At 38.6% G+C, this 52,038-nt stretch carries 40 protein-coding genes (1 of these 40 running past the window's edge); 12 read left to right on the plus strand and 28 right to left on the minus strand.

Annotated elements, in window-relative coordinates; translation table 11 throughout:
• Together E6H07_16680 and E6H07_16685 are read left to right on the plus strand one after the other, a co-directional pair.
• On the plus strand, positions 1-805 hold the end of the coding sequence (locus E6H07_16680; protein ID TMI63033.1) for an amidohydrolase. The gene continues 830 nt to the left of window position 1, outside the view; the window shows 805 of its 1,635 coding nt (coding positions 831-1,635); its start codon lies beyond the left edge, outside the window; its stop codon occupies positions 803-805.
• An 11-nt stretch (positions 806-816) separates the two neighbouring features.
• Entirely contained in the window at positions 817-1,974 is a 1,158-nt protein-coding gene (locus E6H07_16685) for a hypothetical protein (protein ID TMI63034.1), read from the plus strand.
• Positions 1,975-2,215: 241 nt separating this feature from the next.
• On the opposite strand, the gene E6H07_16690 is transcribed toward E6H07_16685, so the two are convergent.
• The 26 genes from E6H07_16690 to E6H07_16815 all read right to left on the minus strand — a co-directional run bounded on the left by E6H07_16690 (position 2,216) and on the right by E6H07_16815 (position 35,373).
• Positions 2,216-3,577 carry a hypothetical protein gene (locus tag E6H07_16690; protein TMI63035.1) on the minus strand — a complete coding sequence of 454 codons (1,362 nt, stop codon included), beginning with the start codon at positions 3,575-3,577 and terminating at the stop codon, positions 2,216-2,218.
• Complete coding sequence (locus tag E6H07_16695; GenBank protein ID TMI63036.1) at positions 3,574-6,585, minus strand: hypothetical protein; 3,012 nt, start codon at positions 6,583-6,585, stop codon at positions 3,574-3,576. Before E6H07_16695 ends, E6H07_16690 begins: the two co-directional genes overlap by 4 nt.
• Before the next feature lie 349 nt (positions 6,586-6,934).
• Positions 6,935-9,808: a T9SS type B sorting domain-containing protein gene (locus E6H07_16700; GenBank protein ID TMI63037.1), complete on the minus strand. Its 2,874-nt coding sequence runs from the start codon at positions 9,806-9,808 to the stop codon at positions 6,935-6,937.
• Positions 9,809-9,900: 92 nt separating this feature from the next.
• Positions 9,901-10,149: a hypothetical protein gene (locus E6H07_16705; protein TMI63038.1), complete on the minus strand. Its 249-nt coding sequence runs from the start codon at positions 10,147-10,149 to the stop codon at positions 9,901-9,903.
• 63 nt (positions 10,150-10,212) lie between these two features.
• The gene (locus E6H07_16710; GenBank protein ID TMI63039.1) at positions 10,213-10,497 is read right to left on the minus strand and encodes a hypothetical protein; all 285 of its coding nucleotides are present in this window, start codon (positions 10,495-10,497) and stop codon (positions 10,213-10,215) included.
• The gene (locus E6H07_16715; protein ID TMI63040.1) at positions 10,498-11,307 is read right to left on the minus strand and encodes a hypothetical protein; all 810 of its coding nucleotides are present in this window, start codon (positions 11,305-11,307) and stop codon (positions 10,498-10,500) included. It abuts the gene before it with no gap.
• A 185-nt stretch (positions 11,308-11,492) separates the two neighbouring features.
• Positions 11,493-12,248 carry a DUF4138 domain-containing protein gene (locus E6H07_16720; GenBank protein ID TMI63041.1) on the minus strand — a complete coding sequence of 252 codons (756 nt, stop codon included), beginning with the start codon at positions 12,246-12,248 and terminating at the stop codon, positions 11,493-11,495.
• A gap of 3 nt (positions 12,249-12,251) precedes the next feature.
• Positions 12,252-13,469 carry a conjugative transposon protein TraM gene (gene traM / locus E6H07_16725; protein ID TMI63042.1) on the minus strand — a complete coding sequence of 406 codons (1,218 nt, stop codon included), beginning with the start codon at positions 13,467-13,469 and terminating at the stop codon, positions 12,252-12,254.
• Positions 13,450-13,884 carry a hypothetical protein gene (locus tag E6H07_16730; GenBank protein TMI63043.1) on the minus strand — a complete coding sequence of 145 codons (435 nt, stop codon included), beginning with the start codon at positions 13,882-13,884 and terminating at the stop codon, positions 13,450-13,452. The genes traM and E6H07_16730 overlap by 20 nt, the downstream gene beginning before the upstream one ends.
• Before the next feature lie 18 nt (positions 13,885-13,902).
• Positions 13,903-14,523 (minus strand): conjugative transposon protein TraK, encoded by a 621-nt coding sequence (traK, locus tag E6H07_16735; protein TMI63044.1) that lies wholly within the window; start codon positions 14,521-14,523, stop codon positions 13,903-13,905.
• Between the two features lie 5 nt (positions 14,524-14,528).
• The gene (traJ, locus tag E6H07_16740) at positions 14,529-15,686 is read right to left on the minus strand and encodes a conjugative transposon protein TraJ (GenBank protein TMI63045.1); all 1,158 of its coding nucleotides are present in this window, start codon (positions 15,684-15,686) and stop codon (positions 14,529-14,531) included.
• A 30-nt stretch (positions 15,687-15,716) separates the two neighbouring features.
• The gene (locus E6H07_16745; protein TMI63046.1) at positions 15,717-16,334 is read right to left on the minus strand and encodes a TerB family tellurite resistance protein; all 618 of its coding nucleotides are present in this window, start codon (positions 16,332-16,334) and stop codon (positions 15,717-15,719) included.
• Positions 16,331-16,969, minus strand: coding sequence for a hypothetical protein (locus E6H07_16750; protein ID TMI63047.1), 639 nt, complete (start codon positions 16,967-16,969; stop codon positions 16,331-16,333). Before E6H07_16750 ends, E6H07_16745 begins: the two co-directional genes overlap by 4 nt.
• Entirely contained in the window at positions 16,966-17,622 is a 657-nt protein-coding gene (locus tag E6H07_16755; GenBank protein TMI63048.1) for a conjugal transfer protein TraI, read from the minus strand. Before E6H07_16755 ends, E6H07_16750 begins: the two co-directional genes overlap by 4 nt.
• A gap of 18 nt (positions 17,623-17,640) precedes the next feature.
• Entirely contained in the window at positions 17,641-20,103 is a 2,463-nt protein-coding gene (traG, locus tag E6H07_16760; GenBank protein TMI63049.1) for a TraG family conjugative transposon ATPase, read from the minus strand.
• On the minus strand, positions 20,088-20,414 hold the full coding sequence (locus E6H07_16765; protein ID TMI63050.1) for a DUF4133 domain-containing protein: 327 nt from the start codon (positions 20,412-20,414) through the stop codon (positions 20,088-20,090). Before E6H07_16765 ends, traG begins: the two co-directional genes overlap by 16 nt.
• Complete coding sequence (locus tag E6H07_16770; GenBank protein ID TMI63051.1) at positions 20,404-21,630, minus strand: T9SS type A sorting domain-containing protein; 1,227 nt, start codon at positions 21,628-21,630, stop codon at positions 20,404-20,406. The genes E6H07_16765 and E6H07_16770 overlap by 11 nt, the downstream gene beginning before the upstream one ends.
• 25 nt (positions 21,631-21,655) lie before the next feature.
• A complete protein-coding gene (locus E6H07_16775) occupies positions 21,656-21,949 on the minus strand; it encodes a DUF4134 domain-containing protein (protein ID TMI63052.1) in 294 nt (97 codons plus the stop codon).
• Positions 21,950-22,009: 60 nt separating this feature from the next.
• Entirely contained in the window at positions 22,010-22,402 is a 393-nt protein-coding gene (locus tag E6H07_16780; GenBank protein TMI63053.1) for a hypothetical protein, read from the minus strand.
• A 994-nt stretch (positions 22,403-23,396) separates the two neighbouring features.
• Positions 23,397-24,011, minus strand: coding sequence for a hypothetical protein (locus E6H07_16785; GenBank protein ID TMI63054.1), 615 nt, complete (start codon positions 24,009-24,011; stop codon positions 23,397-23,399).
• Positions 24,012-24,192: 181 nt separating this feature from the next.
• A complete protein-coding gene (locus E6H07_16790; protein ID TMI63055.1) occupies positions 24,193-24,663 on the minus strand; it encodes a hypothetical protein in 471 nt (156 codons plus the stop codon).
• 9 nt (positions 24,664-24,672) lie between these two features.
• Positions 24,673-29,109, minus strand: coding sequence for a hypothetical protein (locus E6H07_16795; GenBank protein TMI63056.1), 4,437 nt, complete (start codon positions 29,107-29,109; stop codon positions 24,673-24,675).
• A 34-nt stretch (positions 29,110-29,143) separates the two neighbouring features.
• Complete coding sequence (locus E6H07_16800; GenBank protein TMI63057.1) at positions 29,144-29,485, minus strand: hypothetical protein; 342 nt, start codon at positions 29,483-29,485, stop codon at positions 29,144-29,146.
• A gap of 17 nt (positions 29,486-29,502) precedes the next feature.
• On the minus strand, positions 29,503-32,778 hold the full coding sequence (locus tag E6H07_16805) for a hypothetical protein (protein TMI63058.1): 3,276 nt from the start codon (positions 32,776-32,778) through the stop codon (positions 29,503-29,505).
• Positions 32,779-32,793: 15 nt separating this feature from the next.
• A complete protein-coding gene (locus E6H07_16810) occupies positions 32,794-34,227 on the minus strand; it encodes a hypothetical protein (protein ID TMI63097.1) in 1,434 nt (477 codons plus the stop codon).
• 396 nt (positions 34,228-34,623) lie between these two features.
• A complete protein-coding gene (locus E6H07_16815) occupies positions 34,624-35,373 on the minus strand; it encodes a response regulator transcription factor (GenBank protein TMI63059.1) in 750 nt (249 codons plus the stop codon).
• A 326-nt stretch (positions 35,374-35,699) separates the two neighbouring features.
• On the opposite strand from E6H07_16815, the gene E6H07_16820 reads away from it, so the two are divergent.
• The 10 genes from E6H07_16820 (at position 35,700) to E6H07_16865 (ending at position 49,974) form a co-directional block, all read left to right on the plus strand.
• Entirely contained in the window at positions 35,700-35,915 is a 216-nt protein-coding gene (locus E6H07_16820; protein ID TMI63060.1) for a hypothetical protein, read from the plus strand.
• 353 nt (positions 35,916-36,268) lie between these two features.
• A complete protein-coding gene (locus tag E6H07_16825; protein ID TMI63061.1) occupies positions 36,269-39,169 on the plus strand; it encodes a hypothetical protein in 2,901 nt (966 codons plus the stop codon).
• A 4-nt stretch (positions 39,170-39,173) separates the two neighbouring features.
• A complete protein-coding gene (locus E6H07_16830) occupies positions 39,174-39,920 on the plus strand; it encodes a response regulator transcription factor (GenBank protein ID TMI63062.1) in 747 nt (248 codons plus the stop codon).
• A 422-nt stretch (positions 39,921-40,342) separates the two neighbouring features.
• On the plus strand, positions 40,343-40,768 hold the full coding sequence (locus tag E6H07_16835) for a prepilin-type N-terminal cleavage/methylation domain-containing protein (protein ID TMI63063.1): 426 nt from the start codon (positions 40,343-40,345) through the stop codon (positions 40,766-40,768).
• A 535-nt stretch (positions 40,769-41,303) separates the two neighbouring features.
• Positions 41,304-42,728 carry a type II/IV secretion system protein gene (locus E6H07_16840; protein TMI63064.1) on the plus strand — a complete coding sequence of 475 codons (1,425 nt, stop codon included), beginning with the start codon at positions 41,304-41,306 and terminating at the stop codon, positions 42,726-42,728.
• A gap of 100 nt (positions 42,729-42,828) precedes the next feature.
• Positions 42,829-44,679 carry a general secretion pathway protein GspD gene (locus E6H07_16845; protein TMI63098.1) on the plus strand — a complete coding sequence of 617 codons (1,851 nt, stop codon included), beginning with the start codon at positions 42,829-42,831 and terminating at the stop codon, positions 44,677-44,679.
• Positions 44,680-44,682: 3 nt separating this feature from the next.
• Positions 44,683-45,915: a hypothetical protein gene (locus E6H07_16850; protein ID TMI63065.1), complete on the plus strand. Its 1,233-nt coding sequence runs from the start codon at positions 44,683-44,685 to the stop codon at positions 45,913-45,915.
• A 528-nt stretch (positions 45,916-46,443) separates the two neighbouring features.
• On the plus strand, positions 46,444-46,800 hold the full coding sequence (locus E6H07_16855; GenBank protein ID TMI63066.1) for a hypothetical protein: 357 nt from the start codon (positions 46,444-46,446) through the stop codon (positions 46,798-46,800).
• 7 nt (positions 46,801-46,807) lie between these two features.
• On the plus strand, positions 46,808-47,305 hold the full coding sequence (locus E6H07_16860) for a hypothetical protein (GenBank protein TMI63067.1): 498 nt from the start codon (positions 46,808-46,810) through the stop codon (positions 47,303-47,305).
• 38 nt (positions 47,306-47,343) lie between these two features.
• Positions 47,344-49,974, plus strand: a complete 2,631-nt coding sequence (locus E6H07_16865) for a PKD domain-containing protein (protein TMI63068.1) — start codon at positions 47,344-47,346, stop codon at positions 49,972-49,974.
• A 75-nt stretch (positions 49,975-50,049) separates the two neighbouring features.
• Here E6H07_16865 and E6H07_16870 read toward each other — a convergent pair whose 3' ends face one another.
• A complete protein-coding gene (locus E6H07_16870) occupies positions 50,050-50,643 on the minus strand; it encodes a hypothetical protein (GenBank protein TMI63069.1) in 594 nt (197 codons plus the stop codon).
• Between the two features lie 22 nt (positions 50,644-50,665).
• Positions 50,666-52,038, minus strand: a 1,373-nt coding sequence (locus tag E6H07_16875) for a hypothetical protein (GenBank protein TMI63070.1), incomplete at its 5' end; no start/stop codon positions are given.

Consider the following 52,038-nt stretch of genomic DNA (forward strand, 5'->3'; position numbering starts at 1 on the left):
TTACCTGGAAAAAAGCGGCGCTATAAAAACTGACCGGCTAAATGTAAGAAGCTTTAAAGTGTATGGCGATGGTGCACTCGGTTCAAGAGGTGCATGTTTATTGGAACCATACAGCGATAAACCTAAGCATTATGGATTTTTATTAAGTAATCCAGAACATTTTGATTCGGTGGCAAACCGCATTTACAATAAAGGTTTTCAAATGTGTACACATGCTATTGGCGATAGTGGCAACCGTACTATTTTAAATATTTATGCTAAATATCTGAAAGGAAAAAATGATCTGCGCTGGCGGATTGAACATTCACAGGTAGTAAATAAAAATGATTTTAATTTGTTTGGAGCTAACTCTATCATTCCTTCTGTACAACCAACACATGCTACCAGCGATATGTACTGGGCCGGTGACAGGTTGGGTAGTGAAAGAGTAAAAGGAGCTTATGCATTTAAAGACCTGATGAAACAAAATGGATGGATACCACTCGGAACAGATTTTCCTGTTGAAGATATTTCCACTTTTAAAACTTTTTATGCAGCTGTGATACGCAAGGATGCAAAGGGCTGGCCGGAGAATGGTTACCAAATTGAAAATGCACTGAGCCGTGAAGAAACACTGCGTGGCATGACCATCTGGGCAGCCAAATCAAATTTTGAAGAGCATGAAAAAGGTTCTCTTGAAAAAGGAAAGTTTGCAGACTTTATAATATTGGATAAAGACCTGATGAAGGCCAATGAAAAAGAATTATTGGAAATAAAAGTGGTGAAGACTTTTTTAGGTGGCGAGAAGGTCTATGAAAAAAATTAAACCTATTCAGCATGATCGTTGGCATAAAAAATAGCTTGCTATTTTTTATTACGTTATTTGGATGCTCATTCACATTTGCCCAAAAGAAGCATGTCTCGCTAAAAGATTCTTTGGACAAGAAATTTGATATGAGTGATTATCTTATCGATGCAAATGGTTTTATCCCAATTCCTTTGATCATTACAGAGCCGGCTGTCGGCGGATTCGGCGGGGCAATGATCCCGGTGTTTATAAACAAAAATCATCCTTACCAGGATTCAATAAAAGGACAACTGGTAACAACTCATGTAGCTCCGGATATAACTGGCGGCCTTGCATTATATACTGTTAACAACACATGGGCCCTCGCTGCTTTTCGTTCTGGTATTCTTATCAAGAGCAGGATCAAATATGTGATTGGCGGTGCCTATGCTAATATAAATGTGTCATTTTATAAAACTCTTTCTCAATTGGGTGAAAAAGAGTTGAAGTTTAATTTAAAAACTATGCCTCTTTTGCTGCAGGCAACTAAAAGAATTGGTTTTTCTCATTGGTATGCAGGGCTAAAATATCTTTTTGTTAAGGTTGATGCCAGTTATAAAGGAGATACGATTCTTAACTCAGTAGCAAAGTCATTGGAACTTGATCGGGTCGTAAGTCAATTGGGAGGGATCGTAGAATTGGATAGCAGGGATAATATTTTTACTCCTGACAAAGGAATAAAACTTCATACTGATGCTGTCATTTCCGACAATTTTCTTGGAAGTGATTATGATTTTTGGAAACTGAACATGTACATGTATGCGTATACACCCGTTTCAAAAAAAATAGTAGCAGGGCTCCGGATTGACGGACAACAGGTTCTTAATGACGCTCCGTTTTATATGCTTCCCTATATTACTATGCGTGGAATACCCGCATTACGTTACCAGGGCAATACAGCTCTTCTTTCAGAGATCGAAATGCGTTGGGATATTAAACCCCGCTGGAGTCTTATGGGGTTTTCCGGGGCAGGAAAAGCATTTAATGATTGGAATAAATTTGATGCTGCTGATTGGGTATGGAGTTATGGAACCGGTTTTCGTTATTTGATAGCAAGAAAATTCAAATTGAGAGCAGGGATCGATGTAGCTCATGGTCCGGGTACATGGGCTTACTATATTGTATTTGGAAGTAATTGGGTCAAATAAATACAGACACCAAGAATAAAAAAAGCAATCTTTAAAAGATTGCTTTTTTTTGTGTGCCCGAGACTGGAATCTTAAGCCCTTGATTTTGTGGATAAAATTATATCTGAGTGCCATTTTTTCGCCTGAAATAATTTCATGACCTGACAGTTTGAGGGTCGCTTACAATGAAAGCAATGCAATTGACATTTGTCCCACATTAATTGGTCGCCTAGCCACCCGTTGATAGAAGGCGCAAAGTTCATTATTGGTCTTTCTCATCTTTTCCGTCAATATCCATTTCGTCGTAAAAATCATCATCTGAACGCTCATCATTATTCCAGGCACCTTCAGAGCTTTTGTACGTTGTTTCAAATAGCAACCTGACAATCGGAATCAATAGCTTCTTGTCACTTGCCGTGCTAACAAGTTGAAGCAATGATTGCGTCCATGCCCTGCCTTGTTCAGGAGTAAAGTTTAATTCGCAGACATGATCGGAGTGATCATCTTTTTTTTGTTTTTCGGAAAAATATTGCAGGGTACCCTTGCAACCAGAGCAAGGACGGCGTGTGCCTATAATGTCTATCGTACAATCATCAAGTACGCGAGGGTTTTCCTCCTGCATAAACTCCAGCATTTTTATAAACTTCATCTCAGCGTGAAGGTTATTTTGGCCATGTACAATAAAAAAGGAGTTGCTTTTATTCTCGATAATATTCTTCAACGGATCACTCAAAAGTTCTTTTGTAGGTTTTCTGACCAGATCAAGTATCATTTTATTGTCATCCTGCATTGCATTCAAAATGTCATGAAGAAAATCACGTCCCTCGGTAAATTCGTCGTCGTCTTCAGGATAAAAATAAATCTCGGCCAATCGCTGCTGGAATCTTTTTATTCGGTCTTCCACAACACTGTTAGGGGCCAAACTTGAAAAGTCCTGTGTGAGTTCCTGAAGGATCTCATCCGGGGAGAGATCAAAAGTCGATTCAATATTATTAAGTGAGCGTCTGCTATTGCTAGCAATGAAAAATTTTTCTTCCCCATTCTTATTTCGGAGACGCATTAGCTGAAACTCTACAGGCAGTTTATTTTTCTGATCATTTGTTCCGGACAAATAATAAAAGTTAGTAATGAGATGACGCATTGATTGTATATCCCTTCGTCCTGAGAAATCTGTTGGTTCGGTTGTCTTAACAGTTGCTGCATATCCTCCTCGTTCATCTCCGGTTATTTTTCCGGCTTTTTTAAGATCTCTCAGGATTTTATCCATCGCAAGCATATTCTTCGCTTCGGTTATGCGTAGGATATCTGCATCATCCAATCTTTCAAGTCCGGGCTCTTTTATTTTCAGCTGATCATTGGCCTGGGTATCATCGATCCGGGGTCTTTTAGTCGAGGTACTTTTATCGTCTGCATCTTCCTGATCTCGTTTTCTTTTCTCTCCCTGCTTTTCTTTTCCTTTTTCGTCTTTTTTCTTTTTGGCCTCATAGGATGTTTTAATGTCGTCATCTTTCGCAGTTTTTGGCGCAGTAGTGTTCTTGGTTTTAGCGTCAATGATCGTCTGTCCCTGGGCATGGAAACAGAGCATAACGATCACACACAAAAATGCTATTATCGTAAATTTCATTTTCTAAGAGTTTTATAAGTACGGTTATTGTAACCTTCAAAGTAAATTATCACTTTCATTTGCGGGTCCCAACAGGCGGGATTATATGGATAATTTGGGGTACGAACTCCATACTTGTAAGCATAGGTGTATATGTTCTTTGATCCGAAAGGAAGGATTAACAATGTATCAGCCTTATCCATTTCGAATTCCACCGTATCATTTTTGTTAGTTAGATAGCCAATATGGTATCCTGAGCCCATTTCCAAGGGGTGGGATAATTCAACTGTTAATATTGTGCTGTCAATCACAGGACATGGAATTAAACTGTCCTTAAAAATGCCTTTGTTAAGGATTGTTTGTTCTAATGCGCCTCGCATGGAGGACCAAATGGCGGGGTCATCAAAAAATGTTGGACTAAACAGATCCCAAATTGGACGAAGGTCCATGAGAATCGGAACCTCTTCTCCCTGTTGCAATGACCAGGATTGACCGGTAGACATGCTTCCGCCAAAGGTGCCAAATCTCACATGTTGTGCATCAGTTGTTTTGCTGCCTGATGTAGAAAACTGTTGAGAATAACCAATGGAACCGCCTAACGAGAGACCTTCGATTATGCCTTCTGCTTTCGCTTCTATAGCCAGGGACCTGGACTGGGCGCTGTCACGATCGGTAAATTTTGAAGTTACTTCCAGGAATGCCATGCCACCATAAGTGATAGCATACGCATAATGCGTACCGAACTCTTTAACGAATCCCCAATAGTCGGGGATCAGTCCATTGACAAAATCATTGCGAAGCCTGCTGACAGCATTCCTGAATCCGTTCGATAGTAGCATTGTGCCCTTATCAAGTACAAGGGCATATTTCCCCACTACAGTTCTTGCAACAGATTTTGAATAACCTCCGCTAAATGCCTGGCTTTGTTCCTGCTGATACCGCACATTTTCTGAAAAAGAAAATACCTCAGGTACCCCCACATTGGCGCCGACATTAATTCCCCAGCCATTAGAATATTCCATTGTAGAATCTGCCGTAAAAGATTTCATTTTCTCAATACCTACATTATCGTTGCGATATAATAATCCACTGGGAACGATAATACGGTTATCGGTGGTATAATAATCGTAGCTGCCTTCTTTCGGGTAGGCAAAGATCTCTTTAAAACTATAAATATCTTTTTGAAAGTTGGTGGGATCCATTGTCAGGATATTATAGCCAACAAAATTGGCTTTGCTCAGTGCGGGTCGTTGATCCTGACTGAATGTGCCTCCCCATGCGATCTTATCTCCAAATGAAGATTCCTTCACCTGAGGTCTTACCAGTTGCAAGGGCAAACTTGCAATGTTGATATCCTGCGGATAAATGGTGACTCCCGTTTGGTTGGCCGTCACAGTTGCATTACCATCGATATATGCCCAGTCTTCATTAGTAAATCGTTTTATTAATGAAGAATCGGATGCACTGAGCTCGGTTTTCTTTTTGAAAGTGGAAAACTTGCTTTTGGTCATTGTGAAAAAACTGTTCGCACTGTCAGCGCTATTGTCCACATACAAAATATACACTGAATCCTGGATCATATCCATAATGGTATACACGGGAGCTGCTGAATAGTTGCCATGGACATTTGCGAAGTGGGAAGTATCACTTATTTCTATTCGTTTAGGTGGTGTTTGTCCTTCTGCCAGCCAATGACCAGATGCACTGATTCGATTGAGCATTGTAAAGTCATCGACGGCATAGATATCATTTGAGTATAGAAAGGCAATTGAATTCAACATACTGTCCTGCCTGAGGATAAAACCGCGGAAATCTGAGTAACGTGGTATGTCGATACAAAAAGTCTGTTGAAGCCCTCCCGGTTTACCACTACAAATAACTATCGTATCATTTGAACTTGTTACAAAATTGAGTGCAATGATATGGCTACCATTATAGGTGCCAAACATCCGCCTGATCGAGCGATCTTTTATCGGCAACGAATCGATCGTGGTTGCTGGCGGCAGTGAAGGATTTTTCATAAAATCACGAAAACGGCCTGAGACGATCGGGAAATTTGTTGTATCAAAACCACTTGTGATAAAAATATTTTTTGATATTGCTTGCGTATATGCAAAGGAGGTATCGCTTAAAGACCCATTTTTTGTTTTTGCGAGTATAGGTATAAGAGGCCCTGCCCCCATCGGATTTTTGTTGATCAGCAATGAAACAATCTCAGTGGATAAATGTGACTTAGTGTCGTCATTCATATAAACGTAATAGTTGCCGTGTGCCACACCGGCATAAGGAGTAACAGAGATATCCGGGCTTGTGTAAAAAAAAGATTCCGTTTCAGAAGTAAAAAAGGAATAACCATTCAAGCCGGTGAATAATGAATCGTCGGCAACAATGCCTTTACGTGGCGCTCCATAATTCAATGACGTTTTTTGCATTTCCGGCACTGTTAGTTTTTTATGCCATAACCGCAATGTTGCTATGCTGAACTGCAAATCTTCATTCTCTTCATCACCAATACGAAGTTCGTTCTTGAAATCATAGCGTGGACCATACCTTACTTTTGCCAACGATGACTTAGGTGTTATTTTTTTCTGGTCACAATAAAAATCTGTACGATCCTTTTGTGTTACAAATACTAACTGGTGAAAATTTGCATCCTTGTATGGTAAAAACCAGGCTGCAGTGGTGATTCCATTTGAAAAATGAATAGTACTCAGATCAGATTTTATTGAAACACTGTATTGTTGTTGTACGTCATTACCATTTAGAAGAATTGTATAAACTGATTTTTTAACGCTTGAGAGGTTTTTGAATGATGCTATAATTTCAATAGTTCCTTCGAGTCCCGTCTTTAATCTTAGGTCCGGCGAAAAAACGATCACAGCACCACTGTCCAACACAACAGGTTTGTATTTTTGGTTTTGTGCCTTCGCATGCATGCAAGCCAGACAAAGGAAGAAAAATAAAAATAATTTTGTAAAGAAGGTGGAAGCGTAAACTACTGCAGCTGCTTTTCTTAGATTCTTTTTCATGAAAATAGTTTTGGTTATCCTGTATGATACAGCCACTAATTAACTAGTGCGCATAACACAACTTTGATAATTCTATCACAAACGATCAATAATCTTTAGATATGCTACCTAACCAGAAGAATATGCTAAAACAACGGGTGAGTAATGACGCGACAGTTCTAAGATAAAGATTTTAGAATAAAAAACAAATGGACATGCCAGTAGTATGATTTTAAACGGGTGCGATCATTTTTTAAATACGAATACGGCATATCCGTCCCCTCGTCGTCAATAAGGGTCACCAATTAAAAGAATGGTTCCTCTCGAAGGATCAATAACCATAAGCAAACAGTAACTCATTTCTCCCCGCTTATCGTATTAAAACAAAACTACCATTTACGAGTTTGGGTTGTTCACCCGAAAACTGATAACTGCAGGTCCAGATGAAAGTGTCGCTGGGCTGCGGAATCCCTTTGAAAATTCCGTTCCATCCCTGGCCTGCATCGGACGTTTGAAATACCAATTGGCCCCAGCGATTAAAGATGCTGAATTTGTATGAAACCAAATTTCCATAGGCGATGGGTTTGATCAGATCATTCTTTCCATCGTTGTTTGGAGTGAATGCCGAAGGAACAAAGATCCCTTTCATGCATTGCTTCGGTACCACTGTTATAAATTCTTTACCAACACAATCATTATTATCGCGAACTTCTAACCAATACTGCCCCGCTTGTGTAATGGTAATTGATTTGGTCACGGAACCCGTGCTCCAGTTATAGCTGGAAAAATTCTGAAGTGATTGCAACACGAGCGAACTGTATTCGCAAATGCTTGTATCGGCCTGCATGAAACCGGATGGTGATGGTAATAATGTCGTGATGGTTGTACTACCGGTTCCCACACAACCTTTATCATCGGTTACTGTTACAGAATAAGTGCCGGGAGCATTCACCGTGATTGACTGTGTCGTAACACCTGTGCTCCAGCTATAGGATGAGAAGTTTCCGGCATTCAAAATCCTGCTATCACCTGCACATAATGAATTAGACTGATCTAAATTTACAACAACATCAGGATGTACTGTTATCATCACTGCATTACTTGTAGCTTCCGTAGTAGTCAGACAGGATCCGGTGGTACTCAGCTTACAAGTGACAACATCTCCATTGACAAAACTGTTATCGGCGTAATTAACTAACCCGTTTCCGACTGGTACACCATTTTTATACCACTGATAACTTGGCGTCGTTCCGACATTCATCGCTGATGCAATGAAATTGACCTGGCCTCCACGACAAATATCGACTACATTAGAGCTGATGGTTATGGAAGGAGTTACCGAAGCTATGATATGCATTTGAATAGGAATGCTCGGCACAACGGGTGAGACTAAGCATGGTAAACTTGATCCGACAACACCAAACACGTGATCTCCGTCTGTCAATGTATTATCGGTATAGGTTGGTGAGTTCAGGAAAAGATTTGTACCATTCCTGAACCATGTATAGGCTGGTGAAGTACCCCCATTAGTCACAGTTGCTGTAAAAGTAACGGGGGTTCCAAAGCAAACATTATTTGCTGAAGCAACAACGGTGATGCCAACTATGACGGGAACATTAACACTTAATGTAATGGAGTTACTGACTGCAGTTGAAGTTGTGAGACAAGTGCCGTTTGAAACCATTGTAACGTTAACAACATCACCATTCTGAAAAGTATTATCTGAATACGTACTACTGTTTGAACCGACAGGTATCCCGTTCTTCATCCATTGATATACCGGTGCTGATCCTCCATTAAGTGGTGTCGCATTGAAAACGACCTGCTGGCCCGTACAGATAGTTGAAGTGTTTGCTACGATGGAAACGGAAGGAGTGAGCGTAGCAGGGATGTGTAATAAACCCTCTCGGGAAAAAATTGCACCGCAACTATTGCTTGCAACACAACGATACCCGTAATTGCTCATGTTTGCGGTCGCGGCCGTTATTGAAAGAATGTTTGTATTCACACCCGAATACATAGCATCGTTATTTAAGTTCACCCAACTGCCTTGAACTGTTTGCACCTGCCACTGATAAGTTGTGATATTAGTTGCACTGATACTAAAAGAAGCATTCCACCCACTGCATATTATGGCTGTAGAGGGTTGCTGATCGATTGTGGCCATTATGCAATTAGATATCTTCCTTATTACATTCCCTACGTGTTGATTGGCGAAATAAATATTATCATTATGATCGATGCTGATCCTGCCTTCAGTGAATTGCATATTGGCAGCTATTGCCGGGCCTCCATCACCTTCATAACCCCATGTGCCACTGCCCGCATAAGTGGTGATGATACCGGCTGCATTGATTTTCCTGATAACAGCATTGTCATCGCCCATGAAGAGGTTGCCTGCATTGTCAATAATTACCGATCCGGGAAATTTAATTTGCGCCGATGTTGCAGGGCCATTATCTCCAGAGTAACCCTGCACCCCGGTGCCTGCAATGGTTGTGATGATCCCCGAATTAGTCACTTTTCTAATGCGATGATTTTGTCCATCTGGAATATAAACATTACCGAGATTATCAATAGCTACTTTTCCTGGAAATGCTAGTTGTGCGGCTATTGCAGGACCACCATCACCGGAATATCCAATCGTACCATTACCAGCAATTGTTGTGACAATACCCGCACTTACTCTTCTTAACGTATGACATCCGTTGTCCGATATATACAAATTATTTGATGCATCGAAGCTTAATGCGGCTATTGCACGAAACCTTGCAAGTAACAAAGGTCCACCATCACCAACAGCACAGTTGCTTGTAACCTGACCCGACACGGTAGTGATTATACCGGCAGGATCGATCCTTCTGATTACAGTCCCCAACTGGTCAGCAAAATAAATATTATTGTTATTGTCAATGGCAATCGCAGAAGGATGGCGAATGAGCGCATTCACTGCAGGTCCTCCATCGCCGGTATAACCTGTGATCGCATCTGATCCTGCAATGGTAGTAATGATGCCCGCTGCATCGATCTTTCGAATCGTATTATTAAAATTCTGGGCGATGTACATATTTCCCAGGTAGTCGAAGGCCGGATAACAAGAACCCATATCACTTAAAGCTGCATAAATAGCGGGTCCACCATCGCCTGAGTTATTGATGGTACCATTACCCGCAACGGTGTAGATAGTTTGTGCAGGCAAAGACGTGAAAGCAATGAAAGAAATCATTATAGCAGCCAGTTTCATGAGAGCTAAAATAATTTTTTTTGGGCGAAAATACTAGTGGAAAACTCCGTTGTAAAAGTCTCTCAAATCTAGGTCTTGACTTCTTCCGATTCTCACCTGAATCTCATCCTCACCTGCTTTGCTTTTATCTCAATTTCTGAAGGCTGCCCGGACAGCATCTTATCCAGCTCTTCTTTTTTGTAGTAACCGCTTTCATTCTTATAGATCCCGTAGTCTTCGCATTTCTTATTCAACTGTGTTCGGCCGAGATTGCAATAGATCATCGCTTCCTCTGGTTTTAGATATGGTTTAAAACATAATGCAACGGCTTTCATCACGGTTCTTTCATACTTCTTCACCATACCTTCATTTTTTACAAACTGCGCGTCACAAAAATGGTGCGCGCTGCACCCAATGCAACAGCTTTACCTGGTAACGATCGCGATCTTTGAATTCTCAAACCTGTTAAACGTAGGTTGATAATTAATATGACCAGCCGAATGCAATTCTCTTAAACATCGTTGGTACGTTCCTCTTCCAACGATCCTTGCCATCTTCATTAATTCATCCCGGCGCATATCGATCATACCTTTATACTGCTGTTGCTTCCATAAGCAAAACAGTGTAACATATAAACTGATATGCGCCGGGTGAATCCTGTGATCCTCCGCCACTGCTAACATAAAACCTTCCAGTACTTTCAAATACATCTAGGAGATCTTTTGTCGTTTACCCCTTTTTATTTTTTTTTTACTTTGATCCGGAGCATCATCATCACTCTTATCCACCTTCGTACTTTGTTTTGAAGATTGCATTTCCTTTACATTACCATTCAAAGTTTGTCCATACTTCTCAGCGAGTTCCTGTTTGTCCACCCGCTGCATCTTCATATCATAGACATTCACTGCCTTGAATTGTGGATTAGCCTCAACGTATAGCTTTTCCGCAGTACCATTCTTTTCAAATGTGACGATCTGAGCATTACCTTTTTGGAGAGACTTTATAAGATCTTCTTTTTGCTTTTCATCCAGCAATTCTTTGATTGGGTATTTCGCAAGAGCATCGGCGACATTGTAACCATAATTCTCATGAAATTGCTGTCTTTTAAAATTTCCTTGGGTATCTTTTTCACTGAAGTCAAGCTTCACCCAGGCCTTATACTTCTCCCCTTCTTTATTTTCCAACTCCTTATGCACGGCACGACCATTTAGAAGATTATAAGCTTCTTTCAAAGTGAGACCATGGCCATTATTAATATAGAAGGCCTGCTGCATTTGCTGGTTATCTCTGTCTACCTTCATTTGTACATCGTACTTATTAAAAAAGTACATGTCTGTTTCGGTTGACTTTTTAAAATAGAGTTCGACCTTTACCGGCTGTTTGTTGACTTCAGTTTCCAGTTTCAAACTAAACTCTGGCTCTTGCTTTTTAACTTCCGCAGCAAGTTGAGCGTTCAGCGTTTCACCAAATCCTGCATAGAGCAGGTTTTTTTCCAGGTACGTTAAATTCTTTTCATTCATAATTGACAAATTTTAATTTTTATAAATTTCAGTTTCTCCTTTCCCGTTTCACCTTTCACTTTTCACTTTTCACGTTTCACTTTTCACGTCTCACTTTTCCCGTTTCACATTTCACCTTTCACTATTGACCATTCACCATTCACCATTCACGTCTCACTTTTCACGTCTCACTTTTCCCCTTTCACCTATCTCAACTCCGGCAATGGCACTGCCTTCATGATATGCCCATTGTTTATCTTCAGTTGAAAATGACGTCCTCCATTTTTTTCCATGATCTGTACACCCAAAAACTTTGCATCAGGGATCGTGAACTTTTCGAGTGCCACTACGACAACAGAAAAATCATGAGCCTTAACTTTACTTTTATTTCCGGCAGTGTATAAAGGAACACGATCATTCTCCTGGACCGCTGTCCGTTTAGTTTTTCTTTTGTCTTTGGTAAAAAAGCGAAGTACATCGATATCATAATCAAGTGGAGAATGATTGCATAATAACAGCTGGTAAAAAATTACATCATCCTTGATATAGATACCAATGATGCTCGCCTTTATTCCATACTTTTCTACACGCATTACACGTATCGATGGCTTATTATCTAAAATTGCATTGGCATAGGTAGCTATGCTTGCCTTTCGGTTGACAGGCAGATGATAAATGAATTCAGATGGCCGTTCTTTATAGTTTACAGTAAACGAATAAACACTGCCATCGCCTGTAACAACACTTAAATTCGTTTCTTTAAATTGTTTTGCCGCAGCTTTCACCATCAGGATATTATCATTTTCTTTCAAGGGTTGTACGAGCAGATCATTTGTACCCCTGTCTACATACTTAATAGGGAAAGGAAAGATCAGACTGCTCGTTTTGTCAGTAGTGATCGCAAGAGGTTGTTGCGATAAAGCAACATTGCAGATAAGAAGTAATGGAATTAATTGTTTCATAACTTAATTTTTATTTTTAAAAAATACCTTGTAACCACCTTTGATCGTCACCTTCACCAACTTCAATTTCCTTGAGAATAAACTTTTAATAGCACCTATCCCTGTTCGTGCAGCCTGTGCCTTAAGAGAAGGATCAACCGAAGGCATATCCATAATGGATAAACTATTATCGGCTGATTGCCTGGCAACATCGCGCGTGATCGCTCCGGGAATATAAATACCTGGGAGCCCATCCATATCATGCACTTCGAGCTTGACAGCATATAAATTCTTACGACTGGTGATGGAATTAATTTCGACCTTCATTCTTTCTCCTTCGAGCGTTGCAATGCCTGAAATAAAATTATCCTTGGGGATCAATTGACCATTGATATAAATATCACGGTCGAGTCGAAATTTAACAACGGCGCCAGTTACGATAACCTGTGTTCCATGAACTGTACCTTCAATAAGGTTTTGCTCAGTAACTTCACTTGCATTACTCACACCATAAAATCCTTTTGTAAGATCACCGGTTCCTTGCTCTGTTGAAACAGCAAACACATTATCACTATTCATCTTCAACTTTTCTTTCATCCGTTCTTTCACACGTTGCGGATGCTGTATATCGAGGATTCTATCGAGTGTTCCTTCCAGTTGTTTGATCTCAGGATCTTCATCCGAACCAGTATCTTTCACTTTCAGCATTGCCTCAAGCCGTTCCACTTCTTTAGAAAGATCATCATCCTTACCTTTATCGGGCGTTACATCCCCTTTCTTTGAAATTTCATTTTCCAGCAACTTTAATTTTCTCAACACCTTTTCTTCAGGGTTATCTTCTGTAACTTCATAAGGTGATACATTGAGCCTTTGATTATATTTCTTTGCGGTGGTGCCGGCGAGCTCCTGGAGTTCATCGCCATAAAATGCATTGAGGCCCGTATCCTTTTTAAAGTACGGATCGTTCTTCATCCATTCATCCAGCTTCAATGAATCTCTGCTTGCCTTATCATAAAAGTCAAGCTTATCTCTTAACTTCTCTTCCTTGAACTTTGCATCAGGTAACTTTAAATTCAGTCCCTTTGCGCTCACATTTGTTTCTGCTTTCCCACGGCCTCCACCCAAAGCCCAGAAAGCCATCGTTAAAAATGGTATTACCAACAAGGGCAACATCAATAACAATCTTTGTTCCTTCACACTTTTATTCATAGTCACATTTTTTTTATCGTTGTTGTTCTTCATAAATTCCCTCCAGCACTTTCATACTATCGAGCAAACTTTTTGCAATAGGTAACCCGAGACTATCCATGTATTGTTTATATTCCTGTATCTGCCGGTAAATTTCTTCGGGTATGAAATTTTCCATTATTTCATCACCAGCTTTATCAATATGTTTAGGTACACTTACAGTATCGATCCTGATCGCTGGCACAGGTTTGGAAACAAGAGCATTCACCACCAGGTAAATACTGAATCCCCCACTGAATACGCAAAAGGTTAACAGGAATAATTTCATTTTTTTTACATCCATATCTGAAAAAATTTTGTTCATTACTTTGGTGAACAGAACTTGGATCTTAATAAAACTGCTGGCAATTTTACTTGCAACCCTATCTTGCACAACATTTTCTTTATGCACTTTCGCTTTTCTAAACATACTTTTCCTTTTTCTCTGCTACTGCCTATCCTCAATTTTAATATCCTTATTCTCTAGTGTCCTCCACCGCTCGATAAGAAACCCATGTGAATTATTATCCGACCTTGTTACATTCCGGAGTTGTCCTTCTGTGATCAGGCTCCTCGTTACAATAGATGTCGGTCGTATTATTTTCTGCACACCTGTATACCTGAAGTGATAAGGATATTCATTGGTATTGATCAGGATGCTGTCACTTTGTAATTCCTGGCTGATATTCCCAGAAATAAGATTCGTATAGTATCCGTTCTCTTTTAAGTTATCGTACTGTTCCTTGGCAGAGCCATCTGCGAGGTATAATGCTTTATTAATATTGCTATTAATAACTTTATCATCAGGGTCCATCGTAAAAAAATAAAAGTGAAACATTTTTACGTGGTCTGTTGCTTCCACCTTTACATTATCTTTCCTGTCCGCTGAATAGGCTTCGAGCGCTTTTCCATTGGCCAAAATGAAAACGCGTTGCTGCGCTTCTGATGCTACGTTGAAACTTTTATAAATAACAAAACTTGTAAGCAAAACACAGGCGACCAAAAAAGCAAAGGAGAAAGATCGCATCTGCCTGAAAGCCGAATCAATATTTTTCATTTTTTGAAACATCTATCTTAAATTTTCTTATTCCCTTCAATTTTGTCTTTGAAATAACCACCTGATGAGCCGCTGTCAGCCATGCTCGACGTAACTTTATTGTAAGCACCACCGAGTGCATCTCTTGTCATCGAAACAGAACCCGAAACTGTTGAACGGGTTGACATACTCATTATATTCGTAACTTTTTGAAGCAGCGCATTACCACCACCTGCATGTATAATATAATTGGCGACTGATGGCACGGTGAAATACCCGATGATACCGATGATCATAAAGATCAGGTACGCAGTATCGGTCGTTGAAAAAAATGTATCGCCATTGGTTGCGATCTGTTGCAGATCTTCCTTCAGCATATTCTCCTGTATCTTTCCCATGATACCCCCAAAGATGTTGGCGACTGGCAACCACAAAAAAATATTCAGGTAGCGTGCAATCCATACAGTCAATGTATGCTGGAAACCATCAAAGACAGCGATACCAAATACGAGCGGTCCAAGTATCGCCAGTACAATTAAATAGAAAGTGCGGATGGTGTTGATACAAAGCGCTGAGGCCTCAAACAAAATTTTCAATATTTCAGCCATCCATTGTTTGATCGAGTTTCTTAAGTTATAAGAGAACTTCGCGAACGCAAATTTTATATCGTTACTGATGGTCTTTAACCAGCCTTCACTCTTATCGCCGTAATGATATTTGTACCATTTATCTCTCGCACCTCCCCCATCCTCTCCTACATACATCTGCCAGTAAGCAGTAGTCTTAATAGCTTCCTCTTTCATTTTAAGGAGCTGTTCAATTGCCTTGTCAGAGTCGGTCACCATTTGTGCAGTTCCTGTAACGGTCGGCTTCATCAGTTGATTGATCAACTGTATTACTGATGGAAATATCAGGATAGCAAAGCCTAGCACAAAGGGTCGGAACAAGGGATAAAAGTCAACGGGCTCAGCTCTTGCAATATGTCCCCATACTCTTGCTGCGATATACCAGGTCGCGGCAAATCCGGCGATGCCGCGGCCAACACCAATTAACCGGCTGCACAGCGGCATCATATCAGAATAAAGTGTATCCAGTACTTCATTCAAACTACGGATACGCCCTGCAATTTGTGCTTCTGCAAAATAGGGTACCATTAATACGATTAATATGAAAATCACTCTCACTGAACTCCTCATACACACTAACTTTATTTTCTGAGACAATAATTAATAACCATGAACCTTTTTCATCAGATCGATATCCATCTTTTCCTTCTCCCGTTGAATGGAAAGGATCGCCGTATTATTATTGAACTCGTTTAGGAATGTATATTGATCCACTATCCCGTTATAAATTTCATCAATAGCTTCTAATCGTTCACCATCACTCATTCGCAATTCACCGGATGTGACCACGAGCGTCAAAAGGTCAATATTTTTTACACTCGCTATTAGTAAATTCACATACACCTTTCGGATAACTTCAATTTCAGCTGCTGTGAACTGTTTATCCTTTTTAAATTGCTCAAATGCACTTTTGTATTCTTTAATGATCCTGACCTGGTATTCAATAATATCAGCCACTCTTTTATACTTTTTAACCAGCGGACTCACTTCGAGTAAACCATCGAGGAAAGTTTTATGCAAACTGAAACTTCCTTCAGAAATATTCTTGATAGTGTTATACCCTTTATCCAGGATTTGGTAACCATCCTTCATTTGCTGTAGTATAACTTTGAATTGCGTTAGTTTTTCCCAGTTAAGCAACAGTTGCTGCGCTTCGTCACTTTGTGAAAAAGAAAGCTTGCCAAATAGTAATGATATAATAACTAAATACCTTTTCATTTTAACCCGTTTAATATCTTAGAAATATCCACCTCCTTCAATTCTCTCATTCGTTGAACTGCAAGCAAAGCCAGTTCTTCAGAAAAAGAAGAACTAAATGCTGCCTTATCCTGCATATCTGCAAAAATTGAATCAATACGCTTCAATCGCTCGTCATCCTTCATTTCTAACTTTTCATCTTCGATCACATCTGATAATTCCTGAATATTGTCAAGGCATGAGCTCAGCAAATTCTGAATGACCATCGAACAATACTCAAGTTCACCTTTTGAAAATACCTTCGTTTCCTTCGCACCTTTAAGTGTCTCTTTCGTTACTTTAATAATCCTTTCCTGCAGCACAACAATATCTTCCACTCTCGTATAAAATTTAATAGCTGAATTGACAGACCGCATGGAATGCAGGAACTCTCTATGCAAGTCAAGATCACCATCCTGTATATTGCTTACGGTCCTCAAACCTTTCTCTGCGATCTCGTAACCTTTCCTGGCATATTCACTATAAACTTTGAAAGCAGCGATCTGTTGCTGTAAATATTTCCTTTGTGTTTCCTTTTGATTGAACCACTCATCATGGTTTTGGCCATTCACCAGGTTGGCAAACAGGAGCAACATTATTTTTAATAATAACTTCATAGTCCGTACATTCTTTTTAAATACTCAATTTCGGCCCTGTCAGAAGCCCGCTGAAGTGATATAACTTTATTTTGATTGTTGAATTTTCGCAAGTCCATATAACCACCCTCAATATTTTCGCTGGCTAGACTAAGGAGCTCCATACGCTTTGCGTCACTCATTTGCGTGGTGAACGCTGTCACAACCAAAAATAATTGATCAAGATTTTTTAAGCTCTCATCCATCATCCCGGTGTAGACACTGAACATATACTTCAGTTCATCACTCGTAAAATTTTTATCTTGCCGGAATAGTGCCCATGCCTGTTTATATTCATTGACCATTGCTGCCTGGTTAGATATAACTTCCTTCACGCGGTGATAAAAAACAATACCTTCCTTTACCATCTTCAATTCCTGGAAATAATCATCGTACAATTTCCGTTGCTTTTCCACCCACTCGCTGATCTCAGTTAACTTTACCTTCGACATCGCGTTCTCAACTGTCTTTTGGGCGTTTTGCAGAATGACAACCTTACTCTGCATTCGTTGGATCTTCAGATCTACAGCTATAATTACTTTCTTGACGCCCTGTCTGATAATTTCAAGCACGGGAATCTGGGCCTTCGTATTCACGGAGATCAGCAGTCCTATCATTACAATGATCCTTTTCATAAATTCAACCTTTAATATTTACAAAACAGTTTTACTCCTCATTTCATCCACCATCGCAGTGATTCCCTTTTGCATATCCCCATTAGATCGGGCCGTATATTGCATCAATTTCACTTTTTCTTTTTCTTCAGTAGTATAAGCGAAGTATTCTTCAGGTGATACTTCCGTGCGATAAACTTTCGAAAGCATCCCTCCCAGGGAGATGAATACTTCCTTGTACCTTTTGCTTGGATCATTTGCTTTGTTGATGGATAGCACGAGTGCTTTTTCTTTTTCAGTAAGACCCAGCAACTCCTGTATCTGGTCAAACTTGTTTTGATATTTACTTTGATCCAGTAGTATCTTACAGTCGGAGTTGTTGATAATTGCCTGCTTTACTACCGGTGATGAAATAATATCTTCCACTTCCTGCGTCACTACAATTGCTTCACCAAAAAATTTCCTCACCGTCTTAAAAAGGTATTTGATATATTCGGCCATACCTTCTTTCGCAATTGCTTTCCATGCTTCTTCGATAAGAATAACTTTACGCAGGCCTTTTAATTTCCGCATCTTGGAAATAAACACTTCCATGATGATGATCGTGACAACCGGGAAAAGTATAGGATGATCTTTGATATTATCTAACTCGAAAACAATGAATCGTTCTTTCAGCATTTCAAGGTCTTTGGTTGCATTGAGTAGGTAATCAAACTCACCTCCCTTATAATAAGGTCGCAACACATAGAGAAAATTGGAAACATCGAAATCTTTCTCTTTTACCTTATCCTCCTTTAACACCTCTACAAAATCAGTCTGTAAGAATTCATAGAACGAATCAAAACAACGGAAGGCACAATCTTTCTCATAATAAAGCTGCAGAGCGTTGGAGAGTGCCACATATTCAGAGCGGTTAAAACTTTCATTATCTTTTTTCCATAAAGCAAGTAACAATGTTTTAATGCTTTCCTTTTTTTCGGTGTCCAGCACATCACCTTCACCGATATAAAACGGGTTAAAGCGGATCGGGTTTGATTCATCATAGGTGAAGTAATATCCATTTACCATCTGGCAAAGCCCTTTATAACTATGCCCCACGTCCACCAATACAATATGTGTTCCCTGTTCATAATAACTGCGGACCAAATGATTGGTGAAAAAACTTTTACCACTGCCCGATGGGCCAAGAATAAATTTATTTCGATTCGTAACTATACCTTTTTGCATTGGTTCATCGCTTATATCAACATGCACAGGTCTTCCGCTGAGGCGATCGCCGAGACGAATGCCACACGGTGATAATGAAGAACGATAGTTGGTTTCTAAATTCAGAAAACAACAAGCCTGTTCGGCGAACGAATCAAAGGAGTCATTCATCGGAAAATCGGCGGCGTTCCCTGGTATGCCTGCCCAGAATAGTTGCGGCGCTCCCGACAGCTCCTGCTTCGGTACGGCATCTATCTGGGACAAGGCTGATGATACCAGGTTTCGTACTTCCTTCAAACCATCCTTACTGTCAGTCCACACTAATACATTGAAATGAGCTTTCACCGGCAAGCGTTGCTGTGCGATAGCTTCGTTTAAAAAATCATTGGTAGCGTCGCGGCTGATGGTGTTTTCTCTGGAGTAAGCACTTAAAGAATGAAGTCGTAATCTTCTGCTTTCTAATTTTAATATCGTCTTTTGAGCATCTTCAATAAAGATGTATTGATTATAAATATGATTGCAGGGAAGCAATTGTCCCAGTGGTGATGCAAACCCTGTACTAAACTTCGTTTTATCAGTCGAATACTTATCATAGTTGATGCGCGAGCCGCAGTAAGCAGGGAGATCTGCTGCATCTGCAAGAGTAAATAACTGGCAATGATGAGGGCCAACTTGTATACCATCATCGAATTTTATATCATGCAAAAGAAAACTTTTTTCATTGGGCTGCAGGTTCAGGTATCGTTCCACTAACCCACAATATTTCTTATCACCGGTTAACTCAGCATCACCCAATCTTTTTAATTCAATGAAGCCACTGTCTTTTAGTATCCTCGCAAATTGACCTGCACTATCCAAAAAGTCTTGCAGAAGAGAAGGCTTTAAAGTTTGTTCAGGCACGATCGATCTCCGGAGTAAATTGGAAAATAAAGATGATCCCGATTTTCTGCCGGATGGTTTCTTCGTCAGCATGATATAACATTGATGATCGAGATAAGGGCGTTCATTAAAAAAACGCTCACTGCTTCTGGATAAAAAACTTGCACCTATGGCGCTGAAGTCTGCAGCCACTTTACTTTCAGTGAACCAATCCTGCTTATGAAAAATAGTATTGGCAGGAAGAACTTTAATTGCTCTGACCAAAGATTGATGCAATGCTTCATACTCCTGGTCGGATAATGTAAAAAGTTCAGGCAACTGCACTTCATAAACAAGAGTAACATCACCCTGCTTGGAAAGTATGCAGTCATGCTCAACACCAAAAATGGGTAATATATCGTCTATCTTTTTTTGCATAAACTTGTGAATACTTTTCTTGAATAAACCTTTACGTTTGATGGAATACTTCTTTTTGCCATCATCTTCATCATCCCGTGCTCACCATACTTTCGGCTGAGTTGATACACGTGCAGGAATAACCAGGTGCCGGCACTTACAATTAACAGTAGACAAATAAATGTATTGACACCGCATATATAAAGGATCGCAAACACGATCAGTAGTGCGAGCAGGCCAGCACCCAGCCACCAGATATATTGTGCTTTTAGTCCTTTGAACTCAATGGGCCGGTTGATTCCCTTATTGATAGAATACACACTAGTTGACATAGATGATTTTTTGAGAATATTTTTTGCTCGGTGACTGAAGTGTCAATTGATAAGTTCCGTTGGTCAGCCCATTCAATTCTATCTGCCGCACAAGGTCACCTCCGTTATGTTCGATCATTTTTTGTTTTACATGCAGTCCTTGTGAGGTAAGAATAAAAAAGATATAACGTCCGGGTTCTGCATTACGCAACCTCATTGTAACCTGGTCACTTGTCACCGGGTTTGGATATACTGAAAAACTTTCGGAACTAACAACCAAAGGCTTGCTGACATTGATCACCTTGCTATAAAAAAAGGAACCGTTAACTTCAATTGCCTTAATTCTATAATAAGTTTTATAAGCCAGAGAAGAAATAGAAAACCGGTAGTCTACTCTATTTCCATTATTTCCTGTAGCAGGCACAATACCCGAACTAAGAAACGCATTTCCATCAACAGAGCTTTCAATTTCGTAATGCAGGATATTTGATTCACTTAAGTTGGACCATGAGACCATCGTACTGTCGGAGCTAACGATCTCACCACTTACATTCGAGAATAATACCGGCAGCGGAATTTCAAAATTACCCCCACCTTGCGGAATCACTCCACGTATAACTAATTGTAGCGGACTTCCCATACACGAAAAATTGTAAAAATTATAGGGTGGACCAGGAAGAATTGGCCATTCAAAATTTACATTCCCCGGTAATGCAGCATATGGATGCGGAAATTGATAGTATGGAAGACAAACATTCGGTGCTGGGAAAGCTTCATAGGGATTACCTGTTCCATTATCAACATCCCAATAAGAAACAGTAATGAATCCGCAATCTAATTCATGGCCGTTAACAACATAATGTGTAGTGGCGCTTGGACCGCAATCAATATAATTTCCAACATAAGAATTATAATAAGACACAACCTTGGGTGCAGTCCATGGATAATTGGGATAGTTATTACCGCTTGAATCAAGTACACCTCCTATGAGACTTCCATATTGCAAGCCTTGTTTTTCGATCCAGATATCATAATTTGACAAACTAACCGGTGTATAGACACTCACCCCGGTAACTTCATAAAATGATAAGATCAAATGATTCTCACGTTTCGGAGGATTCGGGAAGTCATCAACCAATCTTGTTTCGGAGTACCTTGCCTTCACACCGATATACTGTGCAGAGCAATAACAATGAATAAAAATCAAAGAAAGAAAAAAGATAAATTTAGTTTTCATAAAATTTGATTTAAGGATTAAAGAATTAAACACCAAAAAAGGATCGGATGACAGTGGCAACGACTACAAGGAAAACACAGCTACCAAACCAGGCCGCAGCAACTTTACCGGTGTCAGGATCACCGCTGTTCCATTTGGAATAGACCTTCACTGCTCCGATGAGTCCGACTACTGCACCGACGGCATACATTAAATTGGTACCGGCGGCGAAATAACTTCTCACTTTCGTATTCGCTTCATTGATACCGGCATTACCATCCTGGCCGTTTACAATAACAGCGATGGTCAATAAGAGAAAGAAAACATTCAATTTTTTCATACTTTTTTTTCATTTATAGTTACTCCCCTTTAGGGGCTGGGGGTTTGGCGCTCCATCCTTCTATATCCACAGGGCACGTTGATCTTCCTCACTAAGAAGGATGGAGCATTTAGATTCACTTTCGCCTGCGATAAAAGCATTGATAACTTCCCGCATTCCTGGTTCTTCCCATTGCTGAAATTTTTTAAGCTTTAACTGTAAAGCATAGATCAGCTCATTTTTATTATGACGATCATCGAACAGGGGTTTGATCTCATCGATGATGTGTTGGGTGGTGCTGAGCATTTCATCAGGACTGTCTTCACCAGGAGGGTTCGCACTGCGAAAGAAGTTCGGGCTCGGCAAAAAAGAAATTTTCGCTTTAAAGAACACCAGCCAGACGAACAGGTAATAAATAACAGATGCAATAAGAAGTGCTAGGAAGTATTGATACCAGGTAACGGATGCTAACATAGTTTTCGGATTTGTTGTGGATACAAATCTCGGTTGCTATCTCGCGAAAAGCTGTATGGAATGAATAGTAACTGCTATGAAAAATAATTATTCTGAAAATAAAAATTGTATACAACTTAATTTCCTTTTCATCATTAACACACACATGTTCTTTAAACTATTTTTCGATAGAAGACGATCTATAATAGTGTAGACCAGATTTATTTCACAATTGATGTGGTGTGAACTTCAAAATAAATGCAACAGGATTAAAATAATTTTATCGATCACGACGACGAGACATAAGGAAACTGAAACCGACTCTAAAACTGACCGTTTGAATTTTAAACTCTGCGCCTGCCATATCATTTTCGTATTTCACTCCGAAATTAAAAGCATTACCAACCTCGCCTACTTCAAGGCTATAACCGGTTTCAAAAGCTGCAGCAAAGCCATCACCATATTGTCCTTCGGCTGCTCATTGATCATCCACTTGAACCAAACGTACATAACCGAATTGACGTTCTACATAAAAACCAATTCTTGATTCCTGGCTGAAAACATAGCGGTACCTTATCTAGATTGAAATAAATGCACTGGACATTTTATCACCATATGAATTATAGGGCTTGCCGGGAAAATATTCAAGGTTCAGTATTTCTATCATCAGGTTTTGAGTACCTGTTTCATTTAAAGGGTATTCATAATTACCAAATAGCCCAAAACCAATTTTATAATTTTTCGAATTCTAACGATTATTTTGGATACAGCTAACTGGGACTGAGCTGAAAAGGAAATAATAAAAATTAAATCCAAAAGAAATGTTTTTCTCATAGATCAATTTTGATGTTTGGCATTATCTGCTTTGTACTTCACTCCCGGGGTCTCGCATCTGCATTCCTTTTGCTTGTGTCTCCTTCTAAAATAAAATCTACTATCCGTATTGTTTCCAGTCTATCTGGCTAATTAGATAAAAGGAGAATATAATGTTTGTAAGAATAAATAAAACAGTCAGTTATGCAATCAGTGCCCCTAGTTTGTTTTTCCTTTCCGGCCATTTACCGAACTCTTGAACATATTCTTTCCAGTGGTCTCGGTGTACAAATACAAAGTACTTAATCAATGATAATACAACTACTACAGCGAAGCTTACTGTAGCTAAACGATTATCAGGAACTAAGTCTTTTTTCATAAAGACCTTATAGTAAACCATGCCTGATAACAGCACCCAAATTTCTAATATCAACAATGAAAAGATGGCTTTCCAATCACTCCACCATACAGAAGGTGCTCGTTCCCAAAACTGGTATTTGCTGTCCTTTGCATTAACAAGAAAAGGCTGTAATCCTTCTCTATTATTTTTCTTCATATTCTCTTTGATTGCCTGTGCTGTATGTTTCAAAAAATCACGTTGAACATCTTCTCTTTTTTTACCAGCCCTCAACTGCCAGATAATATAAATATGATTCGGTATAAGAACAAACGCATAAATAATTACCCGTTGGTCATTTACCAGGAACCGCATACTCTCTATTATAATATCCTTGTATTTATCGGGTAGCAATAATGGTTTCCATTCCAGGTTAGTAGCTGTAAAGAAATGAGCATACTCGGTAATGCTTTCACGCATAAATTAATAGTTTTAAAACCTGGCTATTGCAAATTAATAAAACTATTAACCTGTTTTATTGGTGGGCTATACATAGCCCTGCGCCTCACGCCAACAACGGCGTGAAAGAATATATTTTATACGCTCTTGATGATTTGATAAAATCCGCTAAGCTGCAAGCTCTGTAAAATACAAAAGCCCCTTAATTGGGGCTTTTGCTATAAACGACAATATAAGTTTCTCCATATTCTGTAAACCGCTCTACAATCATTTCTCTATCCGGGAATAAAAGATTGCAATTTACTTTCCAAGCTTTTATTAACACCTTGGTTAGTTCTTCAATTTGCAGTTCTTGCTGTTCCGTGCTGACTTGATTAATATGGAAGTAATCAGCCACATCATATAAGTTGCAAAACTTTTCAACTAAAGAAATATCCCCATTAAATTTATCATACCATTGATTAAATATCGTTTCATCATACCGAAAATCTATAATTATACACCCTTTCTTTTCAATAAATGTTGGAAAGAAAAACTTCGTAAATGCTAAAGCCGCATTGGTATCATAAAACTGATTGAGATATGAGCAAATTGTCCAATTCCCCTTATTCGCATTCTCCCATTCAGAATATTCATTAAGAACATTTAATTTAACATCAATTAATGTAGCCATAAATCGTTTTTAATTGCTTCCAGGCGGGGTTTCGGCTGGCATAGCTTTTTTAATTTTGTAACCATTGATAAACTTCTGTCCAGTATTCGGGTTTGTGTTATAATTGGGCACTTTCTGCGTAGCTCCGCCAACCCCATGTCGACTTCCTCCACTGCTAACTTGAACTTGCTTTTTAATAACCCCATTACTACCATATGTAGAATATTTAGTCGTCTTTCCAGCAGCATCAAATGCTTCTATTTTACTTGAATTAGGTATTCCTGTTGATTGTGGGGCATTCTTCGCCTTAGTAGACGAAGTAACTAAATTTGAAGGTTTAGACGCTGTACTTGTAACAGTGTTTATTTTTGAACTATTAGCCGCCGCACTAGCCCCGGCAGTCAATACAGTACTTACACCCGCATCTGCATAACCCGCTATTGTATTTGCTTTTTGTTCTGATACGCCTGCTACCTGCAAGCCTTTACTTATTCCCTGTTCTGTAAATGACTGCGTAGACTTACCTGTCCAAAGCTGTGTAAAACCAGAGGTTGCAACATCAGCTCCGTGAACGACTGCAGCACCTCCCGCAACTGCACCTATTCCTGTCCAGGATGTTGCCGCACCTCCTACAGCACCAACAACCATTTCAACAACACCACCAACTGCTTTTATTCCACCCCAAATTCTTGTTCCTAAACTTGGAGGGTCGTCTGGGCCACCGTCATCAGGTTCGTCACCTAATGGGTCGCTGTATGTAATTGGATTATCGTAATTAGATGCATAAGGAGACCATTGCTCCATACTTTCTATCTCTGGGTCAACCTGCCACCATCTTCCTGTTTGAGGGTCAAGTTCTCTGAAAAAAGCATCGTAAGTATTTAAATCAAAATCATTCTCAAATTCTATCCCGTTGTATTTTCTTTTATTTTCTAAACTGCCCGCTGCCTTAGAAGATATACCCGCCATCGTCAAGCCAAATGGATAATAATGAGTTTCCTCAAGTAAAGGTCCACGAATATGCGTTACCTGCAAATTATCAAAGAACACATCAATGTTTGGAGTCTCATTGCTTACATAAATATACAAATAACCGCTTTTATTGATCTCTAAATTTGTTCTGTTATGTGTGGTATACGCATTACTACTACCTACCTGCTCAAAACCCGAACTGCTGCTATAGTATTTAAACTGTTCATCCAGGCAAACCCAGTTTATAAATGCTTTTGGCTTGCTGCCGTCGTAAGATTGTGAGTTTATAAAACTTGTTGCAGCCGCACTGCTCAGGCCACCGCTTGTTAATTCTGCCGCTGTAGCATGTCCCGCACTTACTGGACCAATACCATTACTTAATGCAGCGATCAAATCATTTACCGGGCTCACTGGTGTACCGGGTGAACTGCCACTGTTCCACCAGCTGTTTACATTAAGGTTAAACTTATCACCCGCCATCACTTTTAATATAATCGCAGGGCCTATTTTATTTCCGCTTCCGTTTACTTTCGCTACTTTGACATTACCTGCGGGTGTATTTGAAGGATAACCACTACCTGTTGGAGCATCAATTCTTGTTGAAGATAAATTGCTATAATAGGTTTCTTCAACAGTTGCATTAGCAATTTCCATTGTCGCTGCGGGGTATGCATCGGTTTTTTGTTCTTCCGTCAATATCATTCTTACATTACCCAGATGGTCTTTCAGCATATAATCATAGGCAAAACCGGTTACAGCATTTGGATCAGCTGCATTATTAAACAATGACCTGATGCGGCCTTCTTCATGGCCTGTAAACTGCAGTTTGTATGTATAGGCAAGCGTTGAAAGATTTGCATTTGTATATGATTTACTTTCATACACAAATCCATCGATGTAACTGGTAGTGGTGGTAATATCAGTAGTATAGTTGGTGTTGTTCGACGTTATCGTTACGGCGGTTTCGGTTGTTGTCTTACTGAGTTTATTGCCTGATGCATCGTAGGTATAGTTTATAGTGCCTCTTATAGCACCACCTGTTGTTCTTACCGTAATAGTTTGCGGCAGGTTCAGGCAATTGTATACAATGCCGTCATTACTGCTGTTGCCAATGTCTTTATTGTAATCACGTACCATATTACCATTGGCATCATAAACATAGTCAGTTATACCGGCTATATTAGGTAATGTTTTAGTTGCATTTTGGGGGTGCAGTGTTGATGTGCGGAAATCGCCCAGCTTTGTTGTTGGAAGATTTTCTGCATCCACCACAGTTTTCAACCTGTTGCTGTTTGTATAATAATCATAGGTAAGGTTATCTATTATTCCTGTGGGTGCACCGATCTTCCAGCCATATTGTGTCATGGCTCTTATGTTGCCATTTGCATCATAAGCAGAAGTAGGTTCGGATCCATCGCCCATCAGCACATTATATTTCATAGTTGTGCTGTTCCAACTTGCATTTGCATCATCCTGTTCAAATACTCCTTTCAATATTCTGTTTGCTGCATCATAAGCAAAATCATACTTGCGTTTTACATCATCACCATCGCTTTTCCATATCATACCCGTGATATTGCCATTGAATAAACCACTGCCCTGGTAGTTGCGGCCGGATTGATTGGTTATTTTATCGTAGCCCAATTCAAATCCAAATTTTGTTGTTCCGCTTTGTCCCGTTGATGCCAGGTAACTACGGTTCATACCCAGCATCCAGCCACGGATATTATAGTCATAGCTAAGACTTTCAAGAGTGTTTGCCCCTAATGTTTTTTTGTTTAACTGGCCAAGTTTGTCGTATTCATTCTGTACAATTAATTGTTCGGGTTTAGTTACCGTTGCTCCATTTACAGTGCGGCTTATTGTTTTTCTTACATTTTTAACTCTGCCCAGATGATCATATTCCATTCTGGTAACCGCAATATGTTCTTGTGAAGGTGATGAACTTGTGTACTGCCTTTGTATGTTAACCAATGGCTGCCCGGACCAACTGTATTGTGTGGTTAACATATCCGTGCCTCCGGTTATGTTTTTACTTTGTACCTGTATCACTCTTCCTTTAGCATCGTAAAATGAAATAGAATATAGGTAAGTAGATGTACCGAGTACTTTTATTTTGCTGCCAGTCATCATTCCTTTTAACTGGTTTGATTTAACATTTGCCTGTGCATAAGGCCAGTCTACGTTTGATACGGATTGAAAATAGGTATCGTATCCCGTGTTGTAATTTGAACTGAACGGATCTCCGTTTGCGGCAAGCCAACTGTAATCATCATAAAATGTTTGTGATAAAATTTCCCATGTACCTGAAAGGGAAGGATAAGCAGTGCTGCTATAGGCAGCAGAGCGGTGATCAGCAGCACTCTGACTGTTATTCCATAAACCGGTTTCTTTCGGACGGTTGAGTTCATCATACAGGGTATACATCCATTTCACGGTACCTGTTCTCATATTTGCATCTTGTGTCAACACCAAACGATCTCTTGCGTCATATATCATATACACTTCATTTGCTCCAGGTACTTTTTTTATTGTCATCCTGTTTCGCTGGTCATATTCGTAACGGAAGCATTGTTCGGCCAGATAAGGGCTTAAATCCCAGTTAACAACCGGCTCATTCATAAGTTTTATAGCTTGTGGCTGAATGACACATCTAAGGTTATTCAAATCATCATAGATATAATAGGTGCAAAGCCATCCCGGATAGCCGCTGCCGGTACCGTCGTCCACTGTGGCCGTTAACTGTACCTTCTTAAGAATTACTTTCCCCTCCTTGTCTTTAAATTCTATTACCTGCTTTTGGTGTTCATCGACGGTTACATTTTTATATAACTCTCCGGCGGGGTATGTCCCGCTTATTGCATAGGTTCCAAAACTGCCGGATACATCTGTAACATTCCATTTTTTTACATCATCAGTTGCCGTATTTATCCAATATTTCATTTCTACGCCGCGGCTTGCTCCGGTCCAGCTATTACCGGGAGCCATAGTTTTTTCAACTCGGTTTAATGGCGATGCCTCATAGTTTGTCTGTCCGTAAAAAAAAGTTTCTCCCTGTGAACCATATTGCGATGTCATAAATGTTGCCTGTTGCTGAAATGGATCCATTTTAAACAATCCGTCAGCCGTGGTGGATACAGTGGGCAAATATTTAAATCGTTCCCTTCCAAACTGATCATACTCAACCATAATTACCATATCTTTTTTTGAACTGGTAATTGTTTCCAGCGAGCCCTCTTTTATAACCGTTTGCAATGGCCTGCCTAATCCATCTACATATGCTGTAGCTTGTTTTACATCCTGCAAAGACCTTGTCATAAGAGTATTGGGGTTTTGTTCAGGGGCAGTGGCCTCCCATGTACGTACATAGCTAACGGGTGTATTAACTAAGTAGTCTGCCGGAACAGGACGAGGTGTTTGTCCATATAATAATATATGCAGGTAAGTGCCTATCACCAGCAATACAATTTTCTTCAATAAATTATTTCTGTGCATTGCAAACAGTTAAAAGGTTCAGATAATTAGTTCATCAATTATTGTTTACCAGGTATCTTTTTTTCTGCAAATACAGACTGTATTGATTCGAAGTCAATACATTTCTGTACATTGAATCACGGCTATTTTCTACCCGTTGTATCATACGGCCCAATGAATCGGTGTTGGCGTATTGCTGGCGGGCCTGTGTTTTCAGGTCATACAATTGCAGGTTGATATTATAGATCTGTGTCTTCTTCTGTTGGCTAAGCCCCAGCGAGTCTTTCATCTTTTGTGCTATTTTATCAGCCAGTTCCATGGCAGTTGTAGTCTGACCATTTGCTTTGGCAACAGAGAGAAGAATAAAAATAATGATGTAAAAAAATGTATACTTCATAACTTATTTGTTTTATTTTAAGATTCACTAACACTACAATCCCATTGCTGATCATGAAGTTCAGTATAGTCTTGTGACCAGGCACCATCACTCCATTCCCAATGATAAGTGCAAACCCATTTATGAATTGACACATCAAAATAGTAGCCGGTAAAGATTTTCCAACCGGTTTGACAAACTCCGTTTACACAATGTTTATTCGGTGCCGTCCATTCGCAATTAGTGTAGGTGCATCCGGGAGGCGTACAAGTACCATTGGCATTTGCATAGGCTTGTCCATTGGCTGTAATATCCGCTTGCGCTTTTGCGTCTGCATCGGCCTGGCTGATGGTTGACATATAAATATTCACGGGCACGGTATAGGTTACTGTACTTCCAAGATATCCCGATGAGCAATTGTTGCGTGTAAAGCTTTGGCTTGCCGCTGCATTGTAATAAATATTGCAGGCTGTTGTTTGTCCAGAATAATTGTAACAGATTTTTTTGAGAATGTTGTTATCCTTATCCCTAATTAAGATAAGACGGTTAAAATTATCGTATTCGTAATAGATTGTCCTGCCATTAGGATCAGTTTCACTCGTAATGCCAATAAGTGATTTATAAGTGTAGGTAGTTACAAAACAGTTTGCAACTGTTCTAAGCTTATTTAGCTCCGTTCTCATATCACCATCAGTAGTGGCAGAATTATTTATTATCGAAAGATTAATACCGCTTTGATTTACTATGTCAGCATACGTTTTATTTAAAATTTTTGCGACCGGATACTTCTGTCCATACCCCCAGATATAAGATGTAACGATTCCGTCTTTTCCGGTTGCTTGCAGCATATTACCTCTATTATCATAGTCACTAATCATGGCCTCTGTTTCAAGAGAATTACCTAAATTCGACTTTTGAATTGTTGATGGCAGAATTAATGAATTATTATGCCAAGTTGAATAGTTAATTTTTGCCTTACTTAACTCTTTGCTTAAACTCGTATTTGTTTCCGTTTGTTCTAGAACAGAAGCCACCATATTTCGGATTACCATTTCATCGTAAACAGGTGTTCCGATAAAATCGAAAGAGTGCTTTAATGTCGAGGTAATAGTTTCCCCTTTAGAATTTTTTGAAATTATTTTAGTGGCAATCGAAGGGTATTGAGAATTTTCATAGAAATATTCCTTTGTAGTTACGACCTCAGTTAAGGTAACATAATCATAATATGCATTTGTAGTTTTTTTTATTCTTCGCCCCCCTGAATGATAATAACGATCTGCAAAATTAAAAACATTGCGTCCAATCATAGAAGTGATCTTATCATATGAGGAAATAATATGAGGACAATTTTGGTTGGTGGTGTTAATTTTACATTCAGGTGTTATCCATCGTTCCATTAAGAAATCCCTGATTGTTCCCAAAGAATAATCTTCATACTCATATACCTCTGATTGCCCGCCCGTACTTCCAACAATTTCTTTAGAAGTTAAATTTCCATATACCCAGGGCTTATAGTTATTTGCAAAAGTTTTATAGTACATTCTATTGGGAGGACTCGATGAATACATTCCTGCAGGGTAATTAATTTCTTCATACGTATAGGCGGGTTCATTATCGTATGTGTAAACTATTGATCCATTATTGTCAGATTCTGAAACCCATCCATATCCTATTGGGGATCCCTGAGGTGAATAATCGATGCTGGGATTTTCTGTCATTATTACTCTTCGTGCCCAAGGATTATTAAAATCCATCAAGGATGTATTAATACAATACTCTTCTGAGGGTGTTATTTCAGTAGCACCAGAGCCATAAGAATAATTCTTTTCGTAAGCAATTTCGTTGGCGGTAGTATAGTTAGTAATTTTCTTAATTCTTAACCCCCCTACAGGCACATTAGAAGAATTTTTATTTCCTTCATAATCGAAAACGGTATAACCACCAGTTGGATAAGTTATTTTATCCAGCACATACGTTTTTGTGTAATATTCAGAAGGAGTTTTTATAGCGTTGCCTCCTATATTAATGTAAAAAGGAGGACCGTATTCATCCCGGCTCATAAACCCGGAATACTGAGATATTCGGGATGTTTGTCCGTTGTCTCCATTGTAAAAACCCCAGTAATCCTTGGGCGTATTTAGCTGAAAAGGCGTTGGCTTTGCATCCTGAAAATTCTCTCTAAAATAATTGAAGGAATAGGTTTCATTTGTATTGTTAAGAGCATCAGTAACTGTGATAGATTGCAATTTAGAACTGGATAATGGATCAAAACCTGAATAGGCACTTGGGAATGGAGTAATGTTAAGAACGATTTTCTTTATTACTTGACTCGAACCATTTAATACCTCGATAGAATTTAACATCTTTGTACTTGCATCCAGATTAAACCGCACACTCCCTGACCGAAAAAATATTTGACTTATAAAAGAAGTGTAATTCTTCATCAAGTATGACTTAAGCTCAAGACTTTCACCCCATATCCTTGAGTTTGCAAAATTCTCACTAGTGTTACTCAAATTATCATCCCACCAATCATCAATTGAGTAAATATGATAGTATCGATTGATTACAAAATTTTGGCCCTGTTGATATGAAAAAGAAACGATATTATTTGGATCAATCGCCGATTTGATCGCATTTAAAGGGAATGCAGTTGCAGCATTTTTTGTAAAGCTGCTAACAGGATCCGAATATTCAGTAAATTCAATTCCTTCTGGGCCAAAACTGTATTCAAGACCCTTTTCATCTAAAATGTTATAGGCTACGCCTGAAAGCTTCAATGAACTTTTATCTAAAGCAAATGCGCCAGATTGCGCAAAAATATATTTTGCTGATTTTCCTAAAAAATTATAGTTCCAAATATCGTATTCATGATCATACATTATACCCTCATCCAACTCATCGAGGAGTAGTGCAACAGGTTCATCCGACCAGTTTAAATTTTGTGCAGGCTGTGCTGGAATCATAAACGACTTCGTTTCATCCGGAAATCCCTGGACAGTTCTTGTTAACATTCCGCCTACATTCAATGTCCATCCCAATCCTACAAATCCCGACACATCGTCCGATTTGCACCCTGATGCATGATAATTTAATGTTATAGGAACTTCAATATCTCCTTCACTAATCGTAAAGAGTGGAATTGAAATAGACGGTATCCCCGTAAAATTATTTACAGGATAGTCTCCATAGCGTTGAAACTGCATTGCAGTTGGAGATGGCAACATCACATTTGGAAGTTTTGTTTGAATTTGTGCTGAGATTGAATATCCCCAGACAATATAGAATCCAAAAATTGATATTTTCTTAAGCATTGTATCTTGAATTTTTTAAAAATTATATCCAACTCTAAAAACAAATGGATGCGTCCTCGGAACCTGCTGATAACTCAAAAAATCCCATAACAACTGAACCTTTGTTTTCTTAAATATTTTGCTTTTTACAGAAACTACTTTGCTCATTCCTATCAATCCACTTACCTGCCACGCAGAATAATTTTGTAATTGGTCGATTGATTTAAAAGCTTCTTTGTAATTCTGTTCATAACCTCCGCTGATCCAGAAGGAACCTTTTATTTTCCAATCAATAAAACTTCTGAGACCAACGCCCTGGCTGCTAATTTTCATATGATCCCATCCACTCCCCCATCCGAATTTGTAGGAAGCTCCAATCCCGATAATACTTTTATCATTCAGCTTATATCCAACTGAAAGACCGATATCACTGGTAACAGGGAAAAAATTTGTTGCTCTTTGTGTTTGAAAATTTGTACCGATCTCCATTCTTTTCCAGAAACTTTTTGTTTTCTGATCATTTGGTTTAAATCCTTCTGGCATAATATCCTCACTGTTGCCTCCACCCATCTGCATCACTTTATCCTTTAACTGCTGTATTTGCGATTGTGCCTGTTGTAAATTATTTTGAAACTGCTGTTGAGCATTCGGACCACCTGCAGATATTTGTTGTTGGATCAGGTTGTTTACAGAAGCCCTTGTTTGCAATCCGGCAAGGCTCGCAACATAGTTGGGGTCGGTTGGATCACCAGGCATGCGGAATAGTGAAGCAAGCATGCTATTCTTCGCCATAAAATCTTTGAACACCTTTGTTTTACTTAGTAGCTCTATAGCTTTTTGTTCAATCTTCTTCGGGTCATTGAGTATTTCTTTATACTCTTTAACTTGTGCTGAATAATAATAAACTTGTTTATTGATTTGTTTCAGTTCTTTGACGAATCCAAATTTGCTAAGCTGTTCTTTTAAAAATTGTCGTCTCTCTTTTAAAAACTGTTTTATTTCCTCGGCTTTCTGTAATTGGTTTTCCAGCCCTTTAACTTTACTTAAAGCTTCATCCAATTTTTCTTTTCCCTCTTTGATATTTGAGATCAGTTCAGGATTTTGTTGAATGAATTTTAGAGAGGTAGCAAGCGTATCGAGAGAAGGAATATAATTTCTATAAGCAGGGTTCTTTAATTTCTCCTGTAGCGCTTTATACTTTTCATCTGACTTGGCGAAAATTTCTTTTGCTGCTGATGAATCAATTTTTGAGAGCTTCTTCATCATCTTGGCTTCCTGCTTCTGTAATTTTTCTAATGCCTTTTGCGATTTCTTATCCAACTGTTCTTCGATCGCCGCTGATTTAGCTGAAACTTTTTCAAGATATTTTGCAGGTACTTTAATTGAAGAGTCTAAAACCTGTCCGTAGGTGGTTTGGTAACCTACAGTAGTTAAAAGGCAAAGCAATATAGTTACAACAGGTTTTATCATCATAAAACTTATGAAATAGTTATACTGTGACTCTTCAGTTCATTAAATTAATTGTATTATCTACATCTATCTGTACTAGTACCATCTTATCCCTTTCGATCAAAAAAAAGAAAACTGTTTAGTTCACTGCATGCGCTAAACAGTTTTCTAAAATAGAATAGACAGTTAGTACGGATCAAATGCTTTCATGTCAAAATTATTTGAAGCGATGATCGCAAAAAAGCGACATTCAACAACTGGTTGATTATAGCGAGAAGTGGTTGAAAGCATTCATGTAACGAATTCCAGAAGTTGTGATAAAAACCAGGAGGATAAGATAAGAAAGCGCAAATTTTATATAAACTCTAACTTTAATTAATGGCGAACTCGGGCAACAAATAGCTATGATCAGAACTACTAATTTGTTGTAAGCCAGGAAAGAAAATCTACCTTCTTTCTGCGACTGACCGGAATACGGTGATGCTGATTGATAACAATTTCTCCTCCTTCCCCACGTATATAATTTCGAATATATTGGCGGTTAATAATATAGGAATGATGCACTCGGAAAAAATCATAATCCTGCAACAAATTCTCATATTCGCCAAGGTTCAGAGATGAACATATTGTTTCTCCATTTTCATGACCAATAAAAGTATAGTCCTTCTGCGCCTCGCAATACATTATTTGGTCAACGTGGAGAAGGCGATATCCATTTAGCACAGGAATAGCAACGTGCTTAGATTTCTGCCGCGGATTTTTAAGGTTCTCAAACATCGAATTAAAATGCGATTCGTTTTCTAAATTAATGACCCTCTTTGCCTTTTCTACAGCTTTTTGCAGATCCTCTACCGCTACTGGTTTTAAGAGATAATCGATCGCAGAGAATTTGATTGCCTGTATTGCATGTTGATCAAATCCCGTGACAAAAATTACCTTGAAGGGGCAATTGGTGAACTTGCTTAGTAGATCAAAGCCAGTGGCGTTTCCCATATCTATATCAAGAAAAATAAGTTGGGGTTTAAGAGTAAGAATGTCGTCAAAGGCTTTTTCAACATTGTCACTTTCTCCTACGAGTTCAATATCCTCAGCGCAGTATTTGGTCAAAAGGATTTTCAAATTCTCTCTTGCTCTTCGCTCGTCGTCGACAATTATGGTTTTCAACATAGAATATTATTATACAAAATATATAGAGGAACTGTTGTAGCGGATTACACCGGGTAGCAAACCATCTTTAACGAAGAAATTTCTTACAGGCTCAAATTGTGTTGAGGAAACCGTTCGAAGTAAAGGTAAAAGCAAGAATTTGAGAGACGCACTGACCACAGATAAATCACTTTAACTAATTCAATAAAAACTGGCGGCAAATATATTATCAGGCTGGCTAATAGTTACAATTCTGTAAATCTGAAATGTCAAAACGCCAAATTCTTGCCCTGTGATAAGAAAACAGAGATGTAGAATTAAATCGTAGGATTCTATTTCGAAGATGGATGCCCAAAACTTGCCAAATTGTAACTATTGAAGATCAATCAGGTTGCGTAAATATTGTGATATTTGAAAATCTGTTTCACCAGTACCGTAAAGAAATTCTGAATGCAACGGTACTAATGGTAGAGGGAAGGTTACAGGTCGAAGAAGAAGTAATTCATGTAATTGCAACGATATGTTATGTTGTATCAAAATTATTACGTTCATTTACAAGATAAGGTGAGCAACATTCTCTTTTAACCCTTTCCCTTGCTGACAAGAAACCATATCCCCCTACCTGATAAAAATAAAAAAGATTCAGGTTCCTTATGTTATATGTATAGCCATTACCATTAGTTACTCTTACTAAAAAAAGTTCAATAAGAAAGAATCAGATAATTATTATGCGCGAAGACTTTCGTACTATCAGATCAATGAATTTATGAGATTTTTGTGAACTCAAATACATAATTTAATAAGGTTGTGTCGTGATCGGATATACTGAAAACGTTAATATCAACGTTGCTTTTTATGCAAAACTGTATATTTAAACATCCCATAGTCGAATAACCAACCACCATAATTTCTCCTGATGATTAGAATCGTTATGAGTCTCTCCTTTCTCTGCCTTGCTTCCACTCTCTCATATACTCAATATGAGCCTGTACGAAATTTTTCGGTGAAAGATGGATTACCCTCCAGCGTTGTGTATGATTGTTTACAGGATAAACAGGGTTTTATATGGTTTGCTACTGCCGCAGGGCTCGCAAGATTTGATGGATCAAATTTTAAAATTTTTACAACAGAAAACGGTCTCACTAATAACGAAATACTGCAAATAGGACTAGATAAGGATGGTAGCATCTGGATCTTTCCCTTTGGAGCAACAACTTGTATTTATGATCCTGTTACCCAGAAGCTTTATAACGAAAATAATTATGCTGAACTTAAGAAAGTTAAGGACTTATTTGTGCAGCTTCTTGTCCGAAATTCGGCTGCCGGGCTTATCGGGTATACAGTCCGGGAAACATTCTTCTTTGAAAATAAAAAAGTCAGGAAATCAGAAGTAGGGGAAAGTAAAGATGTGTGGTTGATCAATAAAGATAGCATCCTTTTTTTTCATAAAGGGGAAGAAACCTTTTTATTTACGAACGGAAAAAGAATGCCTGTGAATTTTCCGGGTGCTGAAGTAAACACTGTTTTTTCACGCTCTCCGGATTGGGGTCGATGGAAAATATTTATTGACTCGACTTTAACCAGGCTTAACCTTTATGAGTATACAAATGATGGACAGATACGACACAGAGCTTTTTTTAAAAGTAATTTTCTGATTAATAGCGTAAACAAATACGGTAACAAAATTTATATATCTACAATGAACGGTATTTATGTAACGGACACCTTACTGCGGCAACTGAATTATTCCTTTCAAGGGAAAAATATCAGTAGGGCTTTTGTCGATAAAAGCGGCAATGAATGGCTTTGTTCACTATCTGGCGAGGGTGTTTATATGCGTTTAAAGAATGAAGTTAAACAGTATGATATTACTTCCGGGCTACTTAATGACAATGTAACTTCCGTAAAGATGACGCTGAATAACCTATTGATCTGTGGCGACGGTAATGGTCATGTTTATACGATCGATCCTGCAAAGAATAATATCCGCCCTTCCGTTCTGGAAAAGTTCCCGGAAGCTATCCGTGGAATAGAATTATTTAATAAGTCGATCATTGCTTATTCAAGTTATAAACTGATGGTTAATGAAAAGGTTCTTCCTGATCATGTTGGCGCTATTAAATCAGCAATTCCAGATTCGAACGGAAATCTATTAATTGGATCACACCAAAAGCTTGAGCTTTATGATATATCCAGTGGCCAGACTGAAATTATTAAAGGTGATCCCCGGTTCGTAACGCTTTGCTATTCCCAGGGAGATTTGTACTATGGTAATAATAAGGGGCTTTTCAAAATCGAATCGATTAAGCCCTATGTTGAAGTGCCCATTAAAGATAGTTTGAATGTGTTAAGCAAGCCAATTAATCATTTGGCTTCAACACCGGATGGAATCTTATGGGTTGCGACAAATAATGACGGTGTCCTTGCTTTAAGAAATGATAAAATACTGGGGCATTTCACTATTTCTTCCAGGTCCTCATTAACAAGCAACATCTGCAAAAAAATTTTTGTAGATGAAAAAAAAGGATTGATTTGGACAGCTACCAATAAAGGTGTTAACAGGATAAGATACTCCCTTTCAGCAAGGTCTCTCAGCGCAACAATTACTGCAATTACTTCTTCGGAAGGATTAAATGACGATGACGTGAACGACATCTGTGTGAAAAATGGAAAAGTATATGCCGCTACGATAAAAGGCATATGTGTTTTTAATACAGATCTCATCAAAACAGAAGTGCCGGTAGTTATCACAGACATTTTTATAAAGAATTATTCTTCTCCGGATACCAGTAATTTTCTTAAGCCGGATTATGTTTTGAATTACACACAAAACAATATTTCAATAAACTTTGCAGGAATTTGTTATACGTGTAATAAGAAGATCGATTACCAATATCGCTTGATAAACAATGACGATGACACTTCATGGAAAACTATAAATGCTAATACGGTTGAGTTTGTTGGATTGCAACCAGGAGATTATACTTTTCAGGTACATACCGATTCTGCCAATGTAAAGGAAATCAGGTTTCACATCCGAAAAGCATTCTGGCAAACAAACTTTTTTTACTTTTTGATAGCGTTAAGTATAGCAGCGTTGTTTATTTTATCCGTAAAATATATTGTCCACCAGGTAAAGAAAAGGGAACTTGAAAAGACAGCAGTCAATAAAAAGTTTGCTGAGCTTGAGTTTCAGGCCTTGCAGGCCCAGATGAACCCGCATTTCCTTTTTAATTCAATGAACTCCCTCCAGAATTTTATACTAAAAAATGAATCCGAAAATGCGAGTGAATACCTTGCGGATTTTGCCCGCCTTATGCGACTATTCCTGGAGGCGTCGAGGGAGAAGTATATTGAATTAGCTACGGAGATCGAATTGTTGGAAAAGTATATTATACTCGAGCTGGTCCGTCTTAAACATCCGTTTGCTTACCGGATCATGGTAGAGCCGGGTATTGAGATGGACAAAAAGATCCCCTCTGTAATTATCCAGCCCTTTATCGAAAATGCCATCCTTCATGGACTTCGGTACAGGGATGATAACAACGGCCTCCTCAATATTTTGTTTACGATGAAAGGAAGCGTGCTCCAATGCCAAATAGAGGATAATGGTATAGGACGTTCTGAAGCCGAAAAGATCAATGCAGCAAAGGTTGCAAAATATAAGTCCCAGGGTTTAAAGTTGATCGACGAAAAAATAAGAACCTTAAAAGAGGCCAACAATGTGGACATACGCATTTTAATAAAAGATAATTTCAATGAAAATGGATCTCCATCTGGAACAACAGTGACTATCAACTTTAACCAAACAGCTTAAACACATGCTGAGAACTATTCTTATTGACGACGAGGCAAAAGCCCGTGAAAATCTCAGGATACTTTTAACCAGGTATTGCAAAGATGATATTGAATTGATCGAAGAATGCGATACAATTGAAAAAGCGTATACGAGTGTCAATGAGTTAAGACCACATCTTATTTTTCTCGATATAGAAATGGGGCGGGCGTCTGGTTTTGATTTGCTTAACCGGTTCAAACAATATCCATTTAAGGTGGTATTTATTACCGCATTTGATCAATACGCGATCAAAGCTATCAGATTTTCAGCGCTGGATTATTTACTCAAACCAGTATCTGTTACTGATCTGCGAAACGCAGTAAGCAAGGTAAAAAAATCGATCCATTCGGAAAGGGAATTACATTTCGAAACCCTTTTAAATTTTATCAATAACCCTCAAAGGAAATCGAATCGTATAGCGATCCCAGTTCAAAATGGTTATCACCTGATCCCGGTGGACCAGATCATGTATTGCGAGGCACATAAGGAGTATACCTATATTAATCTTTTCAAAAAAGAAACCATTTGTTCATCCTTGAATCTTGGAGAGTATGAAGAATTGCTGGAGGGCTATGACTTTTTCAGGGTTCATCATTCTTATTTAGTCAATCGCCAGTACATTCAAAACTATATACGGGGAGAGGGTGGGGAGATCGTTATCAACCACCAACAACGCATCCCGATAAGCCGAAGAAAAAAAGAAGATTTTTTGCGCTGGTTAAAACAATAAACCTCCTGGATGGGTGTTACCACTTATTATGTTATCCTGCCAGTTATTAAATATGGCTTCCATTTCTTTATTCTGTTAATAATTTCATTGGAGAGAGACTCAAACTCCATTAACCTTGACCTTATCCTTAAGAATTAAATCTTTATTCGTCAAAAACGAAAATGCAAGGCTTTTCACTCTATCGTTGAAAAATTAAATACCAATTGTGCTAATGATTCCTAACGACTACTGTCGCTATGAGATTTGTTTCGCATCTTCCGATCATGTTCAAAAAAAATGATCAGCGCATCATTTCAGTTTGATCGTTCGAAAAAAGTGAAGCAATAGAGAGGTCGTCCTTTCGAAAATGATTATTGACAAAGCGCCGAATAACTATGAGGCTCTCATTAGTTAATATTTTAAATGATCGTCAAACATGAACTATGCGAAGTGAAAAGAAATTATTTCCTGGTCATTCACAACTTTCAGCATTCACACTTACTGAAGTACTTGTTGTACTTATTATCATCGGGATACTAATTCTGCTGGCGCTCCCCAGTTTAATGCCGCTGATCACAAAAGCAAAGAGTACAGAGGCAAAGATCCAATTGCAACATCTTTATACGCTGGAAAAAACATTCTTCTTTGAAAATTCAAAATATTCCATTGATCTCTCGGAAGTCGCTTTTGAGCAGCAACCATTGACTTCTAATGGCGGGCAGGCGAATTATAAAATTGAAATAACTGAAGCTTCCGGAAATAGTTTTAAAGCCAGGGCAACGGCCGTAGTAGATTTTGATGGAGATGGCAATTATAATATTTGGGAAATAGATCACAATAAAAACTTAAAAGAAACAACAAAGGATTAGAAATGCAGTTTGTTGGTTTGTTCATATTGGGCGTTTCAGCCACGGTATTAATTTACCAGGACCTCAGATCAAGGTTGATTAGCTGGATTATGTTTCCATTGATCCTGGTGGCAGGAATTATGTATTCGTTGGACAACGCTTCTTTTTCTATAAGAGGATTTTTGAAAAACACGTCTTTCAACCTGTTATTTCTCATTACACAGTTTATTATTTTGAAGACCGTATTTTTTTTAAGGACGGGAAATAGAAATGCAATTGCCGATCGACTTATCGGCTGGGGGGATATTCTATTTTTGATCTGTTGCTGCGTGTTTTTTTCCCCGATCAATTTTATCCTGTTCTATTGTCTAAGTCTCATATTTATTCTTTTTGTTCATTTGATAGTAAGGTATTGGAGCAAAAAGTACCGCAGTGCTAATACTGTTCCGATGGCCGGTCTGCAGGCATTATTTCTTTTTACCTATATAATATTCGGTGAGCTATTAAATATTAGTTTATCAATTGATACCTGGATACTGAAATACCTGATCGACTCATGAGCAATAAACAAAATCTAAGTCCCAAAGTGCTATCCTATCTTACCAGTAAACAAGCCTGGTATTATAAGGTACTGCCTTTTGATGTCGCAAATGGGAGCTTGTATTTTTATAGCGTCGAGGTCGAAAATAGCGTATTACTTGAAAACGAACTTGAGCTAATAACAGGTAAAAAGGCTATCCTCAACAACGTGACGCCAGAGAAATTAGCAGAATTGTTACATTACTATTATCCGAATGAAAATTCGGATATGAGGAAGCAGGACAATTATTTTAATGGTAATCCTGACATATTCCTACCGTTGCTGATAAAGGAAGCCAGGAATCTTAAGAGCAGCGATATACATATTGAAGCATTTGAGGAGTTCTGCAGGGCGAGAATAAGAATTGATGGAATGCTGGTACGCAGGTACCTGCTTGACAGGAAACAATATCCTTCTTTTATCAATAGGATAAAGATCATTGCCAATCTTGATATCGCTGAAAAACGGCTGCCACAGGATGGAAGGATCTTATTTGAAGTTGACGGTGTTAAGTTTGATATACGGGTTTCAGTACTACCTACATTGCATGGTGAGAAGATCGTTTTGCGTTTATTGAATAATGATGCTACAGATATCAATATAGATTCACTGGGGTTCTCAGAATTTGATCTCAAAAATTATCTTGAAGGGATAAAAAAACCTAATGGCATACTGCTTATCAGCGGGCCGACCGGATCCGGAAAAACAACAACACTTTATGCAACCCTTAAACTATTAAATCAGGAATCAAGAAATATTCTCACCATTGAGGACCCGGTTGAATACACACTTGAAGGGATCAACCAGGTGCAACTTAAAGAATCCATTGGGTTGAATTTTACCGCCGCCTTGAGGACTTTTCTAAGGCAGGATCCCGATATCATTATGTTAGGTGAGATCAGGGATGGAGAAACTGCGAATATGGCGATACGGGCCGCATTGACAGGACATCTTGTTCTCTCAACTATCCATACGAATTCAGCCTGGGGGATCGTATCCAGGTTAATTGATATGGGAATTGCGCCGTATCTGTTAGCCAATACATTGAATACGGCCGTAGCTCAGCGATTGATTCGTTTGTTGTGTCGGCATTGCAAAATAAAAATGCCGTTGAATAATTCAATATATCCAAGAAAATTCAAACCCTTCCGTTCGGTAGAGTTTCATTACACGGCAAAGGGATGTGCTGAATGTTTTGGAACAGGTTATAAAGGAAGAAAAGCGGTGTACGAAGTCATTCAGATCGATGAAGAGTTTTCTGAGCAGATCAAGAGCAGTAACTATAATGTTACAGCCAAGATCAGGGAAAAAGGAATAAAGTCACTTACTGAAAATGCATTTGAGCTATTTGAAACTGGCGAGACAAGCCTGGATGAAATATATTCTTTATTAATAAATTAAAAGGCCAACAGTGAGAAAAACTTATTTACGCTTGATATTGGGATTGCTGTCATTGTTGGTGATAGGATCTGTCTATTCACAAAAAGACCGGATAGTTGAAATTGAGCAGCATCTCAAAACATTATCAGAAAATGTAGCCGGTCTAAACCAAAAAGTTGAGGTGTCAATATCCAATGGAGCGTTGCATGAATTCTTAAAAGGGCTTGCTGTTGCGCATAATCTGAATTTCAATATTGCCCCGGATATCAATAAGCGCATCACGGCATTTTTCTCCAATGAAAGAATGGAAACTGTTCTGGTATATCTTGCCCGGCAATATGATCTCGATTATTCATTTACCGGGAATATCATTTCCATCTCAAATTATATTGATCCAAATTCAATTAGCCGTTCAGGGCCAAAAGAAATAAGCATCCTTTTTACCCCGGGGACACAAACATTTACAATGGATCTTAAAGATGATTCATTGGTAACTGTTGCAAAAAAGATCACTCAATACTCGGGGCGAAATATAATGGTGTTGCCAGAATTGTATCCGAAAAGGATATCGGGTTATGTGCAGGATATGACAGCACAGAACGCAATTGAAAAACTGGCGATCGCCAATTTATTTAAAGTCACTAAAACAAATGATAATTCCTTTTTACTGGAAGCGTTGAAACCCGATGAAGAAATAGTTGCAAAATCAATGATTGATCCAAATTCAGATTTTGCAATAAGAAAAGTAAACAGGAATTCGGGACAATCTTCATCGGGCACCTATAACATTTCACTTGATTCCGCCGGTAAAAAACAAATAACACTTAACATCGTCAACTTGCCGATAAAAGATGTAATTAAAAATATTGCCGAACAAGCTTCCATAAACTACTTTGTCTATTCAGATCTGCTGGGCAATGCTACTGCTACGGTCTATAAACTGGAATTCGATAAAGTTCTAAACTACATTTTACAGGGCACCAAATACACCTTTAATGTAAATAATGGTGTCTATATGATCGGGGACAGAAAAGATGAAGGGCTAAGAGCTCATAAATTAATACAGCTAAAATATCGTTCAGTTGATTCATTACTTCCCGCCATTCCCCAGGAATTGCGGCAAAATGTAGAGATCCAGGAATTCAAAGAATTAAACAGCTTTCTACTTAGCGGATCACAACCACAAATAAAGGAAATAGAAAATTTCGTAACGGAACTGGATAAAACGGTTCCGATGGTATTGATCGAGGTCATTCTCATGGATGTTAAGAAAAGTAAATCCATTCAAACAGGCATTACTATGGGAATATCAGATTCAGTAAAAACGGGAGGAACATTATTAGGAGGCCCCGGAACAGATTTCACGTTTGGATCAAATGATATAAACCGTTTTATTGATCAGATAGGGTTGAATAATGTATTCAATATTGGCAGAGTCACTCCAAATTTTTATGTCTCATTGAAGGCACTTGAGAATAATAGTAATGTGGAACTCCGCCAGACTCCGAAACTATCGGCATTAAATGGCCATACAGCTAACCTAAGTATTGGAAGTACCCGTTACTATTCTGTCCGAACACAAAATGTTATCGGTTCCTTAACTCCACAAACGGTAGTAACAGAGCAATACATACCAGTCGAAGCAAGTCTTGCAATAGACATTGAGCCTTTTGTATCCGGTGACCAGCAGATTACATTAAACATCAATATTGATATTTCTGATTTTCTGTTCAATACACCGATAAATGTTCCTCCTCCCTCTGCAAGTAGTAAGTTCAGATCGATCATCAGGGTAAAAAATGAAGAAATGATTGTATTAGGGGGTATTGAAAGAACCGAAAAGAGTGAAGAAGGGTCAGGAACGCCTTTTTTGTCAAGAATACCTCTTATCAAATGGCTTTTTAGTAGTCGCACCAAAGTAGATAGCAAAACGGTTTCTGTAGTATTTATAAAACCGACAATAATAAATTGATTTATGTGGCGGAAGGCTGAACAAAAAATACTTCAAATAAAAAAAGCCGCCGGGGTAGAGATCATCTTTCTCGAAGGTGATAAATATTATATTAATATAAATCAAACAATTTCCAGGAATAATGCGATCATCAATGAGAAAGAAATTCACTCACTCGAAAGAATTGAGCAAATCGAAGGGCAGATTGCAAAAGATATTCCTTTATCCATTGTACTGAATGGAAAGGGAATACTCTTAAAAAAAATTGTGGGCCCTGCTTCGAATGGGTTATTGCAATCCGTAATACCGAATGCCAATCCCGATGATTTTTATTATGATCTTCTGGAAGGTGAAAACAACAATTTTATTGGAATAGCCCGGAGAGAAACCATCAATAGTATCATCACAGAATTGAAACAAATGGGATACAAAATAATATCTGTTTCGCTAGGGCTTTCTGTATTACCCAATATCCTGCCTTTCATTAAACAGGGAATGAAGAATGAACTTGAATCGGATTCCTTATTGATACAAATTGACAATAACGAGATCACTTCATTCAGCGTAAAGGACAGGGTTAATAACAATAAATACCAACCCCGTGAATACCTTGTGGCTAATCAATATGTAAAGCCTGCGAATATTTTATCATTCGCAGCCGCCGCAGGACTTTTTGCTGACGACATCAGGTCAGCAAACCCAATGAATGCGGCGTTGCTGAATGAAGAAAGGAAAGAATATCGTTCCTACAGGTTATTCAGGTTTGCAGTCATAGGTTTTCTGACATCGCTTTTCGCTTTATTGCTGATTAATTTTTTTATATACAATCATTATTTCATTAAGAACAGGGATCTCCAGACTTCCAGTACATTTTTATCAGAACAAAACCAATCATTTCAGCAATTGAGTAAAGATGTTAAGAGAAAGGAAAAATTCTTAAACCAGGTCGGCTGGACCAGTATGAGCCGAACCAGTTTTTATGCCGACAGGATCGCAGGGCTGGCTCCTCCGGAACTAATGTTTACCAATTTGCAGATTTATCCGGCCAGGAGTAATTTCTTATCTGATGCAGCAGGTAATATTTTTAAAAAAGATACGATTGCTCTAAATGGAATTTGTGGCAACCCGGTCGACCTTAGCTTATTCGTGAATAACCTGAAAATTCTTGCAGATTTTAAAACCGTAACAATTAAAAGTTATCAATACCGTAGTGAAATTGAAAGTGGTTCTTTTCAAATGGAACTTATAACCCAGTGATCAAAAAACTTACATACCAGCAAAAATTAAAATTTTCAGGATTCTTTGCAATTCTGCTTTTAATTATTTGTTATAAGCTTTCATTTTCAAGAACGATCGAACAGTATAGAACCTTCAGGCAATACCAGCGGACTTTTTTGGCAAACAATCAGGATCTCAATGCTCTGCACTTACTAAAAGCAAAAAATAACTACTTACAGCAGATTCTCAACCGTTTTATTCTTGACACAGCAGATCAAACCCGGAATCTCCTTACTATAACAGGAGAGTTTTGTGATGAAAATGATCTCCGGATTGAGGAATATAAACCCTATCCGGTAGTACAAAGGGATTCTCTTAGCATACTTATGAGAAGTGTAACGCTAAGTGGCAAATTCACTTCCTGTCTTAAACTGATTTACTTCCTCGAAACAAGATCGGATGCTGGTAGGGTCGGCTCTGTTCAGTTTAAAAGTATTGCACTCCCTTCGAGATCTGAAACCTCGCTTACGTGTACAATTTTTATTCAAAACCTAATGACAGAACAAAATGAAAAAAAATAATTTTCTGATTTTGTTGGCATTAATTTTTTTTAGCTGTGTGGCAGCGTATGAAATAGATATATCCCGGAGGAAAGTCGTCCTGCTTGCACCGGTCAACAATCTGAGTACAACTGAACCAATGCATACTTTTTACTGGGCCCTGGTCGACGGTGCAGGTCAATATCAATTGCAGATAGTTTCGCCCAGGTTTGATTCAATTGTGCGCCTGGTGGTCGATACTACATTGGATAGAAATACTTTCCCGATCGTTTTAGCCATCGGAACTTATCAATGGCGGGTAAGAGCAAAGAACAGTGCTTATAATTCTGAATTTAGTGATGTCTGGAATCTCATAATTCAATAACGGGTTAATGAATCCCAAAAAAATACGATATTATCTTTTAGCAGGAGTTCTGACAATATGGGGCCTGATCATCTTCAGGATCGTAAAAGGATTAGATCAGGATGCTGCCATGCCGCCTGTGAAAAAAATAATTGCAAAACTCAAACTTGACGATCCACAGGACAGCTTTACTTTATTTGCCAATTATCCTGACCCATTCATAAAAGCAAATGATGATAATGGAAGATCAGGGGCAAACGCTGAGATCCCATTTCAAAATAACCCTGTTACTAATATTAGACCTGTACTTGAAAAACCTCGATACGATTTCAGCACGGTGGTTTACAGGGGCATGATCAATAACCAGGTAACAAAAAAGAAAATTGCCTTTATTTCGGTGGCAGGTAAAGATTATACTGTCAAAGAAGGTGATATAATTGAATCGCTAAAGATCAGGAAGATAACTGGCACACAAATAATAGTTTTTGCAGAGGGAAAATCATCTTCTATTATGCTGAAAAAATAATAAGTTTTGTATATTACTTCAAAGATTTTCCAGGCAAAATGAACCTGAAAATACCATTTACTATACTGCTTTTAATATTAAATCTTTATTCCATTTCACAACAATGGAATAACTGGTATTTTGGCGCGAGGGCAGGTATTACCTTTAATTCCGGCAGCCCTGTTGTGATAACCAATAGTTTTATGAATGCTAGTGAAGGCTGTGCCACGGTGAGCAATAGTGCAGGTAGCATTCTTTTCTATACGGATGGAATAAAAGTCTGGGACCGGACAAATAATTTCATGCCTAATGGAACGAATTTGTTTGGGCATGGTTCGACAACCCATGCAGCCATCGTTGTCCCGAAACCAAGAGATACGAATCGTTATTATGTTTTTACAGCTGATGCTGCTGATCATGATTTTACAAATGGATATCGTTATTCAGAAGTAGATATGACATTGAATGGTGGTCTGGGAGATGTAACGGCAAACAGGAATGTACTTCTCTACACCCCATGCACTGAAAAACTGGCTGCTGTAAGACATCCCAACGGAATTGACTATTGGGTCATTACCAAAGAATGGAATAATAATCGTTACCGGGTGTATAAGATTGATTGTGGCGGGATCAATACAACACCTATAATTTCAGATGTGGGTGTGATCCATGGGGGTACAACACAACCATATTTTGGTGGTATTGGCACGATCAAAGTATCACCTGACGGAAGAAAAATAGCTGCGGCCATAACAGGAGGACCTGGTTGTGGTGTACAAATATTGGATTTTAATACAGCTACGGGACAGCTCTCCAACCCGGTATTCCTGACTGGTTATTTTGAGCCGGCCCTGCGTCCTTATGGTGTTGAGTTTTCACCCAATTCCTCTCTGCTATATGTCAGTTCAGGTAACAATAAAGATGTATTTCAATATGACCTGTCATCCAATAATGAGACCACCATCAATGCATCGAAGTATACAACCATCACCAATGACTTTCACAATGCCATGCAACTCGGCCCCGATAATAAGATTTATGTCACAGATTTTTTTTCGGATCATTTGAGTGTTATTAATAACCCCGATGTTTATGGAGTAGGGATGAATTTTGCCGAAGCGGTGATTGCATTAAATGGTCGTCTTTGTTTTGCAGGGTTGCCTGCGATCATCGGAAATTCAACTGCAGCGCCACTGCCTCCTATTGATTTTACTTACTCGTTCATTAATTGTTACGTGCAATTCTCGGGAACTACCAATGGATTATCGGGCACCTTTAGATGGCATTGGGATTTTGGAGATGGTGTTACGGACACATTTCAAACTGTAAGACATTCGTACAGGGGTTCGGGTAGTTATAATGTACAGCTTACAGTTTATTCAACCAGTCCTTGCGGTGTCAGTGATACATTTCGAATATCAAAACCTGTTATTATCAATAATGTTTTCTCTGTCGATTTTTTGAATACAGGGAATTGTGCAAACCAGATTTATCAATTCACAGATAATACAGTTTTGAATACAGGTGCAATAACAGGTTATAGCTGGGATTTTGGTGACGGGAATAATTCGGTTCAGCAAAGCCCGGCACATAGCTATGCTAGTCCGGGTGTCTTTACGGTGAAGTTTGTGGTTTCAACGAGTGGTGTTTGTCGCGCCGATAGTATTGAAAAGACAATCTTTGTTGATACGAGACCTGTCGTTGATTTTAGCTTCGTTGGTGGATGTAAAGACTCAGCGATACTATTGACCGATGCGTCAAGCAATGCAACTGGCGGCGTTGCACAATGGACCTGGGACTTTGGAAATGGAAACACTTCAACTATTCAAAACCCTACTGCTAATTATTCTATTCCTGGCAATTTTAATGTGACACTTACAGCAATATCTCAGCATGGGTGCCGGGGCTCGTTAATAAAACCAATCAGCATCGAAAGTGCCCCGACTGCAGACTATAGTTTTAATACCGTGTGCCTTGGCAAACCAGTAACGTTTACTGATAACTCAACAAACAGTTTAGGAAATATAATAAGTTGGCAATGGAATTTTGGAGACAATTCGGGTTCGACACTTCGAAATCCTGTTCATTCTTTTATGCAAGAAGGAGATTTCCCAGTAACGTTAATTGCCTCAACACAAAATGGATGCAATTCTATCAGTCATCTGGAAACTTTGATCGTAAGGCAGGCGATCGCCAATGCAGGCAGAGATACTATTGCTGTATATAATGAGCCCATTCAGTTGAATGGATCCGGAGGTGCAAACTATCAATGGTCCCCTTCTGCATTTTTGAATAATTCAAATATCGCTAATCCAGTTGCGACGCTTACGAATGACCAGGTATTTAGTTTAAACATTACAACAGCGCAGGGTTGTACAGGAACTGATAACGTATCCATTACTGTGGTTAAAACATTTGATATATATGTGCCTTCTGGTTTTACTCCCAATGGTGATGGAAAGAATGAATTGCTTCAACCTTATCCTCTTGGGATAAGAGAGATGGAGTATTTCAGGATCTTCAACCGATGGGGACAGATGGTATTTGCAAGTAAGAACTCGAGTGATGGTTGGAATGGGAAGCTGAATGGCATCAATCAACCAGTTGGTGTGTATGTGTGGATCATTAATGCAATTGATATCGCAGGAAAGCGGGTTGAAAGAAAAGGCACCTCAGTGCTGATCCGATAATTCAATTCTTGCTGGCATTGCCTAGTCTATAACACAATAAATCTCCAATATAAATATCATTAGACTAAAACAAAGCTATTTGCCTTTAAATTCTGGTACCATAAAATAAAATGGCCCATAAAATAAAACACTGTCTATTTCAATGCTATTTTTAGTTTTCACAAATTCAATTTCAATTAAACCTTTAACCTCTTGATCTGTTTTAAAGTTGATGGTATTAAGAGTCAGCTTTTCTTTAATAGGGGTCCAATCACTATTTGGCATTTTACTCTCGGTAAAATTGGATATAAAATAGCCATCAAAAATTTTTAGTGACAGCAAATAGTCTTTAAGAGCATTGCTTCGAAGCTCAATTATTGTAGTATCCTTATTTACCATTCCGATACATCGGTTTAATCCAAACCTTTTGTCAAATTTATCTGCTACAAAAGCATTCACGACCTTTTTCACTTTGGGGTCCTCCACATTTGTAACCTCTGAAATCAATGAATCATTTCGATAAACCTGTAAAGAGGAAACACTTTCAGAATATGCCTTTGATTTAAAGAATTCGTCTTCCAAATTTGGATCGACCTTCACCTTATTTAAATTCTCTTTATTACTAATCTGCGCACAAGAAAAGTTGATAACCCAGCAAAGGATTGTCATGCTTAGTATTAATTTTCTCATTTTATATGGTTTTCATTTGTTATTAAAAGGTTTTAGGAAGAAATACCTCTCTAAGATACTGTGAAAAAGAATTATTTGGATTCGACATTTCAGGATTTTGAGAATAAATATTTACTTCCCACTGGTTAGCGAGATAATATACCATTGCCGCTTTTGGACGTGCACGCATTGGTATAATTGGGCTAGTGATGGTCCCCCAATGGTCAATGGTCAAATAACTTCCAAGACTTCCATGCGTTAAGCTAAACTTTGTACTCACCTTATCACTAAATTTATAACCATCATTATAAAAGGAAAGAGGTTGAATATGCCATCCAGTTCCCGCTACACTAATAGTCTTAGGATCAATAAACAAACCATCGCCTAAGACTTTTCCATCGCCGATAACAGGATAGCTTTCCGTTTCATAGTTTACATGCAGTTCATATTTTTGAGATATTTGTGACTCCCATGCGCCGTCTCCCCATAATTTTATCTCGTAGTTTACGAAATATTTAATAGTCCATTTTCTTCTATTAATATATCCTGTTTCATTCAGGCTTGAATTACCAGATTGATGATTTATAGTAAGGGAGTAAAGACTAGCCCCTACAAAACTTCCGTTATTAAAATACCATGTGGCACCACCCCAGGATTTTCCAGTCTCATCGATAATGTCTTTTATGTTATAACCGTTATTTATTAATTGCCCTATTTGTCCCAGAATCCTTGTAACATCACTGCTACCACTACCACCACTTCCATTTGTAAACCAACTGCCGTATCCCTCAAACCATTCCATTAGTCCTCCATTGATATGATCATAAACCATTCCATCAATTGCCGTCGTTCTATGAGGATTTTGACCGTGCCATTTGTTATTATTTACATCCCGATATGTAGACGGTCCTTCAGCCAGATCTCCCAAGGGGTCATTAAAATTAATAGGATTATTGTTAGCATAATGATAAACAGATAATTCAAAAGTCACTTCCGCTTTCGGGTCAACAGAATTAAATCTCCCCAAAACCGGATCATACTCTCTGAAAAAAGTACTGAAATAATCAACGATACCACTAAAATCATCCTGCCACCTGCTGCCTGCATTGTATAAATTATTATTGGGTGCTGAGGGTTGATAGTTGCCTGCCATTATCATTCCATATGGATAGTAACTGTTCTCTTGTCTTACTATTGCGCTACCGCTGTTATCTTCAAAGCTCACTCTTACATTGCCCTGGTGATCGGTAATAAAATACTCAAATGTAAAAGTGCTGCTTCCAGTTTTTCGTACTCTTCCTTCCGGCATGGCAAAACTTGTGAGGGCATTGCTATTATCAAACTCAAAGCCGCCAATATAGTTTATTGTTGTGCTGCTGCTGCCATCATAAATTGTTTTACTAAGCTTGCTGCCGC

The organism is Bacteroidota bacterium (assembly GCA_005882315.1).
In the GTDB taxonomy this organism is placed as follows: Bacteria; Bacteroidota; Bacteroidia; order Chitinophagales; family Chitinophagaceae; genus VBAR01.

Excerpts from the sequence above, each read along its gene's own strand:
- E6H07_16685 (TMI63034.1), top strand. The coding sequence starts at position 817 with ATGATCGTTGGCATAAAAAATAGCTTGCTATTTTTTATTACGTTATTT.
- E6H07_16705 (TMI63038.1), bottom strand. The coding sequence starts at position 10,149 with ATGGTGAAGAAGTATGAAAGAACCGTGATGAAAGCCGTTGCATTATGT.
- traG (TMI63049.1), bottom strand. The coding sequence starts at position 20,103 with ATGCAAAAAAAGATAGACGATATATTACCCATTTTTGGTGTTGAGCAT.
- traM (TMI63042.1), bottom strand. The coding sequence starts at position 13,469 with ATGAAGAACAACAACGATAAAAAAAATGTGACTATGAATAAAAGTGTG.
- E6H07_16805 (TMI63058.1), bottom strand. The coding sequence starts at position 32,778 with ATGCTTAAGAAAATATCAATTTTTGGATTCTATATTGTCTGGGGATAT.
- E6H07_16730 (TMI63043.1), bottom strand. The coding sequence starts at position 13,884 with ATGTTTAGAAAAGCGAAAGTGCATAAAGAAAATGTTGTGCAAGATAGG.
- E6H07_16710 (TMI63039.1), bottom strand. The coding sequence starts at position 10,497 with ATGTATTTGAAAGTACTGGAAGGTTTTATGTTAGCAGTGGCGGAGGAT.
- E6H07_16780 (TMI63053.1), bottom strand. The coding sequence starts at position 22,402 with ATGTTAGCATCCGTTACCTGGTATCAATACTTCCTAGCACTTCTTATT.
- E6H07_16750 (TMI63047.1), bottom strand. The coding sequence starts at position 16,969 with ATGAAGTTATTATTAAAAATAATGTTGCTCCTGTTTGCCAACCTGGTG.
- E6H07_16825 (TMI63061.1), top strand. The coding sequence starts at position 36,269 with ATGATTAGAATCGTTATGAGTCTCTCCTTTCTCTGCCTTGCTTCCACT.
- traJ (TMI63045.1), bottom strand. The coding sequence starts at position 15,686 with ATGAGGAGTTCAGTGAGAGTGATTTTCATATTAATCGTATTAATGGTA.
- E6H07_16840 (TMI63064.1), top strand. The coding sequence starts at position 41,304 with ATGAGCAATAAACAAAATCTAAGTCCCAAAGTGCTATCCTATCTTACC.
- E6H07_16765 (TMI63050.1), bottom strand. The coding sequence starts at position 20,414 with ATGTCAACTAGTGTGTATTCTATCAATAAGGGAATCAACCGGCCCATT.
- E6H07_16820 (TMI63060.1), top strand. The coding sequence starts at position 35,700 with ATGCCCAAAACTTGCCAAATTGTAACTATTGAAGATCAATCAGGTTGC.
- E6H07_16865 (TMI63068.1), top strand. The coding sequence starts at position 47,344 with ATGAACCTGAAAATACCATTTACTATACTGCTTTTAATATTAAATCTT.
- E6H07_16720 (TMI63041.1), bottom strand. The coding sequence starts at position 12,248 with ATGAAACAATTAATTCCATTACTTCTTATCTGCAATGTTGCTTTATCG.
- E6H07_16810 (TMI63097.1), bottom strand. The coding sequence starts at position 34,227 with ATGATAAAACCTGTTGTAACTATATTGCTTTGCCTTTTAACTACTGTA.
- E6H07_16785 (TMI63054.1), bottom strand. The coding sequence starts at position 24,011 with ATGCGTGAAAGCATTACCGAGTATGCTCATTTCTTTACAGCTACTAAC.
- E6H07_16800 (TMI63057.1), bottom strand. The coding sequence starts at position 29,485 with ATGAAGTATACATTTTTTTACATCATTATTTTTATTCTTCTCTCTGTT.
- E6H07_16850 (TMI63065.1), top strand. The coding sequence starts at position 44,683 with ATGTGGCGGAAGGCTGAACAAAAAATACTTCAAATAAAAAAAGCCGCC.
- E6H07_16700 (TMI63037.1), bottom strand. The coding sequence starts at position 9,808 with ATGAAACTGGCTGCTATAATGATTTCTTTCATTGCTTTCACGTCTTTG.
- E6H07_16795 (TMI63056.1), bottom strand. The coding sequence starts at position 29,109 with ATGCACAGAAATAATTTATTGAAGAAAATTGTATTGCTGGTGATAGGC.
- E6H07_16695 (TMI63036.1), bottom strand. The coding sequence starts at position 6,585 with ATGAAAAAGAATCTAAGAAAAGCAGCTGCAGTAGTTTACGCTTCCACC.
- E6H07_16755 (TMI63048.1), bottom strand. The coding sequence starts at position 17,622 with ATGAAAAGGATCATTGTAATGATAGGACTGCTGATCTCCGTGAATACG.
- E6H07_16790 (TMI63055.1), bottom strand. The coding sequence starts at position 24,663 with ATGGCTACATTAATTGATGTTAAATTAAATGTTCTTAATGAATATTCT.
- E6H07_16835 (TMI63063.1), top strand. The coding sequence starts at position 40,343 with ATGCGAAGTGAAAAGAAATTATTTCCTGGTCATTCACAACTTTCAGCA.
- traK (TMI63044.1), bottom strand. The coding sequence starts at position 14,523 with ATGTTTCAAAAAATGAAAAATATTGATTCGGCTTTCAGGCAGATGCGA.
- E6H07_16745 (TMI63046.1), bottom strand. The coding sequence starts at position 16,334 with ATGAAAAGGTATTTAGTTATTATATCATTACTATTTGGCAAGCTTTCT.
- E6H07_16770 (TMI63051.1), bottom strand. The coding sequence starts at position 21,630 with ATGAAAACTAAATTTATCTTTTTTCTTTCTTTGATTTTTATTCATTGT.
- E6H07_16855 (TMI63066.1), top strand. The coding sequence starts at position 46,444 with ATGAAAAAAAATAATTTTCTGATTTTGTTGGCATTAATTTTTTTTAGC.
- E6H07_16830 (TMI63062.1), top strand. The coding sequence starts at position 39,174 with ATGCTGAGAACTATTCTTATTGACGACGAGGCAAAAGCCCGTGAAAAT.
- E6H07_16715 (TMI63040.1), bottom strand. The coding sequence starts at position 11,307 with ATGAATGAAAAGAATTTAACGTACCTGGAAAAAAACCTGCTCTATGCA.
- E6H07_16815 (TMI63059.1), bottom strand. The coding sequence starts at position 35,373 with ATGTTGAAAACCATAATTGTCGACGACGAGCGAAGAGCAAGAGAGAAT.
- E6H07_16690 (TMI63035.1), bottom strand. The coding sequence starts at position 3,577 with ATGAAATTTACGATAATAGCATTTTTGTGTGTGATCGTTATGCTCTGT.
- E6H07_16775 (TMI63052.1), bottom strand. The coding sequence starts at position 21,949 with ATGAAAAAATTGAATGTTTTCTTTCTCTTATTGACCATCGCTGTTATT.
- E6H07_16860 (TMI63067.1), top strand. The coding sequence starts at position 46,808 with ATGAATCCCAAAAAAATACGATATTATCTTTTAGCAGGAGTTCTGACA.
- E6H07_16870 (TMI63069.1), bottom strand. The coding sequence starts at position 50,643 with ATGAGAAAATTAATACTAAGCATGACAATCCTTTGCTGGGTTATCAAC.